Genomic DNA, 56,548 nt, shown 5'->3' on the forward strand with positions numbered 1-56,548 from the left:
AAGCCGTTCCAGGTCGATGAACTGCTGGCTCGGCTTCGTGCGCTGTCGCGACGGGCTGGTGCGCGGTCGAGCGAATCGAGCGTGCACTTCGGCGATGTTGTGGTCGATCTCGCGGCAAAGGCCGTCACCCGCGGCGGCTCGCGAGTGCACCTGACCCCGACCGAATGGCGCATGCTCGAACACCTCAGCCGCAACCCCGGCGCCCTGGTCACCCGACAGGATCTGCTGAAAGAGATCTGGGGCAGCGAGCAGGTGTCAGATTCGGGGTATTTGCGGCTCTACATGTCGCAGCTGCGCAAGAAGCTCGAGGCGCACCCTTCCGCGCCAGTGCATCTGCTCACCGAGTCGGGGATGGGCTACCGGTTGGTGGTGTGACTTGACGCAAGAACGGCGCCCTCTCCAGAAGTGGAGGGAGCGCCATTCTTGCGGTGCGAATCAGGCGAACAGGGCCGTGATCGCCGGCACGGTGAGCGCCGCGACGTAGTAACCCATGAACTGGACGCCGGTGTGCATCTGGAACAGCTTGTTCAGCAATCCACCGACCAGACCGATCGTCAACGCCACCAGCAATGCGATGATGCCGCCTTCATAAAGGCAGATCACGGCGATGAGGCCGGCGAAAGCCCAATGATCGCTTCATGCGAGACCTTCTGCATAATCCATGCTGCAGCGCGGTGCGCCTGAGTCATCGCGAACGGGTAGGTGATGATGACGGCGATCAGCACCGCCAGCAGACCGAACACGAGGAACTGCCATGGCTCAAGCAGATTGTGCAGGTTGTTCGTTTCGCCCGTCTCGGCGTTGATCGTGTACACCGGTGGTGCGTTGAACAGCGGGTTCGCGGGCCCTGCTGCCATTGGTGACAACGGAAGCCCAATCGCGATGAGGGGGATAAGGGTTTCCGCGATGTAGGTCGACTCGGTGGTGCCGTTCTTCACCGCCATCATCGTGGTCAGACGACGGTAGCCGTTCTTGATGCGGCCCGCGAAGAGCTCACCCATCAGCACGGTCATCGCCACCGGCGAGAAGACAAAGGTCGCGCTCGAGATCGCTGCCGCGCCGACCGTTCCGCTCAGCTGCCCACGATCGAGCACACGGAACGGGTTAGGCATGCGGCCCTTCCACGTACGCACGTCTGCGGCGAGCTCGAAGGTTCGCGGAGCATCTCGCTTCATCGTCACACGCCCAGCAGGGGTGGACGCGAGCACCAGGTCAGCGATGAGCGGACCGATTGCGATACCGAGGAAGAAGCTGATCGACAGCCCCTTGCCCAGCGCATCGACCGCAAAATTCTGCAGGCCGACCACAATCAGCACGAACGGGATCAACGCCAGAAGCGCACCCCAGCGGCCCTTCGAAAGCACAGCGATGAGGACGGCAGCTGCCAAGAACAACCACGGCGCGACCGCGCTGATCGCTCCGGAGAACGGCGTGAGGATCCAGGCAAAGAACACTGCCAGCGGAACAGCGATGACCGCGGCAATGACGCCGCCGGAGATCGCCTTGCGCAGCGCGATGTGCGGCACACCCAGTTCGCGCAGCATCTGCGCGTCACGCAGCAGCGGTGCAGCCATCGTGTCACCGGGGATGCCCAACAGCGTGGTGGGGATGGCGTGGGTAATGTGCTTTGCGGCAATCGCAGACATGAAGAACGCAAAGACACCGACCGGCGGAACGCCCAGCAAAATAACCAACAGTGTTAGCGGGGCGATTGTGGCCGTTTCATCGGTTCCGGAAACCAGGCCAATCAGCGCGAAAGCGATGGTGGCCAGCAACGACATGCCAATGGCCCAGAGGACGGGCTCGAGCAAAGATTCCATCACTCACCCTTCCCTTCGGCCGCGAGGCGCACATTCTTCTCGTGCTGTGCGCGCAGGTCGTCGTAGAGACCGAGTTCCTTCACCTCAGTGAGCGTTGCTGCGGGAAGCTCATCCGGGTCACCGAGGGGGCCCATTTCAGCCTCGATGGCATCCATCGCTTCGGCCCGAGAGCCGCTGTGCGCTTCGCCTACGAGCACGACCCGTTTGGGCTTGAAAATGCGCGCCGCGATGACTGCCGCGAATACGCAGGCGGCGAGTCCGGTGATGAGAGCATACGAATGTCCGAGGGCGTCGCCTTCGGTCAGGGTGCCGAAGCCCCAATCTGCGAGCAAGTACACGGGCACGGCGATACCGATGCCCAGGCCAATAGAGCCCATCAGGTGCCGGCCATCGACCGTGTCACCCCAGACCTCCATAAGTTGTGGTTGTGCCACGGGGTATTCCTCTCTAGCGGGTCAGCGACCTTGCGACTCGTGAAGTAGTGGGTTTTCCGAGTGCCTGGGAAAGCCAGGCACTCGTCTCGGTCAGGGCATCTGGGTCGATGCCTGTCTGGATGCCAAGACCTGTCAGCATCCAAACGAGATCGTCGGTGGCGAGATTCCCGGTTGCGGAGTTCGCGAACGGGCACCCGCCAACACCTGCGGCGGCGGCGTCGAAGATGCGCACGCCTTCTTCGAGGCCGGCGTATACGTTCGCGAGCGCCATCCCGTAGGTGTCATGCATGTGCAAAGCGAGGGAAGAGATCGGGATGCCGGCACCGACGAGCGCACGGAGGGTCTGCTTCACCTGCCCTGGGGTCGCGACACCGATCGTGTCGCCGAGCGAAAGGTCGGCGATTCCCCACGACCGCATCGCGGTGGCGAGGCGCACGACCTCAGCGGTGTCGACGTGCCCTTCCCACGGGTCACCGAAGACCATTGACAGGTACCCGCGCACGCGCACCCCATCGATTGCTGCACGCTCAACTACTGCCTCGACGATGGGTTCCATACGTTCCCTCGGCGCACCGAGATTCGCCTCGGAAAATGACTCTGTGACGCTGAGGAACACGGCAATATCTGTCGCGCCGGCAGCGAGCGCCAACTCGTATCCGCGCATATTCGGCACCAGTACGGGAGTGCGCGGCGAGAGATCTTTGACCCTCTGGAACACTTCTGCCGAATCTGCCATCTGCGGCACCCTGTCGGCGCGAACAAAACTGCCGACTTCGATCACCGGTGCGCCAGCGCGGGCGAGGCGTTCAATCAGCTCGACCTTGGTGTCGACGTTGAGTAGTGTCTTCTCCGCCTGCAGCCCGTCTCGCGGTGCAACCTCCCAGATTTCCACCTCATCTGGCAGTCCCTGCTGCGGCGAAATGGACGGCAGTCCGAGCTCTCGCGTGGTGGTCACTGGTTCGACCGCAGTTCGGCGAGCACGCTCTCGGCAACGTCAGCGCGCACAGCACGGCGTTCGACGATGGCTGCAGCAACGGCATCCACCTCGGCCCCCGTCGCCCCGGCTGCGACGGCGACGTTGCGCGCATGCAATCCCATGTGGCCGCGCTGGATTCCCTCTGCGGCAAGTGCGCGCACAGCAGCAACATTCTGCGCAAGGCCAACTGCCACGACGATCTCGGCCAGCTCGCGGGCCGTTGACACCTCAGTCATCGCGACGGCTGCACGTGCGGCCGGATGCGACTTGGTAGCGCCGCCAACGAGGCCAACTGCCATCGGCAGCTCCAAGGTCGCGACGAGGTTGCCTTCGGCGTCCTGCTCGAAACGAGACAGCGCACGGTACTGGCCGTCACGAGCGGCGTAAGAGTGCGCACCGGCCTCAACCGCGCGCGTGTCGTTACCGGTAGCGAGCACGACTGCAGAGATGCCGTTCATGATGCCCTTGTTGTGGGTCGCGGCGCGGTAAGGGTCGTCGTATGCGAGGTTCGCACCAGCAATCATGTTCGCGATGACTTCTGCGCCGCCGACTTCGTCGGGGTGGATAGTGAGCCGAGCACGAGTGACGCGCATGTCGGCAAGGTTGGTGAGGATGCGCAGCAGCGAACGACCCTGCGCGATCGCGGCGAGGCGCGGGGCGATCGCCTCAGCCATCGTGTTCACGGCGTTCGCCCCCATCGCGTCGCCGACATTGACGACGAGGTGCACCACGAGGTGCGTGTCGAGCACCCCCTGCACGATTCGCACGAGCAGGTCGCGTGCGCCGCCGCCGACCTCGACGAGCTTCGGATCCTGTGCGTCAGCGAGGGCCAGGATTTCATCCTTAGCCTCGAGAATGCGTGCGCGTGCACCGTTGATGTCGGTGACATCGAGCAACTGCACCTGTGCCTGCATGAGCGGCTCACTGGAGCGGGTGATAATGCCCCCAAAACGGCGAGACATGCGTGCAATGTTGGATGCCGCCGCGATTACCGACGGCTCCTCAGTGGCCATCGGCACCAGAACCTCGCGCCCGTTGACGATCACGTTGGTGGCGACGCCGACGGGGATGCCAATCTGGCCGATGACATTCTCGATCATGCGGTCGGCTTGTTCCGTGCTCAGCCCGTTACCTGCAAGCGACGCGAGATCGAGGTTGCCTCCGACTGCGTCCGTCACGGCCGCTCGACGATCGTCGACGCTGAGGTTGCGGAGTCCGCTGAGTCGAGAGGTGGTTGCCACGTTGCTGCCCTTCCGGATGACGCTTTCGTCACCAACCTAGACAGCCAATCAGTGATCGAAACCCATACAACAGATCCGTTTCAGATATATGCGAGTGGGTGATTATGTACTTTTCAATGCGGAACGAGCATTTTCTATGCGCAGCGCCAGTTCGAGCCGGAAGCGAGACTCTGGTCGATCGAGCTCTTCGCCGAGCAACACGTTCAGCCGCTGCATCCGCTGCTTCATGGTGTTCACGTGAATATGCAGCACGCGAGCGGTGGCGGTCAGCGACCAGCGTTCGTCAAAGAGCGCGCCCAGTGTCTGCAGCAGCTCAGATCCATGCGCACGGTCCCACTCCCTGACCGGTCCCAGCATGCTGTCGATGAAGGTGCCCAGGCGCACGCCATCACCATCAAACAACGCCGCATACGGAGCGAGGGTGATCGAGTCCATTGCCCCTTCAGCGATGCCGAGCCCGAGCGCCAGTTGGGCGCTCTGCCATATGGCAGGAGCCGCGGCAGCAGCGACATCGAGACCTTCACAAACGGAGGCAACGACGAGCGGACCTGCTGCACCAACCACCTGCTGGATGCGACCGGCCTCTGTGCGAGCACGGTCGTGGACACTGCCGGTGCTCCCCAACGATTCTGAAGAGGATGGCGCAAGTACAGTCACCCCGAACGCGCCGGCGCGGCAAGCCAGTCTGCCCGCCCACGCAAGCGCGATAGCACCCGCTGGCGCTCATCTGGAGCGCATGACACCGCGGCGACCGTCCATGGCGCAGCGATCAGATAGCCGCGTGCGGCCGCACGACGCACGCCGGCCATTCGCGTCGTCGCTCCTTGCAACAATTCAGCGGCGACCTCACCGCGCACTCGCTCTTCTGCGTCGGCGAGCGCATTGTGCCGCAGCATCACCAGTGCAGCGATGAGAGCGGAGCGCTCGACTGTACGGCGTTCTATTGGGGTAAGCGGGTGAGCGCCCCGAGAAACCAGCAGCGCGCCAGAACGCGCAGTCGTGGCGACAACCGGAGTCACAAGTTCGAAGGCACTGTCTGCAACCTCTACGCTTCGACCAGTAGCCGCGGCCGCGACCACCGCCTCGCGCAACTGACGGTCTAGCGCAACTTCAGCATCGCCGACCAGAGTCGAACCCTCATCATCGATGAAGACGACATCACGGCCAAGCGCCTCGGCTAGGGCACCAACGACGGCATCCGTGTCATGGCCGAAAACGACGAGTTTGATCAGCTCGCCGTGTAGCGAAGCTGCCCACTCTGCCTCCTGTTGCCGCGATGAGGCCTCCGCACTCGCATCGGTCGCATCCTTGAGCAGCTGCGCGAGATGCAATACGAGTGCCGCGTGACCCGCGAAGGCCGAAAGCAACGAGATCTCCTCGGGGCGAAAATCGTGCGGTTGTCGGCTCGCCGCGAAGAGGACGCCAAGCACCTGGCCCCCGACGACCAGCGGTGCTCCGAGTAGCGAACGCAGCTGTTCTTCGTGCACGATGGCGTCGATCGTCACGTCGTGCGGCACTGTAGTGAGCGACTCGTAATCCGCCACCCACTGCGGACGTTGTGTGCGCACCGCAAGGCTAGCGAGCCCCACGCCGGCGGGCACCACCATTCCGAAGAAGCGGGGAGAAACGGTGCCCGTCTGTGCCCGCACATGCAGCTCATCGTGATCAGAGTCGTACACCGAGAGGTAGGCGACATCGACTTCCATGAGCTCCCGTGCACGGTCAACGATGCGCTGCAGCATCAAGTCAGCATCCGGGATGGAAAGCAGGTCGCGCGTCGAAGACATCACCGCGCGCAACTCGGTGCTTCGCCGACGGAGCGAGTCAACCTTGCGTGCAAGATCGATGGCGGCCTCCGCCGCCTCGACGTCGTGAGCGAGCACTGAGCGGATGGCTCGTGGATCGGCTCCCGTCCCGTCTGCGATCGAACGAATGATCCGCGAGAGCTCAGTTGCCATGCCCCTATTGTCCCCGGGCATCCGGTGAATGCCCTACCGCTAAGCCCTCGACGGACGCGTTATCGCTGCCGCCGACGAATCAGGATGCCGCCGACCGCCGCACATGGCTACGCGCGTGCGCGACGGCGGCGTCGAGCTCATCGAAGAGATGGTTCTGATGCCGGAGCGATGACAGCACGCCCACGCGTGAAGCCAGAGCGAGATGCCGCGGCTGAATCCCCTTCACGAGCACGGTGATGCCGCGCCGCTCGAGGCTCGTGATGAGCTCGGTGATCACCTGCGCGCCGGTCGCATCGAGGATCTGCAGCTGAGACATCCGGATCACAACGACCTCGACGTCGCGCAGTTCGCTGATGCGTTCCAGCATCCGTTCGGCGACGCCGAAGAAGAGCGCACCCTCGAGACGGAACACGGCGATCCGCTCATCTCCCGGCTGCGCAGCGCCGGGCAATTCTTCACGGTGAACTCCGCTTGCGCGCGCCAGTTGACGGAGTGCGAAGAACGCGGCCACCGCGATGCCGATCAGCACGGCGTAGATCAAGTCGACGCTGACCGTGACGATCGCCGTGATGATGAAGACGGCGGCATCCGCTCTCGTCGACCCGACGACAGTGCGCACGGTGGCGATCGAAATCATGCGGAACGCGGTGACCATCAGCACGCCCGCAAGGGCTGCGAGCGGGATACGGGCGACGACGGATGCTCCGACAAGAACGATGGCGAGCAGCAGCAGCCCATGGACGATCGAGGCCAGGCGTGAGCGCGCCCCCGCGCGCACGTTCACGGCCGTGCGGGCGATCGCGCCGGTTGCGGGCATCCCGCCGAACAGTCCGGCCGCGATGGACGCGAGCCCTTGCCCGACGAGCTCGCGGTCAGCGTCGTACGCGCCGGTATCGGAGATCGAAGCCGCCACCCGAGCAGAAAGGAGCGACTCGATCGCCGCAAGGGCTGCCACCGCGACGGCGGGGCCAGCCAGCGCAAGGAGCGTCTCGACGTCGAGCATCGGAAGAGTGGGAACAGGCAGCCCGGTAGGAAGTTCGCCGATCGCTTCTACCGGCAGCGCGAATGCCCACGCGGCGATCGAAGCGATGAGGATCGCGACGAGCGAACCGGGAAAGCGCGGGTGGATGCGCGGCGAGAGGAGCATCACCGCCACGACGATCGCGACCAGCAACAGTGACCACGCGAGCGTCTGCCAGTCGATCGTGCGCAGCGTCTCGAGTGCCGCGACCATGGCGTTGGTGCTCTCGCCGCCCGCCGTACCCGTCGCCGTGGGCACCTGCTGCAGAAAGATGATCACCGCGATACCGAGGGTGAACCCCTCGATCACGGGCCAGGGAATGTATGCGATCGTGCGACCGAGGCGGAGGGCACCGGCCAGCAGCACGATCACGCCCGCGAGCAGGCACACCGCGGCGAGCGCCCCGGCTCCGTGCGACGCGATGATGGGGGCGAGTACGACCACCATCGCGCCGGTCGGACCCGATACCTGCACGTTGGATCCGCCGAATATCGCGGCGACGATGCCTGCGATGATCGCGGTGACAAGGCCGCTCTCGGCCCCAGCCCCCGAACTCACGCCGAATGCGAGTGCGAGCGGCAGAGCGACGATGCCCACGGTGATGCCGGCGAGCACATCACCGCGCCAGGTGCGGCGCACACCACGATAATCGTCTGCGCTGGGCAGCAATTGCCGCAGGGCAAGACCTGTCTGACGTGCGCGCGAGGATGCGCTCACGCCACGACATCCGGAATCCGCGGTAGGCCATCGCGTTCGACTAGCTGCTGCTGCGTGGTCTGCAGAATTTCACCGAGCAGCGCACGGGCGACACGAAGCAAGTCGGCGACCTGCGGGTACGCCAGTCGGTAGTACACCAGGCTGCCGCGCCGCTCAGAGAGCACAAGCCTGTTGCGTCTCAGCACGGCGAGATGCTGCGAGAGATGCGAGGCCTCAAGGTCGGTGACGGCGAGAATCTCTGAGACTGATGCCTCAGGCGCGGCCGACAGCACTTCGAGAATGCGGATGCGAAGGGGATGCGCGAGGCCCTTGAAGAGCCCGGCTTTCACTTCATACAGGGGGCGATTCGGATCGGTCAGCGCAGGTTCCATTGCTTCCCCCGTAGAGCATCATCTGATGGTGTGATAAATCCATCATATCATCGCTGTGCGTGCACCGGTTTGCGGCCTCGCGCTCAGCCGCGCATCAGAGACCGCCGTGCGGAAGGCCTACTACCCGCAGGCGTCAGCACGGCGAGGATGCGCACGAGTGTCGTGAGCCAGAGCAGCCCGAGACCGATCACAACCGCTTCCAGCACCGTGATGGCGAAGAGCCGAAAGCCGAAGGCCAGCACACACGCGACGACGAGCAGCAGCGCGATGCCGATCGTGGTGAGCAGAAGCGGACGCGGCGGCCCCGGAATCAACAGGGTGGTGATCACTCCGGCGGCGACGAACAGAATGAGTGTGCTGAAAGCTGCGATGTTGTGAAGCAGTGCGCTCCGCTCGAGCGGGAACAGCCCGATCGCGGCGAGTGCGACACCGGTCGCCGCCCACAAGACGACGACCCAGGCGATTCGACTGAGCGCGCTGTCACCTCGGATGCGGTGCAGGTCACGTCCGATATACGAGCCGACAGTGGCGGTGAGGATGCCGGCCACGAGCAGCGTGCCGTTGAATGCCCAGGCGCCGGCGCCGATGCCGAGCTGCGAGAAGTTCCGCTCCCACCACCGCGGGTCAGCGGCAGTGATCATGGCGAACAGAGTACCGATCACAAGGTAGCTGAACAGCAGCGCGGCAAGGTCTGCGGTGCGAAGGCCGATTCCGGCGGCGAAGGTCAGCCGACCGGCGAGCGCGCTGGCGACTCCGGCGAGAAGGCCGCCTCCGAGGGGAGAAAGCTGGAGCCCCTGCAGTCCGACGCCCAGTACTTCGCTGGCAAGCAGCACGCCGAGTGCGGTGACCCCGGCGAAGGCGATCGTCAGCGCGACGGCAGACAGTGCCGAGATGGTCGCCTGCCACCTGGGCATCGACGCGTTCTGACCTCGGCGGTGTAGGAAGGTGCTGACCACGAAGGACGCCGCGGCGATCACCCCTGCGACTGCTGCGACCGGCATCCCGACAGAGCCGTCTCCGGCGATCGGTCGCGGTTTCCCCACAGCGCCAGCATTCCGGCCCCGGCTCCCACCAAGAAGCAGACGACGGTCGCCCAGATCGCCCGGGTCTCCGCTCTCATCCGCTGTTCCTGGTTCATGTCCCCCATAGAACCACCTAGGACCGACCTAGCCGCGCATGGCGACGCCGCGGCGCCAGTACCCCATGAAGGCCACCTGGCCCCGGTCGATGCCGAGATCCTTCACCAGGTGTCGGCGCAGCGTCGTGACGACGCCGCTCTCTCCGGCGATCCAGAAGTACCGATCGGTCTCGGATGAGGAAGCGGCGACCTCTTCACCGGCTCCTGAGTAGAGCGGCGTTTCCCAGACCATCTCCTCGCCCTCGAGGTCGGTGATCTTGATCTCGCCGGTCGCGTCGCGGTCGCCGAGGTAGTCGAGCACCGTCGGGATCACGCGCAATCCGTGCGCGGCTTCGCCGCGCGGCAGCCAGTGCACCTCAACGCCTACGGGGGCGTCGATGGCAAGAATGTCTTCGGCGACCGGCACCTCGATGAAGGCGATGCCACGCAGGTCGCGCGGTGCGTCTTCGAGGATGCGGGCAATCGCCGGCGCAGCGGTCTCATCGCCGACGAGCATCACCGAAGTCGCTGCTCCCGGGGCATATTCGATGCCGCTGCGGTCTTCGCGTCCACGGCGAGGCCCGACGATGAGCAGTTCGTCACCCACCGCTGCTTTGCTGGCCCAGAGCGAGGCGGGGCCGGTGAGCCCTGGTGCGAGATGAAGAACGAAGTCGACGACGACCTCGGTGCCGGCATCCGTCACGCGCAGTTCGCGCACCGAGTAGGTGCGCATCGAACCGCGCTCGTCTTCGGGAACAGCGAGGTACGCGCCCCACCAGTCGTCCGTGTCGCGCGCGACCGGAGGCAGCACGCCGGACGCCGGGGGAAAGACGAGCTTGATTCGCGCGTCGTACATATCGCCCGGGGTACCAAAATCGTCGATCTCGGAGCCACCCAGGGTGATGCGCACAAAGTTCGGCGAGACCCGGTCAACGGCACGCACCTCGGCGCGGGCGAGAACGTACGGCGGGCGGGTGCGGGTGGTCTCAGCGGACATGATGCCTTCCGATCGGGGTGACCATCGGCTTACCGGAAACCGGGTCGGTGGTGATCTGATTCGCCATGCCGAAGACCTCTTCGACGAGCGTGTGGGTAAGAATCTCACTCGGTGCGCCCAGCGCGTGGACTCGTCCGTCCTTCATCGCGACGAGCTCGTCGGCGTAGCGGGCGGCGAGGTTCAGGTCGTGCAGCACCATCACGATCGTGGTGCCGCGCGAGACGCTCAGGTCAGTGAGCAGGTCGAGGACCTCAACCTGGTGAGCGACGTCGAGGAAGGTGGTCGGCTCGTCCAGCAGCAGAATGTCGGTCTCTTGCGCGAGCGACATCGCGATCCAGACGCGCTGTCGCTGCCCGCCAGAGAGCTCATCGACGCTGCGGTCGGCAAGGTCACTGATTCCGGTCGCCTCGAGCGCGTCAGCGACGACCTCGTAGTCGTGTGCGCTCCAGCGCGCGAGCACCTTCTGATGCGGATGCCGCCCCCGCCCGACCAGGTCGGCAACAGCAATCCCCTCCGGAGCGATCGGCGACTGCGGCAGCAGCCCGAGCACCCGCGCAACCTCTTTCGTCGGCCGCGAGTGCACGGACTTTCCATCGAGGACGACCTGCCCGGATGCGGGCGAAAGCAGCCGCGCGAGCGCTCGCAGCAACGTCGACTTGCCGCATCCGTTTCCACCGACGATCGCGGTGATCTTGCCCGGCGCGATCCTGAGGTCGAGCCCTTCGATGACGGTGCGATCGCCGTAGGCGAGGGTCACCCCCTCGGCCGACAGTGTGTGCGCCTCGGTCATAGTGACCCCCCAGAGCGGTTGGTGCGGATGAGTAGGTAGATCAGGTACGGCGCGCCGAGCACGCCGGTGATGACGCCGACCGGGTACCGGCCTTCGAACGCGAACTGTCCGATGAGGTCGCCGCCGAGCACGAGCACGGCGCCGACGAATGCCGATGGGAGCAGCAGGTTCGCCCCGGGTCCGGTGATGCGGGCGGCAATGGGGCCGGCCATGAACGCGACGAACGCGATCGGGCCGGTGGCAGCCGTGGCGAAAGCGAGCAGTGCCACGGCGCCGATGATAAAGCTCAGCCGCGTGACGCTCACCCGCACCCCGAGACCGGATGCCGAGTCATCCCCGAGCTGCAGCATCCCGAGCGCCTGTGCCTGAGCGAACAGGAATGGCAGAATCAGAATGCTGGCGATCGCGAGCGGCACGATGTCGTCCCACGATGCGTTGTTCAGGCTGCCGCTGATCCACCGCATGGCGGTCTGGATGTCCCACTGCGCAGCGCGCGAAAGCACGTATGAGACAACGCTCTGCAGCATCGCCGCGACCCCGATTCCGATGAGGATGAGTCGCGTGCCCGCGAAGCCGCCCTTGTTGGCAAGCAGGTAGATCGCGATCGCTGTGACCAGTGCACCGCCAAGAGCGAGCACTGAGACGAACGGACCGCTGACGCCCAGCACCACGATGCCGACGACGGCCGCGGCGCTCGCCCCCTCGCTGATGCCGATGATGTCAGGAGACGCGAGGGGATTGCGCAGCAAAGTCTGGAACGTGACGCCGGCGATACCGAACGCGAAGCCGGCGAGGAGTGCGAGCGCGGTGCGCGGCAAGCGCAGTTCGCCGACGGTGAAGGATGCCCCGGGCACAGTCTCACCAAGAATGACGCGGATGATTTCGCCAGGCGTATAGAACGTGTTGCCGACCATGAGCGCTACTGCGGCGAGCGCGAACAGCAGCACGCCCAGCACAATACTGGCAGCGGCATGGCGGCGATGGCGGGCGCGGCGGCCGGCGATGATCGCGGCGGCGGCCACTGTTGGGCCCTCCCGCTTCGACAAGCTCAGCGAGCGGAGGGCGCTCATAGTTCACGCACCTTCTGGCGGCGGACGATCCAGATGAAGAACGGAGCGCCGATGACAGCCGTGATGATGCCGACCTGAATCTCCTCCGAGGACGGTGCGATGACCCGACCGATGATGTCGCTCGCGAGCAGCAGTGCAGAACCAGCAAGAGCGGAGAACGGCAGTAGCCACCGATGGTCTGTGCCGACCAGCATCCGGCAGATATGGGGAATGACGAGGCCGACGAATCCGATCGGACCCGCGATCGCGGTCGCAGCTCCGGCGAGAACGACGGAGCCGGCCGCCGAAACGAGCCTGGTGCGAAACACCCGCTCCCCCAACCCTGCCGCGAGATCGTCACCGAGTGCGAGCGAGTTCATGCCGCGCGCGCAGGCGAAGCAGATGAGGCCGCCGAGGGCGAGCACGGGCGCGGTGATCGCGATGCGCGGCCACTCCGCGCCGCCGACTCCCCCGATCTGCCAGGACTGGAAAGTCTGCAGCAGGTCGACACGGGGCAGCAGGATGGCGCTGATGAGCGAGCCCAGCGCCGCGGCGGTTGCGGCTCCCGCGAGGGCGAGTTTGAGCGGAGTTGCACCACCGCGACCGAGCGAGCCGACCGTGTAAACGAACACCGCGGCGATCGCGGCGCCGACGATCGCGAGCAGCATGTAGCCGTAGGCGCTCGAGATTCCAAAGAAAGCGATGCCGAATACGACGGCGAGTGCGGCGCCGTTCGATACCCCGAGAATGCCCGGGTCGGCGATCGGATTGCGAGTGACAGCCTGCATCGTCGCACCAGATAGGGCGAGGGCTGCGCCCACGAGGATCGCGAGCACGGTGCGCGGCATCCGCTTGATGACGGCCGCCTGCGCGACGGTGTCGTCTTGTCCGCTGAGTGCGGCGACGATGTCGTCGAACGACACTGCGCGTGTGCCGAACGACACCGACAGGATGCTGAGCACGATGATGACCCCGACGCCGATGAGCAACCAGCCGACGCGCGCCGACACCGGACGCCGCAGAGGTGCGGTGCCCGGTGTCGGGGTCGTGGCGACTGAGGTCACTTGGCGAGCAGCGGTGCCTCGAGGATGGCGAAGTACTCGTCAATTCCCCACGGGATCGACAGGGGCGAAGGGTTGGCGGAGTTCGCCATCGGTGTGGCATCCGGAAGAATCGCGATTCGTCCGGCCGCAACCGCGGGGATCTTGCCGAGCAGCGGGTCAGCCTGGAGGGCAGCGATCATCGACTCGTCGCCGTAGGTGATGAAGACGTCCACGTCGTCGAATTTGTCGACCTCCTCGGCGCTGATCGTGAGGTAGAAGTCTGTGCTGTCGGCGTTGTCAACGAGGATCTGAGGCTCGGGAAGGCCGAGGCCCAGCAGGAATCCGGGGCGGGTGTCGGCGGGAGTGTAGAAGCCGACCTGACTGAAGTCGTTCGGGTCGAGGTAGGTGAACAGCAGCTTCGCGTCTTTGAGCGCCGGGTGCGCTTCGAGCGCAGCATCCGTCTCGGCATGCAGATCGTCGATGAGCGCAGCGCCCTCAGCGCCCAGACCGAGTGCTGTCGAGTTCATGGTGATCATGTCGTCGACAGACGTCGCCCACGCAATATCGGGGTACGCGACTACGGGTGCAATCTTGGAGAGGGTGTCGTAGTCCTCCTGCGTGATGCCGGAGTACGAAGCGAGAATCACGTCGGGGTTCGTATCGGCGACAGCTTCGAAGTCGATGCCGTCGGCCTCATCGAACAGCACCGGAACTTCGCCCGCGGCTTCGGCCTTCTTATCGCCCATCAGCGAGACGTCGACACCGAGGTCGGTGAGCTTGTCTTCGACCCACGGCAGCACGCCGTTGTCGTCGTCATCGCCCCAGGCAACCTTGCTCATGCCGACCGGCACGATGCCGAGCGCGAGCGGAACCTCGTGATTCGCCCATGCCACCGTGGCGACGCGCTCGGGCTTCTGGGTGATCGTGGTCTCGCCGTATACGTGCTTGATGGTCACGGGGAACGCGTCATCGGATGCCGGGTTCGAGCTCGCGGAGCTTGTGTCGCTGCTGGTCGCCGGGGAGGTGGAGCAGGCGGCGAGGCTGACGGCGAGAACGGCGGCAGCACCGAGGCCGAGGATGCGGGAGATGCGCACAGGCGTTTCCTTCAGTTCGGGGTGGGGTTTCGACGCAGCGATTCGATAGGGCGAAAAGGCGCCGGGCTTTGGTAAGCCTCGCCTAATCTACCAGAAGGTTAGGGTGCCCTCAGTTGACGCCTGCGGCTCGTAGCCTGACGTCCCGCTCGCGCGCCGGGAGATAGCGTGGGGCCATGCGAATGACAGCGGCGGTGCAGAGCACCAAGAGGACGCCACTGCTGCAAGTCGTGAAGTCCGCGGTGGCGACGATCGGCGCCTGGCTGATCTCGAGTTGGCTGATTCCGGGGCCGCTCCCCGTTTTCGCCGCCATCGCCGCGCTGCTGGTGGTGCTTCCGAGCGTGAACCAGTCGTTCACCAAAGCGGTGGAGCGCAGCGTCGGCGTCATCGTGGGAGTCTTGATCGCCACCGGGCTCGGGCTGCTGTTCGGGGAGCAGAGCTGGGTCGTGCTGCTCGCGATCGTCATCGCGATGCTCGTCGCCTGGGCGCTGCGCGCAACGCCCGGAATGGCCAACCAGGTGGCTATCTCAGCGATGCTCGTGCTGGCCCTGGGCTCATCGAGCCCCCAGTACTCGATCGATCGGATCGTCGAGACACTCATTGGCGTCGTGATAGGCATCGTCGTCAACGCACTTATCGTGCCGCCTATCCTCGCCGCTCCCGCCCGCCGCGACTTGGGACTGCTCGGCGCAGAACTCGCCGCGAGCCTCGACCGCCTGGCCGAAGCGCTTCTCACGCCGCAGAAGCCTGCGGACTTGCATGGGCTCATGCTCGAGGCGCGCCTCCTGCGTCCGATGCAGGTCGCGGCCGAAGCATCCATCAAGGCAGGTGAAGAGTCGCTGACCTTCAATCCGCGACGTGCGCAGCGGACTGACCTCACTGAGATGCGCGCGCTATTCACGACGCTCTCACCGATAGTGACGCAGGTGATCGGGATGACCCGCGCCTACTTCGACCACTATGACGACGCATTGCGGGACGAGCCCACCGTCCACGCGATCGCCGAGCAGCTGCACCGGGCCGGACACGATGTGCGTCTGGCCGTGCAGATCGCCGACGTGACGCCGGAACCGGATGCGCTGACCTCGGCGATTCCCGCGCTGACGACGCCGTTGGAGCTGCGGCCGCCGGCATCCGGCCACTGGGTTCTCATCGGCTCGCTGATGGAAGATCTGCGCCGCATCCGCGGGGAGCTCGTCGGCGACGACTGAGCCGGCCCAACGATGCGGGTACACCTGTCAGTTCATTTCACGGATGTCAGCCGAAACGGCCGATCTCAGCTGACATCTGTACTTTCAGCTGACATCTGTATCCCCGCGCGCCGGTCGTAGGCTGGCACCATGCGCGACACGATGACCGTCCCTGACGTCCTCACGGAGCTCGCCTCTCTCGAGGATCCGAAAAACGCGCGCCGCGAATGAGAAGCGCGGCGACGATCACGGCATCAACCTGTCGAAGATGCGCACACTCGCGAAGAAGATCAAGACGAACCATGCCTTGGCGAAAGAGCTGTGGTCGACGGGCGAGACCGCACCGCGCTTGCTCGCGCTACTGATCTGCACGCCTCGAGAGTTCTCCGCCGACGAGCTCGACGCGATGCTGCGCGAGACGCGGCCCCCGAAGGTCAACGACTGGTTCGTGAACTACGTCGCCAAGAAGTCGCCGCTTGCCGAGGAGGTGCGGGTGCGGTGGTTCGACGATGCCGATCCGACAGTCGCAGCGGGCGCATGGTCGCTGACCAGCGAGCGCGTGGCGAAGAAGCCCGAAGGACTTGATCTCGAGGATCTGCTCGACCGCATCGAACGCGAAATGAAGGATGCCCCGAAGCGGCCACAGTGGGCGATGAACGAGACGCTCGCGCAGATCGGCATCTACCATCCGCGCCTGCGCGCACGCGCTCTGGCGATCGGTGAACGACTGCAGGTGCTGGCCGACTATCCGACCGCGCCCGGCTGCACCTCTCCCTTCGCGCCGGTCTGGATCGGTGAGATCGTCAGGCGCCGCGAATCGACGCACTGACAATGCTCACCGACGACGCGAATCGCTCACACTCACTGCCGACCCCGGCCGCAGCGAGCGTATGCGCCTGCTGCTCGGCGTCATCGCCGCTGTGTGCGCGGTGCTCGGCATCTGGGCCTTGCTGTTTATCGCGATCGCCGCGTTCGGGGCTGCTGCCGTCGACGGAGCTGCGGTCAGTGGCACTACGGTTGGCGGCCTCATCTTCGGCCTCGTCTGCTGCGCCTTCTCCTGGTTTTGCCTTGTGGGTGTCCGCCGACTCCGCCAGACAGAGAAGCACGGGCTACTCCTGCAAGTGGAGAAGGATGCCGTGACCACAGCATCCGGCCCGATCCTCGCATCCGATCTGAAAAGCGCAGCAATACGTTGGCGCAGGTTTCCCCGCCGAACCAGGCATCCGATCACCGGCTCGATGGAACGCTGGACCGGATCCGGAACACATCGCACGATCGAATTCACCCGCAACGACGGCTCGACCGAGGACGTCTACATCAGCCTGTTCGCTACAGACGAGGAGTTCGACGTCGTCGTCGACCGACTGCTGGGAATGCTGACCGCACACGGCATTCCCGTTCAGCGGATGTCGTGAAAGCGCCAGCAGCTACTCGGCAATCTGGCTGGTCGGGATCGGGATGCCGGCGGCACGCGCTTCCTCGGCGTTCGCCGCGTAGCTACGCTGGAACCGTGAGCACGGACATCGCCGCCGAGCCCGGTCAGATCGCACCCATCGTCCTGTTTCCCGGAGACCCGCTACGCGCCAAGTGGATCGCCGAGAATTTCCTCGACGACGCATCCCTGTACTCGGAAACCCGCGGGATGCTGGGATTCACGGGCACCTGGGAAGGCCACCGCGTCTCTGTGCAGGGCTCTGGCATGGGACAGCCTTCGATGGCGATCTATGCCACCGAGCTGTTCACGCAATACGACGTGCAGACAATCGTGCGGGTCGGCTCGTGCGGTGCGTTGTCCGAGCGCCTCGCGGTGCGCGACATCATTATCGCGAACGGCGCCTGCACTGATTCTGGAATCAACCGAGTGCGCTTCCACGGACTCGACTACGCACCCGTTGCCGACTTCTCGCTGCTGCGCGCGGCGGTGGAAGCGAGCGAACAGATGCCTCTGGAATCAGCCGTGCACGTCGGGCTGCTGTTCTCGAGCGACCAGTTCTACAGCACTCGACCGGAGCTGACCGAGCCATTCGTGCAGCATGGTGCGCTCGCGGTCGAGATGGAGACCAGCGGTCTCTACACGCTCGCGGCCTTCCACGGTCGGCGCGCACTGAGCATCTGCACGGTGTCCGATCACATCGTCACCGGCAAGGAGACCACGGCGCAGGAACGCGAGCAGACCTTCGGCGACATGATCGAGATCGCGCTGCGCGCGGCCACCGCTTGACGTCCTGTGTTGCGAGCGCGGTGAGACTTCGAGGACGATGTAGTCATGGCCGATCCCCTTCCCCTGTGTCCCGAGTGCTCAAGCGAACACGCATACGAGATGGGCGCGCTTCTCGTCTGCCCGATGTGCGGGCACGAATGGTCTCCCGCGCCAGCCGATTCGCAGTCGTCGTCGACGGATGCCGATGAGGCTCGAGTCGTGAAGGATGCCGTCGGTAACATCCTCGCCGACGGCGACACCGTCGTCGTCACGACATCCATCAAGGTGAAGGGGTCGCATGGGATCAAGGCGGGAACCAAGGTGCGCGGCATCCGCCTCATCGATCCCGTTAACGGCCATGACATCGACTGCAAGGTCGACGGATTCGGCGCCATGCTCCTGAAGTCGAGCCTCGTCAAGAAGGTGTGAGCCTCCGTCTTTTCGTCGAGGCCGGGCCCAGGCGTCGGTAGGCTGAATCGGATATGACAGGAGCGGCGGCAACACCTTCAAGCGTGATCCGAACACCAGGGATCTTGGCGCTGATGGCGATGTCGGCGCTCGGCTTCGCCGGGTTCGGTGCGCTGGTCTCGACGGTGCCGCTATGGGCGGCGCGCGGCGGCGCGGACGAGATCGGCGGCGGGCTCGTGAACGCGGTGATGATGGCCGCGACCGTCGCTGTGCAGACGACCGTTCCCGCGGCATTGCGCCGCTTCGGTTGGACGCCGACCCTGTTGGCGGGCGTCGTGTTGCTAGGCGCCCCATCACTGATACTGATCACGACGGATGCGCTGCCGGCCATTCTCGCTCTATCCGCCGTGCGAGGTGCGGGCTTCGCCGTGATCACCGTGTGCGGATCGTCTGCGGTGGCGCGGCTGGTGGAACCGGCGCGCCGCGGGCGCGCCATCGGCCTCTACGGCCTCTCGCTCTCGGCACCTCAGATCGTGCTCGTGCCGACATCGGTGTGGATCGCCGATCACGTGGGTTTCTGGGTCGTCTTCGCTGTCGGGGCGGCCCCGTTGCTCGCCACCATCCCCGCGTTCCTGCTCGCTCGGCGCCTTGACCGCGCCGCACAGGCACCGACGGCCGTCTCGCCGACTTCCGAACACGCGCCCAGAGCAAGCGCACGCCTCTGGGTGGCTCTGATCGCCCCGAGCGTGGTGCTGCTCACGATCACAGCCCCCGGCGGGGCGCTGCTGACCTTCGCAGCGCAGTTTCCCGGAGTGGGTGGTTACGCCGTCGCCGGACTGTTCGCGCTCACCGCATGTGCGGCAGTCGCCCGCTGGCTCATCGGCGGATTGGCCGACCGATTCGGGCACCTGCCGTTTCAGCCGCCCTTGCTTCTCCTCGGTGCGGCGGGGCTCGCCCTGTGCGTGTGGGCGATGTACGGCGCTGGCGGGGCGGCATTGGTGAGTGGGATGGCCATCACGGGCATCGCCTACGGCAGCCTCCAGAACGTCACGTTGATCGAATCCTTCGCAGTGGCCGGACATCGTCACCGCGACACTGCTAGCGCCGTGTGGAACATCGGCTTCGACTGCGGCACCGGCATCGGCGCGTTGGTCGTCGGCTTCATCGCCGCCCAGTCGAGCTTCGGCGTCGCCCTGTCGACGACATCCGCGCTCTGCATCGTCGTCGCCGTCATCGTTCTGGTGCGTGTCATCGTTGCCCGGCGGCGCCGGGATCCCGAACAGCGGCGCGAATGAGGGATGATCGAAGGACCATGACTTCCTCCGCGCGCCTCGATCCGACATTCCTGCGCGACGATGCGGGAGTCGTCGACCCGGATGCCGTGTACCTGGCGTTCGTTGAATGGGCAGAGGCCACCGGCATCCAGCTCTATCCCGCGCAGGACGAGGCGGTCATCGAGATCGTTTCGGGGCAGAACCTGATCCTTTCTACTCCCACCGGAACCGGAAAGTCGCTCGTCGCCGTCGGTGCGCACTTTGCCGCTCTCGCCGAGGGGCGTCGCAGCTACTACACCGCTCCGATCAAGGCCTTGGTGAGTGAGAAGTTCTTCTCGCTCGTCGAGACCTTCGGCGCAGAGAACGTCGGGATGATCACGGGTGATTCCTCGGTCAACGCGGATGCTCCGATCATCTGCTGCACCGCGGAGATCCTCGCGAACCTCGCGCTGCGGCAGGGGCCGACGGCCGACGTCGGCCAGGTCGTGATGGATGAGTTCCACTTCTACGCCGACCCCGAGCGCGGGTGGGCATGGCAGGTGCACTGCTGACCCTTCCGCAGGCTCAGTTCATTCTGATGTCGGCGACGCTCGGCGATGTCACCACGCTGGCTTCGGACTTGAGCCGACGAACCCGCCGCGAGACCGCTGTCGTGACCGGCGTCGAGCGTCCGGTGCCGCTGCACTTCTTCTACGAGCTCACGCCAATACACGAGACGATCGATGACCTGCTCGGCACCGGACAGGCACCGGTCTACGTCGTGCATTTCTCGCAGGCCGCCGCAATGGAGCGTGCCCAGGCACTTTCGAGTGCGAAGGTCGCGACGCGCGAACAGCGGGATCAGATCGCTGAGCTGATCGGCGAGTTCCGTTTTACGACGGCTTTTGGCAAGACCCTCTCGAAGTTCTTGCGCGCCGGCATCGGCGTTCACCACGCCGGGATGCTGCCGAAATACCGACGGCTCGTGGAGCAACTCGCGCAGCGCGGGATGCTGCGTGTCATCTGCGGCACCGACACTCTCGGCGTCGGCATCAATGTGCCGATTCGCACGGTGCTGTTCACGGCGTTGACGAAGTTCGACGGTACCCGCATGCGCCAACTGAATGCACGCGAGTTCCACCAGATCGCCGGCCGCGCCGGACGCGCAGGTTTCGACACCGCCGGGACCGTCGTAGCGCAGGCGCCGGAGCACGAGACTGAAAACGCCGCAGCGATCAAGAAGGCTGGCGACGATCCGAAGAAGAAGCGCAAGCTGATCCGCAAAAAGGCGCCGGACGGATTCGTGTCGTGGGGAGAGCCCTCGTTCCGCAAGCTCATCGATGCGGATCCCGAGACGCTCACCTCGCACATGCAGATCACGAGCGCCATGATGCTCAACGTCATCGGCCGCGGCGGCGACGTGTTCGGCAATATGCGCGCATTGGTATACGAAAATCACGAGCCGCGCGAGCGGCAGCGGATGCTTGCACTCAGGGCGCTGGGAATCTATCGGACGCTGCTCGAATCGGGAGTGGTCGAGCAGACGCCGGGCGGAGAGATCCGTCTCACCGTCGACCTCCAACCGAATTTTGCGCTGAACCAGCCGCTTTCGCCGTTTGCGTTGGCGGCGTTCGAGCTGCTCGACCCGGATTCGGCAGGTTTTGCGCTCGATATGATCTCTATCGTCGAGTCGACGTTGGATGATCCACGCGCAATCCTCAGCCAGCAGGAATTCCTCGCCCGAGGCGAGGCTGTCGCCGAGATGAAGCGCGAGGGCATCGAGTACGACGAGCGGATGGAGCTGCTCGAGCAGATTACGTATCCGAAGCCGCTCGATGAGCTGTTGGGCGCCGCGTTCGAGACGTTCAGCGCCGCGCAACCGTGGATCCGCGATTTCGAACTGCATCCGAAAGCCGTCGTTCGCGACATGTATGAACGAGCCATGTCGTTCGGAGAATATGTCGCGTACTACAAGATCGCTCGGTCAGAGGGCGTGGTGCTGCGCTACTTGTCCGACGCCTATCGGGCGGCGTCGCAGACCATCCCCGAAGAGCTGAAGAACGAAGACCTGCGCGACCTCATCGAGTGGCTCGGCGAGCTGGTGCGCCAGGTCGACTCGTCGCTGCTGGACGAGTGGGAAGAGCTTCGCGCTGGCACTGACAACGGTGTACTCGATCTGCATCGACCGGAGGACGAACCCATCGTGCCTCCGGCGCCGAAGCGCTTGACGTCGAACGTGCGAGCTTTCCGCATCCTGGTGCGTAACGAACTGTTCCGTCGTGTTCAGCTCGCCGCCCGCGAGGATGTCGACGCCCTGGCCGCGCTTGATCCTGACTTCGGTGCCGACGCATGGGACGACGCTCTCGACAAATACTTCGCCGACCATGACGACATCCTCACCGGGCCCGAAGCGCGCAGTTCGAAGCTGCTGCTCCTCACCGAGGGCGCAGCGACGTGGACCGTCCACCAGATCCTCGATGATCCCGCCGGTGATCACGACTGGCGCATCTCAGCGACAATCGACCTCGCAGCATCCGACGAGGCGGGCGAAGCCGTGACTGTGGTGACTGGAGTGGCGCGGCTGTAGCCGAGGACTGTTGCTCCGGGAGGAGAACGCACGCATGGGCGGAGGAATCCTAGAGAATCCTCCGCCCATCACTGCGAAGTCCGCCCAACGGCGCGGGCCGAGCGATCGGGCAGCCCACGGCCGACAACCCTGCGCCCCGGAGGCCGGCCAACCAGCCTCAGCCCAAGAACCTTGCGAGCAATCCACCGGTATTCCGCTCCAGCAGCACAACCTGACCGTTGAGGATGCGTGGGCACGCACTCCCGGTGAGCGCTTCGATCCCGACGCGCAGCAGCGTGCCATGCGCGACCACAACGCTGTTCCCTTCCTGCTGCTCGATCTGTCCCAGCACGTGACGCGCTCGTTCAATCGTGTCAGCCAGTGGCTCGGCATCCGGGTAGTCGGCATCCGGCCAGCGCTCGCGCACTTCACCCACCGATATCCCCTCGGCGGCGCCGTAGTCGCGCTCCACCAGACGCTCATCGGTGATGATCTCGGCGTGTGCGAGCTTCTCGCCAATCACCGATGCGGTCTCGCTTGCGCGACTGAGCGGCGAGGTGATGATGCGGTCCCAGGCGGCACGCGCGAGCAGGTCAGCGGCAGCATGCGCCTCGATCCGACCGTGCTCATCCAGCGGAATGTCGGCACGCCCCTGCATGCGACGGGCGAGATTCCAAGCGGTACGGCCGTGGCGGACGAGAGCGACCGTCATGCTCGCGAGAATGACATCGTGCGAGTGGATGCCGCGGCATCCGCTGCCCCATCACGCACGGGCTCCCCCGGGGCTTCGTCCGAATACACCAGCGCCTCACCCACGACGATCCTCATCCGATCTCCCACCCGCGGGCGCGTGCCGTGCGTGCGTGCTCGCAACGGGACCCCGCCCCAATCGAGCATGAGGTCGCTTCCCTCCGGAGTGAACAACGATGACCGCACGGTCGCCTCGCCGTGGGAATCGGCGGTGACCGCAATAGCCGAGGGCAGCAGCGCGGCGTGTGCGCGACCGGATGCCGGCATGTCGGCGTCGCGTGAAATCCACAAGGGGTGATCGTCAGCGCGGAATCCACTTGAGTCGACCACGCCAGGAATGAGTGTGGCATCCGAGAGGAATCGGGCGACGAAACCGCTCGCGGGCCGCGTCACCAGATCATGCGGTGTGCCGACCTGGCGAATCCGGCCCTCATCGAGCACGACGACGCGGTCCGCGAGCCCAAGAGCCTCAGAGCGATCGTGGGTGACGTGCACCACGGTCAGACCGAGTTCGCGTGTCAGGGCGTGAAGCTCGAGCCGCAGATGGTCGCGGAGCGGCTCGTCCAGGGCAGACAGCGCCTCGTCAAGCAGCAGCACACGCGGGCGCGCAACCAGGGCACGGGCGAGGGCGACGCGCTGCCGCTGCCCACCCGAGAGGGTCGCAGGATCCCGACGCGCGTAACCTGCGAGCCCGACGAGTTCGAGCGTCGCCTCGACTCGGGCTGCACGCTCGGCCTTCGCGACCCCCGCGCGACGCAGCGGATACTCGACGTTGCGCCCGACGTTCCAGTGCGGCCAGACCGCGTGCTGCTGAAACACCATCCCCAACTCGCGCTGTTCAGGCGGCACAAAAGTCTTTCCTTCGGCGACGGTGCGGTCACCGATCGTCACGCGCGCTCTGAGGCGGCAGCGCACGCTCGCAGCGTCTGCACGTTCGCCCCGGAATAGCTCAGCGCCAGACACAGGTCGTCAGAGGTGAGCGAGTGCACTGCGAACTGCTGGGCCAGCGCATCGATGGGCGCCTCGACCGGACGCCCCAGGCCGCTGAGCCGCATCGCAAGGTCTTGCAGCGGCGGGCCGGAGAAGCCGTTGCCGACGAGGACCACTCGGCGCGCGCGCCGAAGGGCATCGACTGTCGCGTCAATGCGCTCCGGATCCACGCTTTCCTGTGCGAGGCGGAGCGCATCGACGGCGTCATCGAAGGTGCTCGCGCCTGCGGCATCCTTCTGGTCTCGAGGCGCCAGCGGCGCAGAGCGCGCGAGTTCAAGACGGAGATGCTGGAAGCCACGGAACCCGAGGCTCTGGCAGGCGCGGATCACCGTGGCCGTCGACGTGCCCGCCGCCGCGGCAAGCTCGGCGGCGGACCAGTCCACGACGTCGTCCGGGCGCTCCATGATGACCGCCGCGACACGGCCCTCGCTCGGTCCGAGAGAGGAGGCTGCCGCGCGCACTCGGGCGTGGACGCTGACATCGGGGCGAACGATGGTCATCGACGAGTCCTCACCTGAGCGCGGCGCGTCGCGTGCACGCCATCGGGGCATAGCGTACCGGGCCAAGTCGACCGCCCGGTTTGCCTAGTGAGGCAGCCTCAGGCGACCTTGGCCGCCCTGGTCGCAGCGAGCTCCTGCCCGTACGTGCGTGCCGACTTCTCGGCCTCCTCCTTCAACCCGCGCGCGGCATCCGTGAACGCATCCATCGCCGGGTTCACGCCGACGAGCGTGAACGGACGCTGCACGACGCGCAGGTCGAGGCCCCAGACATCTTCGAGCACGCGGCGCAGCCACGTGGTGGAGTGATCCCAGCCTTCCTTGGGCGTTCCAGGACCGTAGTTGCCGCCGAGCACGGTGACCAGGGTCGCGGGCTTGCCGTTCAGCGCGGTCCCCTGCGGGTCGATGCGCGACTCGGTGTACGCGAGATCAAACCAGGTCTTGAAGTGCTGCGAGACGCCGAAGTTGTATAGCGGCACGGCGAACAGCAGTGCGTCGGCGTTGATCAGCTCGTCGGCGAAGGTGCTCGCGAGCGCGCGCGCCTCAAGCTGCGCGGGGGTGCGCTGATCCTCGTCGACGAACTTCGAGGTGACAGCATCCGCCCATACCGTTGCAGGAACCGGATCGGCGGCGAGATCGCGTCGGGTCACGACCGAGTCGGGGTGGGATGCTGTCCACTCCGCCTCCACGAGATCGGCGAGCGAACGGCTGGCGGATGTTGCGGGGAGGATGCTGGCATCCAGGCGGAACAGGGACATGCTAGACCTTTCGTTTTCGAAGTCGCTATGTTTTTATTAGCGACTTGCGTTAACGTAGCACAGGTATGATGGGGTCATGGCGGATGCCGAAACGGAGCTCCATGTGTGTGACGCGGCGGTCACACTGGCCTTCAGCGTGCTCGGCAAGCGCTGGAACGGCATGATCGTCTCGACGCTCGGCGCGGGCTCTACAACCTTCGTCGCGCTGCGTCGCGCGGTCGTCGGTATCAGCGACACTGTGCTCTCCGATCGACTCGCTGAGCTTGCTCAGGCAGGTCTCGTCGTCCGCACCGTCGACGCCGGCCCCCCGGTCACGGTGTCATACGCTCTGACGGAAAGCGGCGAGGGGCTGCGGCCGATCCTCAGTCAGCTCGGCGAGTGGGCATCCGCGAACCTCGAGGGTCCTGCGCACTGAGCGTGCGGGTCCATCAATTTCTGCGGATGAAGTCAACTCTGGCGGCCAGAATTGACGGATCGGGCCGCCAGAGTTGCCCTCGGTCGCCAGACTTGCCGGCCGTACGCCCGCCTCACCAAGGGTTCGGCTTGTAGTCCTTCAGGAACACACCGTACTGGTCGACTCCGGTCTCACCCTGCACGATCGGGTCGTACACGCGCGCGGCGCCGTCGACCAGGTCGAGCGGAGCGTGGAAGCCCTCTTCGGCGAGGCGCACCTTCGTGTGGTGCGGGCGCTCATCGGTGATCCAACCGGTATCGACGGCGGTCATCAGGATGCCGTCGGTCTCGAGCATCTCGCCGGCACTGGTGCGTGTGAGCATGTTGAGCGCGGCCTTGGCCATGTTGGTGTGCGGATGCCCCGGACCCTTGTAGCGGCGCGAGAACTGCCCCTCCATCGCCGATACGTTCACGATGTACTTACGTCGCGCATCGGATGCTGCCATCGATGCCCGAAGGCGGCTGATGAGCAGGAACGGCGCGGTCGTGTTCGCGAGCTGGACTTCGAGCATTTCGAGCGGATCGACCTGCTCGATTGACTGCACCCAGCTGTTGACGTGGTTGATGTCTGGCACGAGCCCACCGGCGTCGATCGCGGTGCCGTCGGCGTGCTTCTCCAGTGACGACGACCCCGGCGCCATCGCGAGACGCGCGAGATCTTCGGCGGTGAGCGCCTGCCCGCCTTGCTCTGCGACGGTGCCGCCGAGGGCTGCGACAGAGAGCAACGGGTTCGAGGCGACGGATGCCGCGAGCGCCTGCGGGTGCGGATCAGCGGTGTGCCCGAAGGTCTCCATTTCGGGCAACGGCCCGTCCGGAAGCGGCTGCATCTCGGCATCCGCTAACAGCGAGTACGCACCCGGCGAGCGCCGAACGGTCTGGGCTGCGTTGTTGATGAGGATGTCGAGCGGGCCTTGCGCTGCGACCGAATCGGCGAGTGCGATCACCTGTGCCGGATCGCGCAGGTCGATGCCGACGACACGGAGGCGGTGGAGCCAGTCGGACGAATCTGGCAGCGACGAGAAGCGGCGAACGGCGTCGCGCGGGAAGCGCGTCGTGATCGTCGTGTGCGCGCCGTCACGGAGCAACCGCAGCGCGATGTGCATGCCGATCTTCGCGCGGCCGCCGGTGAGCAGCGCGCGCTTTCCGCTCAGGTCGGTGCGGGCGTTGCGCTTGCCGTGGCTGAAGCGCGCGCAGTCCGGGCACAGCTGGTGGTAAAACGCGTCGACGACCGTGTACGGCTGCTTGCAGATGTAGCAGTTGCGCGGTTTGAGCAGCTCGCCAGCGATCGGAGCATCCGTCGACGTCCTGAGGTCGGCGCCGCGAGTCTCGTCGTCAATGCGGTCGGGGGCGCCGGTGGCGGTGTTGGCGACCACGGCCTTATCGGCCTCGGCGATCGCGTCGCGGATCTCTTTGCGGCGCACGCGCTTGACGGCCTTGAACATCGCGGCAGTTGCACGCCGAACGGCGATGTAGTCGGGATGCTCTTCGCTGATCTGGTCCATCGAGGCAAGCACGCGCAGCGTGGTTTCCAGATCGTGCGGATCGAGGCCGTCGCCGAGGTCAGAGTCGTCGGCAGCAGGCACAGAGGTCATTGTGCTGATTTTACGCGAGCGACCTGGGTGTCGGGCCCGGGGCGTAGGGTCGCACCATGGACACCGCAATGCACGGCATCATTCCGGCGTATCTTCTCTCTCGTCTGGCCGAGTCTGGGCGCTTTCCGCATGCGGCGGATGCCGCGCGACAGACTCTGATCGCAGGCCGCCCGCCGTTTCGCGCCAGGATCAACCTGTCGATCGACGAGCATGGCGATCTCGTCGCCGAGTTGACGGATGCTCCGAACCGCACGATCAGCGATGCACAGAACACCGAGACGCTGCCCGGACTCATCGTGCGCGCTGAAGACGACGTAGCCGCCGCTGATTCTTCGGTGAATGAAGCTTTCGACGGTCTCGGTGCGACGTTCGAGCTGCTGCTCTCGGCGTTCGAGCGCAACTCTCTCGACGGCCTCGGCGCAGCGCTCGATGCCACCGTTCACTACGGCACCGACTACGACAACGCCTTCTGGGACGGCGAGCGCATGGTCTTCGGCGATGGCGATGGCGAGGTGTTCCGCGGCTTCACCGGCTCGCTCTCGGTCATCGGCCACGAACTCGCCCACGGCGTCATCCAGCACACTGCGAACCTTGAGTACCAGGGCAGCCCGGTGCACTCAACGAGTCGATCGCCGATGTGTTCGGTGCCCTCACTGAGCAGTACGCCGAAGGCCAAACCGCAGACAAGGCAAGCTGGCTGATCGGCGCAGGCATCTTCACCGAAGAGGTGCAGGGCACCGCACTGCGGTCGATGCTTAAGCCTGGCACCGCGTATGACGACGACGAGCTCGGTAAAGATCCGCAGCCGGGCCATATGCGCGACTTTGTGCAGACCACCGAAGACAACGGGGGCGTGCACATCAACTCCGGCATCCCCAACCGCGCGTTCGCGCTCGCGGCGACGACGCTCGGCGGCAAGGCCTGGGAGCGTGCGGGACTCACCTGGTACCGCGCTCTGACCGGCGAACTGTCTAGCGCCGCAACGTTCCGCGCGTTCGCCGATGCGACCGTCACCGCTGCCACGGCAATCGACGACGAGACCGCCGCGGCAGTGCGCAAAGCGTGGGTGAGCGTGGGAGTGTTTGACGATGAGCGACGCAGCCCAGCCGAGTGACGAAGCGAACGACGATGACCATCAGATCGTCATCGTCGTCATCCGCACAGGCGGCATCGCCGGACGCCGCCGACGCTGGCAGGTCGAACCACCGCGGGATGAAGCTCCGCACTGGGTCAAGCTGATCACACAGTGCCCGTGGGACGCCCCGGACGAACCTGCGCGTGGGGCCGACCGCTATGTCTGGAACATCCGCGCGCAGATGCCAGAGGATCGCCGCGAGCGCGACGTGCCAGACCGCGAACTGGCGGGCCCGTGGCGTGAGCTCGTCAACGCCGTCCGCGAGGCCGCTGCCTCAGGCTGAAATCCCAGCACTGAAACTGCGGCTACGCGAGGGGTGCTCAGCCCTACGGCTCCAACGTCACTCGCGTCCGCGGCAGAGCCTCCGGATGCTCCTTTTGCAGCCACGTCATGACCTCTTCACGCACCAGGCACCGCAGGTCCCACTGGTCATCGGAGTTCGCGGCCGAGATCTTGAATCGCAGGGTGACGTAGCCGCCCTCTGAACCCGTGACCAGGACGTTCGCGGAGCGGCGGTCCCAGGCATCCGAACCCTCGATGATCTCCATGAACTTCTCGCGCACAGCATCCACCGGCACGCGCCAGTCGAGGTCCATGAAGACGGTTCCGAGGATCTTGTCTGACTTTCTGGTCCAGCTCTCGATGGGCTTGGACGTGAAGTAAGTGCAGGGCAGGATGAGGCGGCGCTCGTCCCAGATGTAGACGACGACATAGGAGAGGTTGATCTCGCCGATACGTCCCCACTCGCCCTCGATGACGACGACGTCGCCCACGCGGATCGCGTCCGTGAACGCGATCTGCACACCGGCGACGAGGTTGCCGAGAGTCGACTGCGCGGCGAAACCGGCGATCACGCTCAGCACGCCGGCGGATGCCAGGATGCTGGTGCCCACGGCCCTCACCTCGGGGAACGTGAACAGCACGATGCCGATCGCAATGATTCCGACTAAAACGACCGCGAGGCGGTTGAGCACGGTGAGCTGCGTCTGTCGGCGACGGGCTTCGGGGCTCGTGGCATCCTTCTTGCTGTCGTAGTGCATGAGGCTGCCCATGCCGAACGAGATGAGAACAGCGAGTAGCCAGGCGCCGGCCAGGATGGTGGCGATCAGCAAGATGCGCTCCAGGACCGGCCACCAGTCCTCCGCTCTCGGCGCCGTCGATGCGCAGGCGATCCACGCGGCGACGACGAACACGACAACGACGCCTGGTGCGCGGATTTGACGCTCGAGTTCGATGATCCAGGGGGAACGTCCGCCGAGCCCCTTCGCAGCCAGGCGGACCGCGATCACGACCACGGCGGCGATCACCACCGCCACGACCACGGCAACGAGGCTGCCGAGCCATCTCTCTGCGAAGACGTCGAAATCAAAGAGTGCGAGAGAGCTCATCGCCCCAGCCTAAAGAAGACGGCTGGGCGCCGCGCAACCCCTTGTGTGCAACGGCGCTCGAGGGCACGCTGGAATCCAACAAAGGGAATCGCACTCGGCGAAGGAGCTGTTATGACACAGAAGATCGTTCCCAACCTCTGGTTCAACCATGACGCAGACGATGCCGCGGCTTTCTACGCCGAAGTCTTCCCTGGGGCCACCGCGACTATCGGCGCGAAGTACCCCGACGACCTCGACAACTGGCAGGCCCCGTTCGCCGGGAAGACACTCACCATCGACCTCGTCATCGAGGGGTACCGACTGTTGCTGATCAACGCGGGCGACGAGTTCCGGCCGAACTCGTCGATCTCGTTCATGCTGAATTTCGACCCATTGCTCTTCGATGGCGCCGAGAATGCTCGCGCACGGCTGGATGCGGCGTGGGACAAGCTGGCCGAAGGCGGTCGCGTGCTGATGCCGCTCGAAACCTATCCGTTCAGCCCCCACTACGGCTGGGTGGAAGACCGCTACGGTGTCAGCTGGCAGCTGCTGCTCACGAACCCCGAGGGCGAGCCGCGTCCGTTTCTCATTCCGCAGCTGATGTTCTCCGGTCCGGTGCAGAACAAGGCGAAAGAGGCCGCGGAGTTCTACTCGTCGCTCTTCCCGGACGCCGGTGTCGGCTTCATCGCGCCCTATACCGAGCAGACCGGCCCCGCGGATACCGGCAGCGTGATGTTCGGCGAGTTCCGGCTGGCGGGGCAATGGTTCGCGATGATGGATTCCGCGGTGGAGCAGGATTTCACCTTCACCCCCGGCGTCTCGCTCGAGGTGAGCTGCGCCGACCAGGAGGAGATCGACCGGTACTGGGAAGCATTGAGTATGGTGCCCGAGGCGGAGCAGTGCGGCTGGCTCGCGGACAAGTACGGCGTGAGCTGGCAGATCATTCCCGCGAATATGGGCGAGCTCATGGCGCGACCAGACGCCTTCGCGCACATGTCGGAGATGAAGAAACTCGTCATCGCGGACTTTTGAGCGCAGACTGTTCTCATGGGTTTGTTTCAACAGCGTCCAGATGAAGAGCAGCAGGATTGGACGGGCCTGCCGTCCGAACCACTCGAAGCCGACACCGCCGATACCCTCGGCGCTGGCCCTGCCATCGACCCCCTGTCGATCGGACTCGGGGCGTCGGTCAGCTCGATCGCCTTCCCCGTCACTCTGCCGGCACCGGATGCCGAGAGCATCGAGACCGGCGAGCCGGACGGCGACGAATAGTTACACGTTCCGTCGCACCTGAGCCGCGGACGGACGGGCCTGCGCTGGCCGTTACGGTTGAAGGATGACGATCACCGCCGCCGCAGACGGCTCCGCCCTGGGCAACCCCGGCCCTAACGGCTGGGCCTGGTACATCGACGACGCGAACTGGGGTGCTGGCGGGTCACCGCACGGCACCAATAATCAGGGCGAGTTGCAGGCGGTGCTCGAGCTGTTGCGCGCGACGGCAGGCACTGATGAGTCACTGCTGATCATGTGTGACAGCAAGTACGTCATCGACTCGATCACCAAATGGATGCCGGGATGGAAGCGCCGCGGATGGCGCAAAGCCGACGGCGCCCCGGTGCTCAACCGCGAACTCATGGAGTCCCTCGACGAAGCAATGCGCGGGCGCGATGTGAAGTTCGAGTGGGTCAAAGGCCACGCGGGCCACGACCTGAACGAGGCAGCAGATGAGCGGGCGAACTCGGCTGCGAAGGCGTACCAGCAGAAGGTGGAGCCGCAGCGCGGGCCCGGGTTCACGCTGGGCGGTTCAAGTGCTGATCGTCCGGCCACTGCCCGCCCGGCTACTGAGCCTGCCTCCACCACGCCCCCCGCGCAGCTGTGGGCCGAAGCATCCGATCTGCTCGACAGCCTGAACGAGGCTTCGGAGACCACATCCATCGAACTGCGCATCGCGCTCTCGCCCACCGAGCACTCCCGTCTGCGCGACCGTGCCGACGCTCAAGGCATCTCGCTGGAAGACGCGCTCCGCCGCCTGATCTAACCCCCACCCCTCGTTCGGCGGGAAGTGACAGCTACCCCAGCGAAGCGGTCAACCACGCCACAACGACGTCGCCGATCATTGAGCGCAGGTGATCGCGGCGCTCTTCAGCCAGCAGGTCCATGTCGAACAGGTACCCGAAGGTGTGCTGGTTCGCGACCTGGAAGAAGCAGTACGAGCTGATCACCAGGTGCACGTCGAGGGCGTCAACGTCTGAACGCACCGTGCCATCGGCGCGACCGCGCTCGAGCGCGGTCTCCAGCACGTCAACGGCCGGCTGGTTCAACGTACGCAGGCCCTCGAGACGTTTGATGAACTCGCCGTGGTGGATGTTCTCGATCGAGACGAGGCGGATGAACGCGCTGTGGTTCAGGTGATGGTCATAGGTGAGCTCGGCGATCTGGCGGAGCGCTTCCACCGGCGGCAGATCGCCGGCCTGGATCGACTGCTCCGTCTCGCGGATGCCACGGTAGGCGTTCTCCAGAACGGCGAGGTAGAGCTGCTCCTTGCCGCCGAAGTAGTAGTAGATCATCCGCTTCGTCGTCTGAGTGCGCTCGGCGATCTCGTCGACGCGCGTTCCGGCGTAGCCCGACTCGGCGAAGGCCTCGGTGGCGACTTCGAGCAGCTCGGCGCGCGTGCGTTCGGCGTCGCGCTTTCGCACGACCGGTTCGGTCACGCTGTTCGGCATCGTCTCTCGTTTCCTTCGGCATCGCGGATGAAGCGCTGTGCACACATCATGTCGTACCCGTCAGCACCCGTTGCGGATTCACCACCATCAGCTGGCGCAGAGTGGGCTCATCGACCCCGGCCGCGCGCTCGGCCCGGACACTGCGCAGGGTCTCCTGGATCTCGTCGGAGCTGTCGCCCCGTACAGCTTCTTGCCACGGTTTACGAGGTCGTTAAGCCCCATGTTGGCCTCCCTCCATAGGCGTCTGGCCACGCAAGCGACTCCACCATCTTCGAACGGTGGAGCGGATGCGGCGGGGCTGCGCCGCCGCGCGGGAAGTGCAGCACCTGTGCCCCCTCAAAACGTGGCGACCGGGCTCGCTGGGGAGCCGACTCCGCCCGTGACGCGGAGTCCTGCGCACGAGATGTGGAAGTCCGCCCGCTCTTGCGATGCCGAGACGGCCGCGAGTTCCTCGAGTACGAACATCTCGCCCAGCGGCATCCCCATGTCGCGTACCAGCACGCAATGCAGCGGCATCGCCGCTCCCGACTCCGACGGGGCGACTTCGACGCCCCAGTTGTCCGACGCGACGAAGGCGACATCTCGCTCGTGCAACCATCGTGCGGTCGACAGATCGAGCCCCGGCTCGGTCGCGAAGTATGCCTCGGCATCACCGCCGAGCAGCACCTGCATCCAACCTGTACGCACCACAACGATGTCACCGGGTGCCACGCGTACGCCGGCGCGCGCTTCCGCCGCCGAAAGGTCCTCTGCAGACACCGGCTCGACGGAATCCAGTCGATCCCGCCCGGTCAGGGCCGGGATGTCGAGCAACACCGCGCGACCAGTGATGCGCCCGACATAGTTCTCCATCCCGAGGCGCGAAGCGCCGGCGGATGTCACCGCCGACACCGACGACACCCCGTTGTACAGCAACCCGTCGTACGAGACATGCGCGAGCGCGTCCAGCTGCGTCGCACCCTGCAGGTGTAAAAACATCGCGTCATCGAAAAAGTGAAACCCGCCCTCCTCGACCGGCGCATCCGGGAGCCGCGTCATCATGTGCACGGGGTTGCCGCGGCGGCTTCCGACGGGTTGGGGGCCGTGCTCGTCGAGGGGCAGCGAGAGCTCGAGCACCTGTCCCGAACGGATGCTGCGCGCGCCCGCGAGCACCCGATCCGAGGTCAGAAGGTTCAGTGTGCCGAGCTGATCGTCGCTGCCCCAGCGTCCCCAGTTCGACAGTTCTCGCCCGAGAGTGCGGTGGTTCAGCATCACGGACACCGGATCAGGACCCCGACTGCCGCGCCCGCCGGCGCGTGTTGACCGAGTCGAGCAGCACCGCGAGGAAGATCAGCGCGCCCTGCACGAACTGCACCCAGAACGACGAGACGTTCAGCAGGGTGAGCCCGTTATTGATGACGCCGATCAGCAGCACACCGACGAATGTGCCGACCATGCTTCCCTTGCCGCCGAACAGGCTCGTGCCGCCGATGACGACGGCCGCGATGACCTGCAGCTCGGTGCCGGTAGCGGCGTTCGGGGTTGCCGAGTCGAGCCGTCCGAGCAGGATCAGCGCGGCGATACCCGCCGCGACACCGGCGATCACATAGGCCGAGAACACCACGCCGCGTACGTTGATGCCCGCGAGCCTTGCCGCCTCGGCGTTGCCGCCGACGGCATAGATGCGATGGCCGAACGTGGTGCGCGAGAGCACGAAGTGCGCGATCACGAACAACACGACGGTCACGAGCGCCGACGTCTTCACGTCGAAGATCGCGGATGCCCCGAGCCAGTTAAGGGACTCGGGGAGACTGTAAACCGACTGTCCTTGGCTGATCTGTAGCGTGAGCCCGCGCGCCATACCCAACGTAGCGAGCGTCACGATGAAGGGGGCCAGGCGCAGCCAAGAGACCGCTATTCCGTTGAACGCGCCGACGACGGCCGCCACTACGATGACGGTCGCGATACCGAAGAACCCGTTGCCTGTGCTCTGCGCGACGATCGCGCCGATCATGCCTGACAGCGCAATGTTGGAGCCGACTGACAGGTCGATTCCGCTCGTGATGATGACGAACGTCGCACCGATCGCAGCGATACCGACCACCGCGCTCTGCGTCACGATGTTCGTCAGGTTGCTGGCGGTCAGGAACGCGGGGGTCATCACCGACAGCGCGACCGACACGATGATCAGGGCCGCGATGATCGGCAGGAGGTTGCTGTTAAGCGCCTTGTGCAAAGTGTCGTTCCAACGGCTTTGGGGAGCGGCGGCCACAGAGGAGGTAGTCATGAGGTGAACGTTCCGTTCGTTGCGTTACCACCGGCGGAGAGGTGGAGAATTTGTTCTCTTTCAAATTGGTCGCGCGTGATTTCTGCGACCACACTGCCGCTGACGAGCACGTAGACGCGGTCGGCGACCGCGAGTACCTCGTCTGTGTCGCTCGAGCAGACCAACACGGCGGTGCCGCGTTCGGCGAGATCGAAGATGCGGTCGTAGATGCCGGCCTTTGCGCCGACGTCTACGCCGCGGGTCGGATCGTCGAAGAGGGCGACCCTGGGCTCGCGCTCCGACAGGCGGGCGACCACGATCTTCTGCTGGTTGCCGCCGGAGAGATCACCGACCGCTTGGCTCGGCGAATACATCCGCACCTGGTACCGCTGGGCGACGTCGCGCGCCTTGCGGGCGAGTGCACGGAAGTTCAGGAGCCCCCAACGCGAGACACCGTGGTAGTCGCCGTAGACGAGGTTCGACTCGATGCTGCCGTCGAGCACGAGACCGTCACGCTTGCGGTCTTCGGGCGCATACATGATGCCAGCCTGCAGCGCCTTGCCCAGGGACCCGGTGGGCACGGCCTTGTCGTCGACCGAGACAGATCCCGACGAGACGCTGTGCGCACCGGCAATCGCGCGCAATAACTCGGTGCGGCCGGCGCCGGCGAGCCCCACCAAGCCCACAACCTCGCCCGCGCGTGCCGTGACCGAGTTGCCCTTCGAACCGGCGGCAGTCAGGTTTTCGACCCGCAGCACGGTCTTGCCGAGGCGGCGGTCGCGGTACGGGTAGGCCTGCTCCAGATCTTTCGCGAGCATCGCCCGCACGAGCGACTTCTCGTCGAAGTCGGATGTGGGGCCCTCCGCCACCTTGTGCCCGTCGCGCAGCACGACCAGCCGGTCGGAGATGCGGAACAGCTCGTCGAGGTGGTGCGTAACGTACAGGATGGCGATGCCCTGTGCGCGCAGATCAGTCACCACATGCAGAAGTGTCTCGACGTCTGCCTCAGGCAGCGACGATGTGGGCTCGTCAAGGATGAGCACCCGGGCGTTCCGGATAAGGCAACGTGCAATCTCGGCGAGCTGGCGCTGGGCCATGGTGAGTTCGCGGATAGCTGTACCGAGATCGATCTGGCCGAGCCCCACGCGCTCAAGTCCCGCGCGGGCGCGACGGCGGTTCTCGGCCTGGCGCTTCACGCCACCACGGGCAGTGAGGTTGCCCAGCAGCACGTTCTCAAGCAGCGACATGTCGGGGATGTCGGTGAGCTCCTGGTAGATCACGCTGACGCCAGCGTCGATCACAGCCTTCGCTGAGCGCGGGAGCGGCCTGCCATCGATAGTGATCTCGCCTGCAGTGGGCTCGATCGCGCCGGCCAGCGTGCGGATGAGCGTGGACTTGCCCGCGCCGTTTTCGCCAACGAGGCCGGTGATCGTGCCGCCCTCGAAGGCGAACCCCACGCCGTTCAGCACCGTGTTGGTGCCGAACGTCTTGGAGACGCCCTCGAGAGAAAGGCGAACAGTGTCAGTCGACTTCATCCGCCCAGACTCCGTATTCCTTGACCTCGTCGGAATCGATGTTAGCGGGGGTGATGATCTGGCCGGGCCACTCGACGAAGCCGGTGATCTTCTCGCCCTTCTCGATGTCGGCGATATTCTTCATGACGAGCTTGGCGAGTTCGATCGGGTTCGATGCCACGGTCATGTCCTGACGGTTCGCACGAATGTCGGCGATCGCCGGGGCGGGCGCATCGTTACCGGTGACGAAGATGTGGTCGGGGTCGCCGACCGGCTTGAACAGTCCCGCTGCCTCGATCGCTTTAGTGCTGCCCTGTGCTTCGCTGTCGTTTGCGTTCATCACCGCGTCGATGTCGGGATGTGCCTGCAGGATGGTCGACATCTGCTGGAACGTCTTGTCGGTATCGAATCCGCCGTCGGCGCGGGTGACAACCTTGATGCCCGGGTACTGACTGATGATGTTGTCGAAGCCTTCGGTGCGGTCGGAGCCCGCGGCGCTGCCGGCGATGCCCTGCATTTCGACGACCTCGCCCTCGGGCTCACCGTATTTCTCAGTGAGGAAGTCTACGATGCCCTGCGCGCTCTGCTCGCCGATCGTGACGTGGTCCATCGCCACGGTGAAAGTCACGGCATCCGAGTCGATCGTGTCGGAGATGCCGACCACGGTGACGCCCGCTTCGGCAGCCGCCTCGACGGCGGGCACGATGGCCGACGCGTCGGCGGGGCTGACCACGATATAGTCGGCACCCTGGCTCACAAGGTTTTGGATGTCGCTGGTCTGGGTGTTGTTGTCGCCGTTGGAGTTGGTCTGCAGCAGGCGGAAGCCGTACTCGTCGGCCCCCTCTTCGAGGCCCCGGATGAGACCGGCGAAGTAGGGGTTGGTCAGCGTGTAGCCGGAGTAGCCGACGACGATCTCGTCGTCGGCTACTCCGGCGCTGCCACCCTGCTCGGCGGACGCGCAGCCCGTGGCGGTGATGGCGAGGGCGGCGGTGATGGCGAGGACGACCGCGACGCGATGACGTGTGGATGTGATTCGAGGATTCATCGTTGAGTCCCTTTCTAGGGATGCGCTGTTTTTCGGGTGGTGTGCCCCGGGTGGGGCATTGCGGGTTATATCGTGCTTCGGTTACGAGGTTGTGGAGGTGCCGGCCTGGTCGCCGACGATGGAGAGGAAGTGCCGCCGCATCCGGGATCCGTCGGGTTCGTGGCCCGTAATGATCCGGATGCTGTCGATTGCCTGCCCGACGGCCATGACCCCGCCGTCGAGCACGCGGTGTCCACGGGCGCGGGCCTTCTGCACGAGCTGGGTCGCGAGCGGAAGGTAGACGACTTCGGCCACCCACGCTTCAGGGTTCAGACGGTCGAGTTCAAAGGGGAGTCCCGGATTGTGCAGCATACCCGTCGGGGTCGCGTGCACGATGCCGTCGGTGCTCATCAAGGCCAGCGGCAGGTCGTCGAGGGGGATGCTGGTGAGGATCGCCTGGGGAAAGATCTCCCGCATCCGCTCCACGAGCTTGTCTGCGGATGCAGGGAACAGGTCGGCGACCGCGAGTTCTGCCACACCCGACTTCAATAGGGCAAAGCAAGTCGCCGCGCCGGCGCCGCCGGCGCCGATCTGCAGGACGCGCTCGCCGTCGACCGAGGCGAGGCCCTCGCCGATCGCATAGCGGAAACCGGTCCAGTCGGTGTTGTGACCGATCGCGCGGCCGTCGCGGTACAGCACGAGGTTGACCGCGCCGAGCTCGGCGGCATCCTCGGTCAGCTCGTCGAGGTGCGCGATGATGCGTTGCTTGAACGGGTGAGTGACATTCATTGCGTCGAAGCCGGCGGCGGCAATTTCGTCGAGGATCTGTGGCAAGTCGTCGATGCCTTGACCGGTGACGGCAATGTCGAGCACACGGTACTCGTAGTCGAGGCCGAGGTGCGCTGCCTCTTGGCGGTGCATAGGAGGAGTGAGCGAGGTGGTGATCCCCTCACCGACTAGGCCTACGAGAGTCATGCGCAAGCCCCTTCACGGGAGTACTGAGCCGTGTTCGTTCCACGCAGTATCGGCGGCTGGGGCATGTCTTCCTTGACTTTCGGCTTTCAAGCTTGTTCGTGCATTAGGTGGGTGGCGCGCATCGCGTGTTACCCGGATTCGGGTGTCGATGACGAATGTACCGGTTAGTACATTGATCCCGCAATCCCTCTGGGAAATTAATGTACAAACTGGTACGTTCACTCCCATGCGCACGTCAATAGCGACCGTATGTCTGTCCGGCGGACTCGTCGAGAAGCTCCACGCCTGCGCGGCGGCGGGCTTCGATGGAGTAGAGATCATGGATGCTGATCTCATCGCCGCCACCGAATCTCCCGAAGAGATCCGCGCGCTCTGTGCCCGGCTCGGACTGCGGATCGAGATGTTCCAGCCGTTCCGTGATGTCGAGGGCACGGCCGACGACGTCTTCGCCGATACGCTGCGGCGGGCCGAGGCGAAGTTCGAGATCATGAACCGGCTCGGCACCGATCTGATGTTGGTGTGCAGCAATGTCGGCACAGCGACGATTGATGACGACGAGATTGTTGCACGGCAGCTCGGTGAGCTGGCAGACCGGGCAGCGGTGCACGGCATCCGCCTCGCATATGAGGCGCTGGCCTGGGGAAAGTACGTCGATGACTACCGGCGTACTTGGGAGATCGTGAAGCGTGCCGACCGGGCGAATCTCGGGGTATGTCTGGACAGTTTCCACATCCTGTCGCTCGCTCACGACTCGGCCGGTATCGAGGACATTGACGCATCGAAGATTTTCTTTCTGCAACTGGCGGATGCCCCTGCGCTCGACATGGACGTGCTGTCGTGGAGTCGACACCACCGCCTCTTCCCCGGCGAGGGCAACTTCGATCTGGTGAAGTTCATGACCCACGTGGTGCGTGCCGGGTATGCGGGGCCGTGGTCGCTGGAAGTATTCAACGACACGTATCGGCAGACGGACACGGTGCGCACTGCTGCGCACGCGCATCGGTCGCTGGTGTGGCTGGCCGATCGCACGGCCGCCGCAAACGGGTGGGATGACGGTCGTCTGGGTGAGCCGCAGCGCGCGACGGGCCTGGACTTTGTGGAAATTGCGGGATCGGATCTCGCCGAGGTCGACGAGCTCCTCGCGCAGCTGGGATTCGCGTTCGAGGGGCGGCACCGTTCGAAGCCGGTGCGGTTGTGGAGCGCCGGCTCTGCGCGCATCATTCTCAACGAGCAGGTACGGCATGATGAGCCGCTGCTGTCAGGAATCGGGCTGCTGGTGGCGGATGCCGAGGCCGCTGTAGATCGCGCTGTGGCACTGGGGTCGACGACCGTATTCCGTCGAACGTATGAAGGCGAGCAAGACCTCCGTGGCGTGGCTGCGCCCGATGGTACGCAGATGTTTTGGAGCTCGCATCCGGCGGGATCATCGTGGCTGCAGGAGTTTGAAGGCGGTACCGGAGCGTCGACGGTTTGGGCGGCGAGGTTGACCACATCAATTTGGCATATGCCTGGCAGGACTTCGATGAGGCGGTGCTGTTCATGTCGAGCGCACTGTCGCTGGAGTCGGAGCCGCCGGCAGATGTTCCTGGGCCGCAAGGGCTGATTCGCAGTCAGGTGATGCGCACGCCGGATGGCATCGTTCGGGTGCCGATCAACCTTGCCCCACCGACCGCTGCCCCGCCGGCGCGGCACATCGCGGTGCGAACGGATGATGTGTTCGCCGTCGCGCGGCGGGCGAAGGAGCGTGGCATCGATCACCTACGGATCCCCGCCAACTACTACGACGACCTGTCGGCCCGGTTCGGCCTTGCGGAGGAACTGCTCTCGTCGCTGCGCGAGCTCGATCTGCTGTACGACCGGGATGCTGAGGGAGAGTTCATCCATTTCTACACGCGCACGATCGGTGACGTCTTTTTCGAGGTGGTCGAACGACGCGGTGGGTACGACGGGTATGGCGGAGCGAACGCACCGATCCGACTTGCCGCGCAGCGGGCGATGGGGCACTGACTCTCAGCCGAACACATGGCCCGCGCGTGCGCACGCGCGTAAGGTCATGCCATGGCTTCTCCCGCACGCACCACCGCTCGCGTCCTGCTCGGCTCGTTCCTCGTGTTCGCCGGGATCTCGCATCTCACTTTCGGCCGCCGCGAGTTCCAGGCGCAGGTTCCGGACTTCGTGCCGCTCGAGCCCGACACCACGGTCGTAGCATCCGGCGCGGTCGAGGTCAGCCTCGGAGCTGCGCTCCTGTTCGCGCGTCGCCGACGCGGTCTGGTCGGAGTCGTCGCGGCACTGTTCTTCATCGCCGTGCTTCCCGGCAACGTGTCACAGTGGACGCATCACCGTGACGGCTTCGGACTCGACACCGAGATCAAGCGCTTTGTTCGCTTGTTCTTCCAGCCGGTGCTCGTCTGGCTGGCGTGGTGGTCGACCAGGGGGTCGAAGTCGTCGGTGGAGCGTTCATAACTCCTCAAATCTGCAGCAGAACGCCCCGAATCCACTGGATCCGGGGCCGTTCTGGCAACTCTTGAGGAGTTATGAGCAGCTCGAGGGGCTGAGCACCTCGCGCTCCAACCGCGCGAACGACTCCTCCATGCCGTCGGCCATGCCGGTGGCGAGAATCATGTCGCGGGTCTCCTTGTCGGGATACTCGATGAGTACCGTGACGAGAGTGGCGCCGTCTTCCTCGTAAAGGTTGAGGTCGTTGAGCGTCTGGGGGCCTTTGGTACCCTGCATCCGCTCGGTGGTGACGGCGCGACGTGGCGCGTCGACGAGCAGCACTTCGCCCTCGAATCCGAAGGGCTCGCCCTCTGTGTCTCCGACCGGTGCCCAGGAGTTGCGGTAGGTGTCACCCGGCTTGGTACCGACGACCGACTCTGTCATCTCCCAGCCGTCGGGTCCGAGCATCCACTTCTTTACGAGCTCGGCGTCGTGGTGGGCGCGCCAGACGAGCTCGCGTGGACCGTTCACCAGCCGGGTAATGCGCACGTGGGTGTCGTCGAGCAGTTCGACGCGGGTGCCCTTGCCCTGCGCGTAGTCGCGGAGGTCTTGCAGCACGGCATCGAGCTGACTCATCGCCATCTTTGTGCCCTCGATCGCGCCCATGGCGACGACCTGCTCGAGCGCTTCGGCCGAGCTGAAGTAGCTGGTGTTGACCATGCGCGTGCCGTCGCCGGATGCTTCGAACACGAACGCCATTCGCATCGCGGGGAAGCCCTCCAGCGGCTGGCCCGAGTCATCGACGAACGAGTCAAGCACCTCAAACCGGTGCGGCGCATCGATCGCGAGGAACTCCCAGGAGCCGGATGATCTCTCTCCCTGGGGGCTGGTCATGTGATAGATCGCTCGTCCGCCGACGGTGTGGTCCCAGTCGGTGAAAGTGGCTGGCCAACCTGGAGGTCCCCAAAACCGTTCGAGCTGGCGCGGATCACTGTATGCCCTCCACACTCGCTCAAGCGGCGCGGCGAGCTCGGCGATGACGGTCATGGTGAGGTTCTCGGCATCCGTTGCGACATCGATGACAGGCATTTCACTCTCCTAGTGGTTGTGATGCGTGGTGTTGTGGTGCTGGCGGCTCGGCCAACAGGTCGTCGAGGCGAGAGATGCGTGCCCGCCAGAGGTCTTCGTAGCGAGCCAGCAAAGCCCGGGCGCGTGCGATCATCTCGGGATTCGCGCGGACGAGCCGCTCGCGTCCCTCGGCGCGTTTGATGATGAGGCCGGCGGACTCAAGGACGGCGACGTGCTTCTGCACGGCAGCGAACGACATGTCGTAGTCGCCCGCGAGGGCCGACACCGACTGCTCTTCGTTGATCGTGCGCCGCAAAATATCGCGTCGGGTCGCCGTCGCCAGTGCATGGAACACACGGTCGATCTCCGCTTCGCTCACTTCAGATTGTGCAACCATTTGGTTGTACGTTATGCCGCGACGGATGCCGTGTCAAGGGTTTTCCGATTTCTCTTGTCGCCGCGGAAGTGCCGCGAATGTCTTCGGCGGGGGAATCGGCGATGAGCTTCCGGAGCGGGCCGCGCTTGGGTCTCGTGCCCGCAAGATGATCGATGAGGGTCTGGTGAATCTCGTGACCGGGTTCCGCGTCGCGGAGTTCCGCCAGGATGGTGATTCGCTGACAATCGTTGCTGAGAATGGGCGTGAGGTCGACCGGGTCGCTCACGTGTTTGCGCTCACCGGATTCCGCCCAGACACAGAAATGCTGCGGGAGCTGCGCACCGATCTCGACCCTGCTTTTGACGCTGTCGCGGGGATCGCTGCCGAGATCGACCCGAACATCCACTCCTGCGGATCCGTCTCGGCAACGGGAGCCAGGGAACTCGCCCAGCCCGAACATGGCTTCTTCATCGTCGGCGTGAAGTCGTACGGCCGCGCGCCGACATTCCTCGCGCTGACGGGCTTCGAGCAGGTGCGCAGCGTCGTCGCGCACCTCGCTGGCGACCACGAGGCCGCTGCACGCAATGATCTCGTTCTTCCCGACACGGGAGTGTGTGGCGGATCGGGGGACTTCGACGACAACGCCGGGAGCTGCTGCGCCGCACCGGCCGCGCTCCAGATCGGCGCGCGCCCCGTCGCCGTCGGCTGACGGGCAGGTGAATTCTCTCCAGGACGTTTGCACTCAGTATCGATGGATGTCAATATAGACACATGTCGATTCAAGAAGTTGAGCTGGTCATCATCGGTTCAGGCCCCGCCGGGTACACCGCTGCGGTCTACGCCGCACGCGCCGGGCTTACCCCCGTTGTCCTCGCCGGTTCCGTCACCGCGGGTGGTGCGTTGATGACGACTACCGAGGTGGAGAACTTCCCCGGCTTCGTCGATGGCGTGCAAGGTCCGGAGCTGATGGAGTCGATGCGCGCCCAGGCCGAACGCTTCGGCGCCCGCATCCAGCTCGACGACGCCGTCCGCGTCGACCTCGACGGCCCGATCAAGGTCGTCGAGACCGGAGCAGGTGAGACATTTCACACGCGTGCGGTCATCCTCACCATGGGTTCCGCCTACCGCAAGCTCGGCATCGTCGATGAAGAGCGCCTCACCGGGCACGGCGTGTCATGGTGTGCGACGTGCGACGGGTTCTTCTTCCGTGAGCAGGAGATCGTCGTCGTCGGCACCGGATGCGCGGCCGCGCAGGACGCTCAGCACTACCTGTCTGCTCTCGACGAAAACGCCACCATCGAGCTCGAGGAAGTGTTCGCATGAGCGCCGTAACCGCTCCCGCACAGGCCCCGACGTCGCGCCGCCTGTCCACTCTGGACCGCTGGCTGCCGCTGTGGATCGGGTTTGCCATGGTCGCCGGCATCCTGCTCGGCCGATTCATCCCCGGCGTCTCCCCGCTGCTCGCAAGCCTCGAGGTCGGCGGAATCTCCGTTCCGATCGCGCTCGGGCTGCTTGTGATGATGTACCCCGTGTTGGCGAAGGTCCGCTACGACAAGGTCGCTGCCGTCACCGGCGATAAGAAGCTGCTCATCTCCTCGCTGGTGCTGAACTGGCTGGCGGGCCCCGCGCTCATGTTCGCGCTCGCGTGGATGTTCCTCCCAGACCTTCCCGAGTACCGCACAGGGCTCATCATCGTCGGCCTCGCCCGCTGCATCGCGATGGTCGTCATCTGGAACGACCTCGCCTGCGGCGACAGGGAAGCCGCCGCCGTTCTCGTCGCGATCAACTCCGTCTTTCAAGTCGTTGCCTTCTCACTGCTCGGCTGGTTCTACCTCACCGTCCTGCCCGGCTGGCTCGGGCTCGACACACAGGGGCTGGACTTCTCCGTCGGAGCGATCGCCCTGAATGTGCTGATCTTCCTCGGCATCCCGCTGCTCGCCGGATTCGCATCCCGCTTCATTGGCGAACGGCACAAGGGACGTGACTGGTACGAGGAAAAGTTCCTGCCGAAGCTCGGCCCGTGGGCGCTGTACGGATTGCTGTTCACGATCGTGCTGCTGTTCGCTCTGCAGGGTGAGCAGGTGACATCACGTCCGCTCGACGTCGCCAGGATCGCACTGCCGCTGCTGGCGTACTTCGCGGTGATGTGGTTCGTCGGACTCTTCGCCGGCAAGGCACTCGGCCTCGGTTACGCTCGCTCGTCGACGCTGGCCTTCACGGCTGCTGGCAACAACTTCGAGCTGGCGATCGCGGTTGCGATCGGCACGTTCGGGGCTGCCTCCGGGCAAGCGCTCGCAGGCGTCGTCGGACCCCTCATCGAGGTCCCCGTTCTCGTCGGGCTCGTCTACGTCTCGCTCTGGGCAGCCCGCAAATGGTTCCACACCGACCCGTATACAGGCGAAAGGTTGTCATCATGAACGTCACACTGACCGCTGACGAGACCTGCAGTCCCGTCAGCACGCATGCAATCGGACAGGATGCCGCGACATCGGTGGCATCCACGCTGAAGGCACTGTCGGACCCGTTGCGGCTGAGAATGCTCTCTGCCATCGCCTCCGACCCTCGTGGAGAATCCTGCGTCTGTGATCTCGCCGAGCTGGCAGACGTGTCGCAGCCAACGGTCTCGCATCACCTGAAGGTCCTCAGGGATGTCGATGTGCTGACGTCTGAGCGCCGCGGCACGTGGGTCTGGTACAAGATCAACCCGAACCGTCGCCGCGCCGTGACGACACTGTTGGATTCCTTCGCACCCGCCACCGTCGCAGCGCCCTGGGCGGAGGACGCAGCAGATGACGCGCGTCGGCCAGACTTCGACGCGCGCGTCACGCATCTCGCCGACGAGCTGGCGGCGCAGATTCCAGAACTCGACTCAGCTATGGTCCTCACCATCGTTCGAGAGTCATACACCGCTCTCGCTCGCACTGCCCGTGTGACGTCGGCACTGATTCCGCTCACTGAGCGGTTCGCCCGGCAGCGCCTGAGCGATCTCACCCGCGACCGCGACACCGCCGTACCGCAGGTCTTGTTCGTCTGCGTCGCCAATGCCGGCCGCTCCCAGCTCGCTGCTGCGCTCGTCAACCAGATCGCCGACGCAAGGTCATCGCCCGCTCCGCAGGATCGAGCCCCGCCGATGTCATCCACCCGCACGTGCGATCTCTACTTGCCGAGATCGAAGGTGACGGTGCCGCTGAGCGGTTCCCGAAGCCCCTCACCGACGACGCCGTCCGCGCCGCGGACATCGTCATCACCATGGGATGCGGCGATGTCTGCCCGATCATCCCCGGCATCCGCTATGACGACTGGGCGGTCGGCGACCCGGCCCTCGCGTCCCGCGAAGGCGTCGAAGCCATCCGCGATGACATCGCCACCCGTGTCCGCACCCTCGTCGACGACCTTCTCAACTGACCACCCTTCTCGAACTGGAGAAACCATGACTGACACAAACACCAAGCCATCCGTCCTCTTCGTCTGCGTCCACAACGCTGGACGCTCGCAGATGGCCGCCGGCTTCCTCCGCGACATCGCGGGCGACCGCATCGAGGTTCGTTCCGCTGGTTCCATGCCCGCCGACCAGATCAACCCCATCGCGGTGGAGGCGATGTCAGAACTCGGTATCGACATCACCAACGAACAGCCCAAGATCCTGACCACCGAAGCCGTCCAGGCGTCCGACGTCGTCATCACGATGGGGTGCGGGGATGCATGCCCGTTCTTTCCCGGAAAGCGCTACGAGGACTGGAAGCTCGACGACCCGGCCGGTCAGGGAATCGACTCCGTCCGCCCGATCCGCGACGACATTCGCGCACGGATCAAGCAGCTGGTGAGTGAACTCGTCTAGCAACCTACTCCGGCACGGACCGCACCACGCGCGCAGGCGAGCCGACAACAATCGCCCCGGCTGGGACGCTTTCGTGACGACGGATGCTGCGTCCACGACAGCATCGATCCTGGAAGCGGCATCCGGAGTTGATGAAGATTCTTTTGCCGAGCGTGATGTTCTTGCCGAAGTCGGCTGTGAAGGGCGGGAAGACGGTGACGGTCTCGTCGACGGGTTTGCCGATCAGCTCTGACAGGAGCTCACGCACACGGGCGGGCTCGTGATAGCCGCCGTTGAGTTCGCCGGTGATGCGCATGGATTCCTGGCTGGCGAGGTGCATGACCTCGTGCAGGGGCGAGTCGCCGGTGATGGTGCGACCAGCGTTCATGGCAGCGCAGGTCAGCGCGGGTCGCGGCGCCCGAAGACTCCCGCGAACACGGCGTGCGCGAGCGGGATCACGGAGACGGCGAGGAGCACTATTCCGAGTACCGCGTTCGGCACCAGCAGGAGGGAGCCGCCGACGACCAGCCCCGCGAACAGCACCGCCGAGACGACACGCAGGCCGATCCGTTCTAACCGCGCGAGGCGACGCTCGAGGCGCGAGGTGTCAAACGACAGCGTGCCCTGTTCGGCCTCGCTGATCACGGCGTCGAGCCGGCCGGGGAGACGTGCGACGATGCCAGCGGATGCCAACGCCTGCTGCGCGAACGCTTTCACTGTGTTGCCAGTTTCGTCACGCAACAGCTGCGCGGCGTAGGGCTCGACAGCATCCCAGACGTTGAACTTCTCGTTGAGTCCGCTGCACATGCCAGACGTCAGCGAGACCGCGCGGAAGAGCAGCAACATCCCTTCCGGAAGCTGGAACGGCAGCGAGCGGATGGTGTCGCCGAACTCGCGGGCGAAGTCGCGGAACTCGCGGGGGTCGACAGTGCTCAGCTCGGCGAAGCCCATTCCGCCGAAGCGGGCGAACAGCGCGGTGATGGCGCGTTCGAACTCACGGGTGTCGCCGGATGGCAGCAGCACGCCGACTTCTTGCGCAGCTTCGACGAGCTTCTTCCCATCGCGGCCGGCGACGGCGATCACGAGCGCCCGTAAGCCGCTGCGGAGGTTGACGGGGACCTCGCCCATCATCCCGAAGTCGATGAATGTCAGCCGCCAGCCGCTCGCTGAGCCTGGCGAAGCGCCGCCGGCAGCTGCGCCATCCGACACCGGCGTGACGAAGATGTTGCCGGGGTGCGGGTCAGCGTGGAAAAAGCTGTGCGTGAAGACCTGCTCGAACATGACCTCGGCGAAGGTGCTGGCGACTTCGGCGGGGTCGATTCCGGCAGCGCGCAGAGCGTCGGTGTCGTTGATCTTGATCGCGGTGACGTCCGACAATGTGAGCACCCGCCGGGTCGTGCGTTCCCAGGCGACGATGGGGGCAGCGACCCTGACATCATCGTCGAAGTTCTCGGCGAACCGTTCGGCGTTCGCGGCCTCGTGCAGGTAGTCGATCTCCTCGAGGCTGGTGTGCGCGAATTCTTCGACGAGCGCGGGGGCGTCGACGCGGTCCGAGACGATGCGGATACGGCGAAGCCACCCGCCTACTTTGCGAAGCGCGGCGAGGTCGACGGCGATGATGTCGTCGATGCCGGGCCGCTGCACTTTGACGACGACATCCGTGAAGCCGGTGTCGGCCGCGTCTTGTTCGGAGAGTCGCGCGCGGTGCGCTTGCCCGAGGGATGCCGCAGCCAGCGGCACGTCGTCGAACCACGCGTATGCGCGCTCGAGTGGCACACCGAGTTCGGCCTCTGCTTGCCTCTTGATGTCGGCGAACGGGACCGCGGGAACTTCGTCCTGCAGCCCCGCGAGCTCGGCGGTGATTTCGGGCGGGAGTACGTCCATCCGCGAGGAGAGGAACTGACCCACTTTGATCATGAGCCCGCCGAGGTCGACGGCGAGCGCGTGGAAACGCTGCGCGAGCCGTCGCATCCGGTTTTCGCGGGTGCGCTCGCTGACGCCTGCGAGGCCGATGCGCGGCAGGAGCAGTTCGAACCACCAGAGCTGTACGAGCTGCAGTGATGCGAAGCGCAGGATGCGTCGGTAGCGGGCGCGGTGAGGCTGCGCTTGTTGCGGCAGGGGATGTTGCGGCAGGGGATGTTGCGCGTCAGCCATCATGCCCCTCTACTGATCAGTCTTGGGCGAGGATCGCGTACAGCTTACGGCGGGCGTCGTCGAGGACGTCGACAGCTTTCTCCAACTGTTCGGAGTTTCCGGTGCGGGCCAGCTGGGCCGCCGCTCCGGCGAGGTCGACTCCGGCCTTGGCAAGGGCGCCGTGCTGGCCGTGTTCCCGGGTGCCAGTGGTGGTTTTCCAGGGTGCGGGTGCGTCGGCTTCGTCGGCAGCCGCGCGACCTGCTTCAGTGAGCGAGTAGGTCTTGCGGCCATTCTGCTCTTCGGCCGAGACGAGGCCTTCGTCGGCGAGGAGCTGAAGGGTCGGGTATACGGAGCCTGCGCTCGGCTTCCATGAGCCGTTGCTGCGCTCTTCGATCTCGCGGATGATCTGGTAGCCGTGCATCGGCTCTTCGGCGAGCAGGCTGAGGACGGCCGCGCGCACGTCGCCGCGGGCCATACGAGTCGAGCCGCCTGGACGCTGTTCGAAGGTCTTTCGGAGTTGATCCATGGCATCGAAGAGAGCGGATGCTGGACCACCTGCACCGCCAAAGGGCGAGCCTGAGCCGAATCCGCCGGTGGGGAATGAACCGTTCATGATGGCCTCCTAAAATTGAGCGATAGTCAACGATATATCGTTAATTGTCGTTAGGGAAGAGTTTCTTGCGGTCATTTCACGCCGCGTTCACGCCGCGATGTCGAACCGCGCCCGACCTCCGAGCCGCGGCCTGCGAGTCGGATCGACATAGGGCGGCGGGATGAACCACACTCGGGCAGCTGTGCCCGTGCCATCGATCCGTATCTCCCACCCGTTGTCATGGATGCGATGGTGACACGTCTCACAAAGGAGCACTCCGTTCGAGAGATCGGTGCTGCCGTGATGTCGTTGCCACCAGCGAATGTGATGCGCCCTCGTCATTTCTGGCGGAAGCGCACACATCGCACACCCACCGTCCCGCTCGCCCAGGGCGAGGCGTTGCGCTCGAGTGAACAGCCTCTTCTCGCGTCCCCAATCGAGAATCTCGCTTTCCCCGTTGAAAACGCAGGGAATCACTCCGCCGTTGGCAGCCATCCGGCGAGCAGCACCGGCGCTGACTGGCTGGTCAACCCCGTCGACTGCCGCTGAGCCGGTGCCCGCCTGCAGATCGTCCAGGTTCATGCGGATAATCACGGTCGCTCCGGCAACGGGAAGCCCCTTTTCGGAGCAACCGAGCACGTGAGCGCAGAACAGACTGAGCGCGTCGGCCTGGAGCATCGCCACACTGCGGCGGTCAGCATCCGGCGCGTCGGGATCGACAGCATTCTTCCGCGCCGCGAACGCGGCGGTGACATACCCGCGCATGGCAGTGACGAACGGAGCGGCTGACTCCGCGTCAAACTTTCCATTGAAATGCACCATGCCATCGCGCTCGAAAATCGTCAGTGATCGCTTGGATCGGTGCTCGTCCTCCCGCGGCTCGACGCCGTCTGGATCGAGCCACGCCTCAGCGCGCACGATGAGCTTTCGCAGGTCGTCGAGCGAGAGCCCGGCGGCCGATCCGGTGAGTACACACTCACCCTCGGCGATCAGCTCTGCTCCGGCGGCGATACGACACCGATCAAGCAGAGCGATGATCATCGCGGCGGCCTGAGCGCTGAGCGCGCCTGAGGCGAGAGCTTCGCGGATGATCGGGTACTTCGCCGGCAACGGATTACCCAGCAGGTCACTGCGTGGAGCGGTGGCTTCCCCCACCTTGATCAAACGCGTCGCGTCGCCGGTCGATACTCCGGTAGCTGCGGCGATGAGCTTTGCAGGAGTACGAAACCCCTGCTGCTTCGCGAGACTGTCTGGTCCGAGTTCGCGACGAGATTCACTCGAGATACCAGCCGCCACATCGACGTGCACGGCATCGAGTCGACGTTGCAGCACACCGATCGTGTCTTCGATCTGAATGAGCTTCTCTCTCGAAAGAGTATTCGAACTTTCGGCATCGGCCCACACCTCATCCAGGCGGGATACCGCCTGGATAAGTGGGGTCAACTTCGACATAACTCCAGCGTACCCCATAAAGTGAGATTTGTCGAAGTTTTGTTCGAAAGATTTTAGAATTGCACGCGGTGCGAGGAAGACGCGACAGATGCTGATCACGATCAGGCGTAAGTAAGCCCCGCACACGCACACGCACACGCACACGCACCCAAGCTGGCGCCCACTCAGCGGATCGCCATGCGGAGCGGCAACGGGGAACTGCTCACAGCAGCGCGGCACGAGCGACCGCCCGCATGGCTGGCGAGATCACGCCGAACCGGTCTGGTTCCGACAGCGCAGCGAGCCTGTCGATGGTCTGCCTAACCTGCACCGGCATCCCGGTTTCGGCATTCGACGCCGAACGATCGAACGGACTCGTGTACAGGCCATACTCGTCGTAGCCATCTGGTGAACATCGATACTCTTCGGTCGCCGCCCTGCCGAGGTCGACCAGCGCCGGAAGCTCGGCGAAGGTCTCAGCGGACCCATCAGCGATCGCGAGGAGCGCAAGTGTCTGATCGCATGAATCGGCGTCGAAAGACCACCCGCCATAGCGATTGCCGCGTTCGGTGACCGCCCGGGCGAGTTCGCACAACGTCTTCGAGCCGGGTTCAACAAGCGAACGTCCGCGCTTCGTCACCAGGATGCGGCCTTTCAGCCGTCGGATCAGCTTCGACTGACGCGCTAGCGACAGCAGCGCCTCGCCTGGCGCGCTGACGCTATCCGCGCCCCCCGCCGCCGCGCCCGTCGCGCCCGCCGACGCCCAGCCAAGTGCGCGCACGATCGCCGCAACGTCTCGGTCGGCGAGCCATCCGGTCTCGGAATCCTGGACCAGACCAGCAGCACCGACGCACTCGAACAATGCGGTGAGCGACGCCAGCGCTGACTCGACCGTACTCCACTCAAGTGGTCGTTCCTCAAGGATTCCCGTGTCGTCGAGGTGTACAAGAAGCGCGAGTCGGCGGGTCGGGGCCAACGATCGGAGCAGGGAGTCGAGTCGAGAAGACGATCGGATGCCGTGGCCACCAGCGAGTCCAGAATCGTCGAAGCGCGGGACGACGACTCCGAACCGCTGTGCGAGTTCGTTGTTGATGTGGTGGACGCGAAACGGGGGTGCGTCGCTCTGCCATCGTCCGATGACCGGTGCGGGCGCATCCGGCTCGGCATCGACAACCGCAACGCACGGATCACCGACCGCGGGCGTGCCTGCGCCCATGACAAATACGTCGATCTCGTGCGGTATCTCCGGGAGCCGCATCGTCTGACGTTCGACGCGCCAGTGTGGCGGAGAAAGCTCAAGCCGCCCATCAAAGTCACTGTGAATGTCATCGCGAGGTGTACCGAGGCTCAACAGATAGGCCTCGACGAGCCAATCGGCGGATGCTCCGGAGGGCAGCTCGATGGAGCGATCAAACTCTGAGTGCCCGGCGACAGAGAGCCGAACATGAATGGAGGGCGTGACGCGGAGGCGTGAGAGAAGGTTCATGCCGTTCACGCTAAGAATCGCGCCCGACACTCAAGCCTCTATATCCAGGAACGGTGGATAACTCATCGAAGGTGGTGGGTGGGGAGCATGAATCGGCTCGTGCTGCTTCCTGAACTACCGGGACTCAGCCTAGGCAATGTCCGACGCTCCCCATACTCTGATCTCGTCTCACCGATGAGGCGTCTCGATACCGAGATGAACAACATACGAAACCGGAGTGAAAAATATGAACGAGACGACTCTCACGCTTGTGGGCAACTTGACCGCCGACCCTGAGCTGCGCCAGACGCAATCGGGTGTTGCGGTCGCGAGCTTCACCGTCGCGAGCACGCCACGCAACTTCGATCGCGCGGCAAACGAGTGGAAGGACGGCGAGGCACTCTTCCTACGCTGCTCTGCCTGGCGCGACCTCGCCACGAACATCACGGCGTCGCTCACGAAGGGCAGTCGCGTGATCGTCACCGGGCGTTTGCAGCAGCGCAGCTACCAAGATCGTGAAGGCAACAGTCGCGTCAGCATGGAGCTGCAGGTCGACGAGGTCGGCCCGTCGTTGCGCTACGCGACCGCACAGGTCGTGCGCGGGGATCGGTCAGGTGGCGCCTCGTTCGGCGGTGATCAGCGATCGGATGCTGGTGCGCCACGTCCGCCCGTCGCGACCGGCGAGCCGCAACAGGCCTCAGATGCAGAGTGGGCAACGACCGACGCCACGCCGTTCTGATGCGTGCCGCAGCCGCGCTGAAGCTGAGCAGCGCGCCTCGTCACCGGCAGTTCCCGCGGCATCGGTCGCGCGATCGCGCAGACCTTGGCCCGCCGCGGCGATCGGGTCGCGGTGCACTACGCCAGCGATCGGGCAGCGGCGGAGCAGACGCTCGCGTCGCTCGACGGTACGGGGCACGCGATCATCGGCGGCGACATCGGTTCACCCGCAGGCGCCCAGCAGGTCGTCGATGATGCGGTCGCCGCGCTCGGGTCGCTCGACATCCTGGTGAACAACGCCGCCGCCGCACCGAACGCCAGCAACGCGCACCGGCCGGACTCGACGACGTTCGAGCAGTGGCAACAGGCCTGGCTCCCGATGGTGCAGGTCAACCTGCTGGGGGCCGCGAACGTGATGCTGTTGTTCGCCCAGCACCTGATCGCGCGCGGATCCGGCGGCACGATCGTCAACATCGGCTCGCGTGGCGCCTTCCGCGGCGAGCCCGATCACCCGGCCTACGCAGCGACGAAAGCCGGCCTGCAGGCGCTCGGGCAGTCGATGGCGCTCGCTTTGGCCCCGCACGACATCGCGGTGGCCTCGGTCGCGCCCGGCATGATCGCGACCGAGCGTCAGGCCGAGAAGCTCTCCGGCGCATCGGGTGACCGCATCAAGGAACAGAGTCCCTTCGGCCGGGTGGGAACGCCAGACGAGGTCGCGGAAGCCGTCGCCTATCTCACGTCCGGTTCGGCGAAGTGGGCGTCGGGCGCGATCCTCGACTTGAACGGGGCGTCATACTTTCGATGAGCGACTCCGAAGCACGGAGGAACTCCTCGACCTCAGCTGCGGTCGGAGCGGTCGTCGGCCCACGACGGGTGACTTTGATCGCGGCCGCGGCGTTGGCGTGCCGGCAGGCATCCGCCCACGTCGAACCACCGGCGATGCCAGCCAGCAGCGCGCCGGTGTGGGTGTCACCGGCGCCGTTCGTGTCGACGGGGGTCTGCGGAAAGCCCGGCACGTAAGTCGCCTCGCCGTGCGCATGCACCGCACATCCTTCCGCCCCGTCGCGCACGATGGTGACCGCCCCGGCGCGCATCAGCGGAGCAAGCGCGCGGGCTTGGGCCACGATCTCGCGTTCGGATGCTTCGGGCGAAACACCGAGCGCAGCCAGCAGGTCGGTCGCCTCCTCGGCGTTGCTGGTCCACACGTCGGTGCGGGCGAGCATCGTCCCACGCACCTCGGCGGGAAGCGCAGCGAAAGCCGCCCCTGGGTCAAGGATGACGACCGCAGCCTCGGGGAGGGATGCCATCCACTCCAGCAACGGGTCGCGGGTCTGTGCGACGGCGAGCGAGTATCCGGTGACGCAGACGAGGTCGTCGGGCTGCACGTCGGCGCTCGCGAGCGAGTCGACTGTGATCTCGCGCTCGGCGCCCAGCGTCGTGACGAACGTGCGCTCCGCGGTGGGTTCGACCAGCACGACACACACGCCGGTGTCTTGCGTGGTCACTGGAGGGGCGGATGCTGCGATGCCATCAGCATCCAGTGCTTCACGGATCAGATCCCCGTACGGACCGGTCCCGATCGCTCCGGCATGCAGGCACTGCGCACCCAGGCGGGCCGCCGCGAGCAGCACTGTGACGGAGCCACCGGCGTACTCCGCGACGGAGTCGGCCATCAGGTTCTGTCCGCGCACGGGAAGGTCTTTCACCTCGATGACCAAGTCGACCAGAGCTTGCCCGGTGTGGATCACTCGCGGCGGGTGCGCATCCCGCGCGAGTCGGTCATCGGTCTCGGCACGGCTGCGCATGCGGACAGCCTATCGATCGGATGCCGGGGTGCGATCCCGCTGCCCCGCCAGCACCCCGGCGAACGCAATCGCCACGACCCCAGCCACCGGCACCACGATCAGTCCCGCCCGCAGCCCCGCATTGTCGGCGATGAATCCGACAAACGGCGGGGATAGCAAGAACCCGAGCCGCAGCAACCACGACACGATCGTGAGTCCCGCGCCGTGTCGCAGTCCGGGCAGAGCATCCGCCGCCTGCATGGCAGCAGGGATGAGGGTCGCAGAACCGAACCCTGCCAGCGCAAAGCCCAGAATCGTGATCGGCACGGTCGGGAAGGCCAACGCCAACCCCATGCCGACGGCGATGATGAGTCCGCCGGCACGTGCAACGTTGCGCTGCCCGAAGACGTCAACCATCCGGTCGCCGATGATTCGGCCGATGAACTGTGCGCCGACGAGGGCGATGTATCCGGTGGCGGCGATGACTATCGGAGCATCGAGCGAGTCTGAGAGGTAGAGCGTCGCCCATGACATTCCGGCATCCTCAACGACAGCGCCTGCGATCGAGATCAACACGAGAGCGACGATGACGAACACGGTCTTCGCGCCGATGCGAACCAGCGCCCCGCTGATCTCCGCACCTCCGGCGACTGCCTCTTCTTCTGTGACCTCATCGCGGCCCGGCAGGCATAGTCGCAGGGCGATGAGCGAGACGACGCAGAAGATCACAGCGGAGATGATCAGGTGGATGCCGATGGGCAGACCCGTCGCGATCGCGACGGCCGCCATCGATCCGCCGAGGACCGCACCGATCGACCAGGTCGCGTGGAAGGAGTTGATGATCGAGCGACCGTAGCCGCGCTGCACCCGTAGACCGTGGGCGTTCTGCGCGACGTCGGTGATGGCATCCGCCGCTCCCCCGACCAGCAATCCGAGCGCGAACAGCAGCACGTGCGGCGAGAGCCCCGCGGCGAGAATGCCGAGGCTGGTGAGGATGGTTCCGGCGACGGCGACCTTCGCTGAGCCGAATCGGCGGATGAACATCGCCGCCGCAAGACCCGCGATGATCGCACCAGCAGGGAAGGCCGCGATCGCGAGGCCGTAGGCGCGGCATCCAGACCGAGGGATGCTTTGATCTCGGGGTAGCGCGGCAGGATGTTGGCGAACAGCGCGCCGTTCGTCAGGAACAGCAGCGCGACGCGACGCGGGCTCGGCGCAGGGCCGGGTCGAGGGTGGGGGAACCAGACACGTGTACGACCGTATCGGTGTCAGCGTCCCCCGGCGTTCACCCCGCTCACACCGAGCGGCGCCGAGCGGTGCACCGTGATCGGGTCGAACACTTCCCCCACCGCGTAATAGCCGCCGAACAGCTGGGCGCCCGCAGGAGTCAGCGTCACCTGCTCGAACACGATGTCACCTCCGTCTTCGCGCGGGGCGCTGAGCGCGAAAGCATCCACAGCCTGCCCACCGGGCGAGGTCGCGAGCAGCCAGGAGCCAGCTGCCGAGCGGTATGCGCGCAGCGATTCCAGTGACGTGATCGGCATTCCGTAGTGGGCGAACAGCGACACCGATCCGGTCGTCGCGTACTCGGCGGCAGCGGATGCCGCAGAGACCAGAGGGAAACGGAACTGCCCGTTCTGCGACGTCACGCCATCGACGCGCACAGCACCACCCGGCGATGACGTGACGTACAGAAGAAGGCTGAGCTTGATGCTCCACTCGAGGTACATGACTACTTCTCAGGCATCGAGCACGAGCCGCGGGCAGTTGCCCATGGCACGCGACACGCAGATCATCATGGATTCGCCGCGCTGCTGCTCCTTCGGAGTGAGGATCGAGTCGCGGTGGTCGGCCTCACCGCTGAGGATCGGGGTCTCGCACGTGCCGCAGGTGCCCTCCCGGCACGATGACATCGTGGTGAGACCGGCCTTCTCGGCAGCATCCAGAATCGATACCCCCACCGGAACGGTCACAACCCGACCCGACGTCGCGAACTCGACCTCGAACTCGGTGTCGGGGCTGGTGTGCTCGATCTTCTTGGGCGCGAAGCGCTCGGTGTGCAGGGTGTCCTCCGGCCAGTACGCGAGGGCCCCATCGAGCGCCTTGAGCAGCGGCTCGGGTCCGCACGCGTAGACCAGAGTGTCGGCAGCGACCTCGGCGAAGATCCCCGCCAGATCGAGGTGCCCGAACTCATCCTGCGGAACCAGGTGCGCCCGGTCGCCGTACGATTCGAGCTCGTCGACGAAGGCCATCGACCTGCGCGAGCGGCCGCCGTAGTGCAGCTCCCACTCGGCGCCAGCGGCCTCTGCCGCCGCGATCATCGGCAGCATGGGTGTGATGCCGATGCCGCCGGCGACGAACACGTAGCGCTGCGAGGGCAGGAAGTGGAAGTTGTTGCGCGGCCATCCGACCCGGATGCTGTCGCCCGCAGCCAGCGCATCGTGCACAGCGAGCGATCCTCCGC

57 protein-coding genes and 5 pseudogenes (2 of these 62 only partly in view) are annotated in these 56,548 nt (G+C 65.3%); 24 read left to right on the forward strand and 38 right to left on the reverse strand.

From position 1 onward, the window contains the following. Positions 1-375: the 3' portion of a response regulator gene (locus tag DC31_RS15340; RefSeq protein WP_036281670.1), read on the forward strand. 297 nt of this gene lie to the left of the window's left edge; the window shows 375 of its 672 coding nt (coding positions 298-672); its start codon lies beyond the left edge, outside the window; its stop codon occupies positions 373-375. A gap of 60 nt (positions 376-435) precedes the next feature. On the opposite strand, the gene DC31_RS18820 is transcribed toward DC31_RS15340, so the two are convergent. From DC31_RS18820 to DC31_RS15405, 15 genes are all read right to left on the reverse strand, one after another. Continuing rightward, on the reverse strand, positions 436-603 hold the full coding sequence (locus DC31_RS18820; RefSeq protein ID WP_200872949.1) for a hypothetical protein: 168 nt from the start codon (positions 601-603) through the stop codon (positions 436-438). Further along, the gene (locus DC31_RS15345) at positions 600-1,820 is read right to left on the reverse strand and encodes a tripartite tricarboxylate transporter permease (RefSeq protein WP_200872950.1); all 1,221 of its coding nucleotides are present in this window, start codon (positions 1,818-1,820) and stop codon (positions 600-602) included. Before DC31_RS15345 ends, DC31_RS18820 begins: the two co-directional genes overlap by 4 nt. Next, entirely contained in the window at positions 1,820-2,254 is a 435-nt protein-coding gene (locus DC31_RS15350) for a hypothetical protein (RefSeq protein ID WP_200872951.1), read from the reverse strand. The genes DC31_RS15345 and DC31_RS15350 overlap by 1 nt, the downstream gene beginning before the upstream one ends. Positions 2,255-2,267: 13 nt before the next feature. Further along, the gene (locus DC31_RS15355; protein WP_036281672.1) at positions 2,268-3,209 is read right to left on the reverse strand and encodes a hydroxymethylglutaryl-CoA lyase; all 942 of its coding nucleotides are present in this window, start codon (positions 3,207-3,209) and stop codon (positions 2,268-2,270) included. Further along, positions 3,206-4,471 carry a hydroxymethylglutaryl-CoA reductase, degradative gene (locus DC31_RS15360; RefSeq protein WP_036281674.1) on the reverse strand — a complete coding sequence of 422 codons (1,266 nt, stop codon included), beginning with the start codon at positions 4,469-4,471 and terminating at the stop codon, positions 3,206-3,208. The genes DC31_RS15355 and DC31_RS15360 overlap by 4 nt, the downstream gene beginning before the upstream one ends. A 102-nt stretch (positions 4,472-4,573) precedes the next feature. Further along, positions 4,574-5,035, reverse strand: a complete 462-nt coding sequence (locus DC31_RS17245) for a PucR family transcriptional regulator (RefSeq protein ID WP_152545456.1) — start codon at positions 5,033-5,035, stop codon at positions 4,574-4,576. 89 nt (positions 5,036-5,124) lie between these two features. Beyond that, complete coding sequence (locus DC31_RS15365) at positions 5,125-6,429, reverse strand: GAF domain-containing protein (protein ID WP_051607114.1); 1,305 nt, start codon at positions 6,427-6,429, stop codon at positions 5,125-5,127. Positions 6,430-6,508: 79 nt separating this feature from the next. After that, positions 6,509-8,167, reverse strand: a complete 1,659-nt coding sequence (locus tag DC31_RS15370; protein ID WP_051607116.1) for a SulP family inorganic anion transporter — start codon at positions 8,165-8,167, stop codon at positions 6,509-6,511. Then, a complete protein-coding gene (locus tag DC31_RS15375; RefSeq protein WP_036281676.1) occupies positions 8,164-8,538 on the reverse strand; it encodes an ArsR/SmtB family transcription factor in 375 nt (124 codons plus the stop codon). Before DC31_RS15375 ends, DC31_RS15370 begins: the two co-directional genes overlap by 4 nt. Positions 8,539-8,621: 83 nt before the next feature. Then, positions 8,622-9,581, reverse strand: coding sequence for a DUF998 domain-containing protein (locus tag DC31_RS15380; RefSeq protein ID WP_051607118.1), 960 nt, complete (start codon positions 9,579-9,581; stop codon positions 8,622-8,624). A gap of 123 nt (positions 9,582-9,704) precedes the next feature. Next, a complete protein-coding gene (locus DC31_RS15385; RefSeq protein WP_036281679.1) occupies positions 9,705-10,652 on the reverse strand; it encodes a siderophore-interacting protein in 948 nt (315 codons plus the stop codon). Beyond that, positions 10,642-11,442 (reverse strand): ABC transporter ATP-binding protein, encoded by an 801-nt coding sequence (locus tag DC31_RS15390; RefSeq protein ID WP_036281681.1) that lies wholly within the window; start codon positions 11,440-11,442, stop codon positions 10,642-10,644. Before DC31_RS15390 ends, DC31_RS15385 begins: the two co-directional genes overlap by 11 nt. Continuing rightward, positions 11,439-12,512: a FecCD family ABC transporter permease gene (locus DC31_RS15395; RefSeq protein ID WP_051607120.1), complete on the reverse strand. Its 1,074-nt coding sequence runs from the start codon at positions 12,510-12,512 to the stop codon at positions 11,439-11,441. The genes DC31_RS15390 and DC31_RS15395 overlap by 4 nt, the downstream gene beginning before the upstream one ends. Beyond that, positions 12,509-13,555, reverse strand: a complete 1,047-nt coding sequence (locus tag DC31_RS15400; protein WP_036281683.1) for a FecCD family ABC transporter permease — start codon at positions 13,553-13,555, stop codon at positions 12,509-12,511. The genes DC31_RS15395 and DC31_RS15400 overlap by 4 nt, the downstream gene beginning before the upstream one ends. After that, on the reverse strand, positions 13,552-14,628 hold the full coding sequence (locus tag DC31_RS15405; protein ID WP_036281685.1) for an iron-siderophore ABC transporter substrate-binding protein: 1,077 nt from the start codon (positions 14,626-14,628) through the stop codon (positions 13,552-13,554). Before DC31_RS15405 ends, DC31_RS15400 begins: the two co-directional genes overlap by 4 nt. A 173-nt stretch (positions 14,629-14,801) precedes the next feature. Here DC31_RS15405 and DC31_RS15410 point away from each other — a divergent pair, with 173 nt between their 5' ends. The 7 genes and pseudogenes from DC31_RS15410 to DC31_RS15440 all read left to right on the forward strand — a co-directional run bounded on the left by DC31_RS15410 (position 14,802) and on the right by DC31_RS15440 (position 22,263). Further along, positions 14,802-15,836 (forward strand): FUSC family protein, encoded by a 1,035-nt coding sequence (locus DC31_RS15410; protein WP_036281687.1) that lies wholly within the window; start codon positions 14,802-14,804, stop codon positions 15,834-15,836. 129 nt (positions 15,837-15,965) lie between these two features. Further along, positions 15,966-16,644 (forward strand): annotated as a pseudogene (locus tag DC31_RS15415) (DNA alkylation repair protein). Then, on the forward strand, positions 16,610-17,230 hold the full coding sequence (locus tag DC31_RS15420) for a hypothetical protein (protein WP_036281690.1): 621 nt from the start codon (positions 16,610-16,612) through the stop codon (positions 17,228-17,230). Before DC31_RS15415 ends, DC31_RS15420 begins: the two are co-directional and overlap by 35 nt. A gap of 95 nt (positions 17,231-17,325) precedes the next feature. Next, the gene (gene deoD, locus DC31_RS15425; protein WP_036281692.1) at positions 17,326-18,036 is read left to right on the forward strand and encodes a purine-nucleoside phosphorylase; all 711 of its coding nucleotides are present in this window, start codon (positions 17,326-17,328) and stop codon (positions 18,034-18,036) included. 45 nt (positions 18,037-18,081) lie between these two features. After that, the gene (locus tag DC31_RS15430) at positions 18,082-18,444 is read left to right on the forward strand and encodes a zinc ribbon domain-containing protein YjdM (RefSeq protein WP_036281694.1); all 363 of its coding nucleotides are present in this window, start codon (positions 18,082-18,084) and stop codon (positions 18,442-18,444) included. Positions 18,445-18,527: 83 nt separating this feature from the next. Then, positions 18,528-19,718: an MFS transporter gene (locus DC31_RS15435; RefSeq protein ID WP_160173256.1), complete on the forward strand. Its 1,191-nt coding sequence runs from the start codon at positions 18,528-18,530 to the stop codon at positions 19,716-19,718. A 17-nt stretch (positions 19,719-19,735) separates the two neighbouring features. Continuing rightward, positions 19,736-22,263, forward strand: a pseudogene (locus tag DC31_RS15440) (DEAD/DEAH box helicase). Positions 22,264-22,420: 157 nt separating this feature from the next. On the opposite strand, the gene DC31_RS15445 reads toward DC31_RS15440, so the two are convergent. From DC31_RS15445 to DC31_RS15460, 4 genes are all read right to left on the reverse strand, one after another. Further along, the gene (locus DC31_RS15445) at positions 22,421-22,954 is read right to left on the reverse strand and encodes a histidine phosphatase family protein (RefSeq protein ID WP_036281697.1); all 534 of its coding nucleotides are present in this window, start codon (positions 22,952-22,954) and stop codon (positions 22,421-22,423) included. Further along, complete coding sequence (locus DC31_RS15450; protein WP_051607124.1) at positions 22,951-23,883, reverse strand: ABC transporter ATP-binding protein; 933 nt, start codon at positions 23,881-23,883, stop codon at positions 22,951-22,953. Before DC31_RS15450 ends, DC31_RS15445 begins: the two co-directional genes overlap by 4 nt. Beyond that, positions 23,880-24,482, reverse strand: coding sequence for a MurR/RpiR family transcriptional regulator (locus tag DC31_RS15455; protein WP_081813909.1), 603 nt, complete (start codon positions 24,480-24,482; stop codon positions 23,880-23,882). Before DC31_RS15455 ends, DC31_RS15450 begins: the two co-directional genes overlap by 4 nt. A 98-nt stretch (positions 24,483-24,580) precedes the next feature. Then, positions 24,581-25,237, reverse strand: a complete 657-nt coding sequence (locus DC31_RS15460; RefSeq protein WP_036281703.1) for an FMN-dependent NADH-azoreductase — start codon at positions 25,235-25,237, stop codon at positions 24,581-24,583. Between the two features lie 76 nt (positions 25,238-25,313). Between DC31_RS15460 and DC31_RS15465 the strand changes: the two genes are divergently transcribed. Beyond that, complete coding sequence (locus DC31_RS15465) at positions 25,314-25,652, forward strand: winged helix-turn-helix transcriptional regulator (RefSeq protein WP_036281705.1); 339 nt, start codon at positions 25,314-25,316, stop codon at positions 25,650-25,652. 112 nt (positions 25,653-25,764) lie between these two features. On the opposite strand, the gene DC31_RS15470 is transcribed toward DC31_RS15465, so the two are convergent. After that, complete coding sequence (locus DC31_RS15470; RefSeq protein ID WP_036281708.1) at positions 25,765-27,282, reverse strand: SDR family NAD(P)-dependent oxidoreductase; 1,518 nt, start codon at positions 27,280-27,282, stop codon at positions 25,765-25,767. A gap of 68 nt (positions 27,283-27,350) precedes the next feature. Between DC31_RS15470 and DC31_RS15475 the strand changes: the two are divergent. Together DC31_RS15475 and DC31_RS15480 are read left to right on the forward strand one after the other, a co-directional pair. Then, positions 27,351-28,396: pseudogene (locus tag DC31_RS15475) on the forward strand (M4 family metallopeptidase). Next, a complete protein-coding gene (locus DC31_RS15480) occupies positions 28,371-28,700 on the forward strand; it encodes a protealysin inhibitor emfourin (protein ID WP_051607126.1) in 330 nt (109 codons plus the stop codon). The pseudogene DC31_RS15475 and the gene DC31_RS15480 overlap by 26 nt, the downstream one beginning before the upstream one ends. Positions 28,701-28,743: 43 nt before the next feature. On the opposite strand, the gene DC31_RS15485 is transcribed toward DC31_RS15480, so the two are convergent. After that, complete coding sequence (locus DC31_RS15485; RefSeq protein ID WP_051607128.1) at positions 28,744-29,805, reverse strand: mechanosensitive ion channel family protein; 1,062 nt, start codon at positions 29,803-29,805, stop codon at positions 28,744-28,746. A gap of 111 nt (positions 29,806-29,916) precedes the next feature. Between DC31_RS15485 and DC31_RS15490 the strand changes: the two genes are divergently transcribed. From DC31_RS15490 to DC31_RS15500, 3 genes are all read left to right on the forward strand, one after another. Beyond that, the gene (locus DC31_RS15490; RefSeq protein WP_036281710.1) at positions 29,917-30,816 is read left to right on the forward strand and encodes a VOC family protein; all 900 of its coding nucleotides are present in this window, start codon (positions 29,917-29,919) and stop codon (positions 30,814-30,816) included. 15 nt (positions 30,817-30,831) lie between these two features. Next, a complete protein-coding gene (locus DC31_RS15495) occupies positions 30,832-31,056 on the forward strand; it encodes a hypothetical protein (RefSeq protein ID WP_036281712.1) in 225 nt (74 codons plus the stop codon). A 64-nt stretch (positions 31,057-31,120) separates the two neighbouring features. Then, positions 31,121-31,822, forward strand: coding sequence for a ribonuclease H family protein (locus tag DC31_RS15500; RefSeq protein ID WP_036281715.1), 702 nt, complete (start codon positions 31,121-31,123; stop codon positions 31,820-31,822). A 31-nt stretch (positions 31,823-31,853) separates the two neighbouring features. On the opposite strand, the gene DC31_RS15505 is transcribed toward DC31_RS15500, so the two are convergent. The 6 genes from DC31_RS15505 to DC31_RS15530 form a co-directional block, all read right to left on the reverse strand. After that, positions 31,854-32,507, reverse strand: a complete 654-nt coding sequence (locus tag DC31_RS15505; protein ID WP_036281717.1) for a TetR/AcrR family transcriptional regulator — start codon at positions 32,505-32,507, stop codon at positions 31,854-31,856. Positions 32,508-32,843: 336 nt separating this feature from the next. Beyond that, the gene (locus DC31_RS15510; RefSeq protein ID WP_036281841.1) at positions 32,844-33,758 is read right to left on the reverse strand and encodes a cyclase family protein; all 915 of its coding nucleotides are present in this window, start codon (positions 33,756-33,758) and stop codon (positions 32,844-32,846) included. Between the two features lie 13 nt (positions 33,759-33,771). After that, complete coding sequence (locus tag DC31_RS15515) at positions 33,772-34,773, reverse strand: ABC transporter permease (RefSeq protein ID WP_051607130.1); 1,002 nt, start codon at positions 34,771-34,773, stop codon at positions 33,772-33,774. After that, a complete protein-coding gene (locus DC31_RS15520) occupies positions 34,770-36,287 on the reverse strand; it encodes a sugar ABC transporter ATP-binding protein (RefSeq protein ID WP_051607132.1) in 1,518 nt (505 codons plus the stop codon). Before DC31_RS15520 ends, DC31_RS15515 begins: the two co-directional genes overlap by 4 nt. After that, the gene (locus DC31_RS15525; protein WP_051607134.1) at positions 36,274-37,311 is read right to left on the reverse strand and encodes a sugar ABC transporter substrate-binding protein; all 1,038 of its coding nucleotides are present in this window, start codon (positions 37,309-37,311) and stop codon (positions 36,274-36,276) included. The genes DC31_RS15520 and DC31_RS15525 overlap by 14 nt, the downstream gene beginning before the upstream one ends. Before the next feature lie 81 nt (positions 37,312-37,392). Continuing rightward, complete coding sequence (locus DC31_RS15530; RefSeq protein ID WP_036281718.1) at positions 37,393-38,265, reverse strand: shikimate dehydrogenase; 873 nt, start codon at positions 38,263-38,265, stop codon at positions 37,393-37,395. A gap of 226 nt (positions 38,266-38,491) precedes the next feature. Here DC31_RS15530 and DC31_RS15535 point away from each other — a divergent pair, with 226 nt between their 5' ends. From DC31_RS15535 to DC31_RS15540, 3 genes are read left to right on the forward strand one after another with little or no spacing between them, the layout of a single operon-like run. Further along, positions 38,492-39,868: a sugar phosphate isomerase/epimerase and 4-hydroxyphenylpyruvate domain-containing protein gene (locus DC31_RS15535; RefSeq protein ID WP_327036884.1), complete on the forward strand. Its 1,377-nt coding sequence runs from the start codon at positions 38,492-38,494 to the stop codon at positions 39,866-39,868. Beyond that, positions 39,805-40,272 carry a hypothetical protein gene (locus DC31_RS20370; protein ID WP_327036885.1) on the forward strand — a complete coding sequence of 156 codons (468 nt, stop codon included), beginning with the start codon at positions 39,805-39,807 and terminating at the stop codon, positions 40,270-40,272. The genes DC31_RS15535 and DC31_RS20370 overlap by 64 nt, the downstream gene beginning before the upstream one ends. 51 nt (positions 40,273-40,323) lie before the next feature. Next, entirely contained in the window at positions 40,324-40,728 is a 405-nt protein-coding gene (locus DC31_RS15540; RefSeq protein ID WP_036281721.1) for a DoxX family protein, read from the forward strand. A 69-nt stretch (positions 40,729-40,797) separates the two neighbouring features. Here DC31_RS15540 and DC31_RS15545 read toward each other — a convergent pair whose 3' ends face one another. Together DC31_RS15545 and DC31_RS15550 are read right to left on the reverse strand one after the other, a co-directional pair. Next, entirely contained in the window at positions 40,798-41,790 is a 993-nt protein-coding gene (locus tag DC31_RS15545) for an SRPBCC family protein (protein ID WP_036281723.1), read from the reverse strand. 1 nt (position 41,791) lies between these two features. After that, a complete protein-coding gene (locus tag DC31_RS15550) occupies positions 41,792-42,166 on the reverse strand; it encodes an ArsR/SmtB family transcription factor (RefSeq protein WP_036281725.1) in 375 nt (124 codons plus the stop codon). Positions 42,167-42,329: 163 nt separating this feature from the next. Between DC31_RS15550 and DC31_RS15555 the strand changes: the two genes are divergently transcribed. The 5 genes and pseudogenes from DC31_RS15555 (at position 42,330) to DC31_RS15575 (ending at position 45,983) form a co-directional block, all read left to right on the forward strand. Continuing rightward, positions 42,330-42,854 carry a hypothetical protein gene (locus tag DC31_RS15555; RefSeq protein WP_327036886.1) on the forward strand — a complete coding sequence of 175 codons (525 nt, stop codon included), beginning with the start codon at positions 42,330-42,332 and terminating at the stop codon, positions 42,852-42,854. A gap of 62 nt (positions 42,855-42,916) precedes the next feature. Further along, on the forward strand, positions 42,917-43,468 hold the full coding sequence (locus tag DC31_RS15560; RefSeq protein WP_268748252.1) for an NAD(P)/FAD-dependent oxidoreductase: 552 nt from the start codon (positions 42,917-42,919) through the stop codon (positions 43,466-43,468). Further along, complete coding sequence (gene arsB, locus DC31_RS15565) at positions 43,465-44,562, forward strand: ACR3 family arsenite efflux transporter (protein ID WP_036281728.1); 1,098 nt, start codon at positions 43,465-43,467, stop codon at positions 44,560-44,562. Before DC31_RS15560 ends, arsB begins: the two co-directional genes overlap by 4 nt. After that, a pseudogene (locus tag DC31_RS15570) lies at positions 44,559-45,550 on the forward strand (metalloregulator ArsR/SmtB family transcription factor). The gene arsB and the pseudogene DC31_RS15570 overlap by 4 nt, the downstream one beginning before the upstream one ends. A 25-nt stretch (positions 45,551-45,575) precedes the next feature. Further along, positions 45,576-45,983 (forward strand): arsenate reductase ArsC, encoded by a 408-nt coding sequence (locus DC31_RS15575; protein ID WP_051607136.1) that lies wholly within the window; start codon positions 45,576-45,578, stop codon positions 45,981-45,983. Between the two features lie 4 nt (positions 45,984-45,987). On the opposite strand, the gene DC31_RS15580 is transcribed toward DC31_RS15575, so the two are convergent. The 5 genes from DC31_RS15580 to DC31_RS15600 form a co-directional block, all read right to left on the reverse strand. Continuing rightward, the gene (locus DC31_RS15580; protein ID WP_036281730.1) at positions 45,988-46,350 is read right to left on the reverse strand and encodes a hypothetical protein; all 363 of its coding nucleotides are present in this window, start codon (positions 46,348-46,350) and stop codon (positions 45,988-45,990) included. 11 nt (positions 46,351-46,361) lie between these two features. Next, entirely contained in the window at positions 46,362-48,116 is a 1,755-nt protein-coding gene (locus tag DC31_RS15585) for an ABC1 kinase family protein (protein ID WP_051607161.1), read from the reverse strand. A 16-nt stretch (positions 48,117-48,132) separates the two neighbouring features. Beyond that, on the reverse strand, positions 48,133-48,708 hold the full coding sequence (locus tag DC31_RS15590; RefSeq protein ID WP_036281733.1) for a PadR family transcriptional regulator: 576 nt from the start codon (positions 48,706-48,708) through the stop codon (positions 48,133-48,135). A gap of 87 nt (positions 48,709-48,795) precedes the next feature. Further along, positions 48,796-50,139, reverse strand: a complete 1,344-nt coding sequence (locus DC31_RS15595; protein ID WP_036281735.1) for an HNH endonuclease signature motif containing protein — start codon at positions 50,137-50,139, stop codon at positions 48,796-48,798. A 202-nt stretch (positions 50,140-50,341) separates the two neighbouring features. Next, entirely contained in the window at positions 50,342-51,604 is a 1,263-nt protein-coding gene (locus DC31_RS15600; protein ID WP_152545457.1) for a hypothetical protein, read from the reverse strand. A 226-nt stretch (positions 51,605-51,830) separates the two neighbouring features. On the opposite strand from DC31_RS15600, the gene DC31_RS15605 reads away from it, so the two are divergent. Next, positions 51,831-52,322, forward strand: a complete 492-nt coding sequence (locus tag DC31_RS15605) for a single-stranded DNA-binding protein (RefSeq protein ID WP_036281737.1) — start codon at positions 51,831-51,833, stop codon at positions 52,320-52,322. A 42-nt stretch (positions 52,323-52,364) separates the two neighbouring features. Then, positions 52,365-53,105, forward strand: a pseudogene (locus DC31_RS15610) (SDR family NAD(P)-dependent oxidoreductase); the annotation flags it as partial. Here DC31_RS15610 and DC31_RS15615 read toward each other — a convergent pair. The 4 genes in view from DC31_RS15615 to DC31_RS15630 are tightly spaced (at most 9 nt apart) and all read right to left on the reverse strand, a layout consistent with a single transcriptional unit that may run on beyond the window. Beyond that, the gene (locus DC31_RS15615; RefSeq protein ID WP_081813910.1) at positions 53,035-54,105 is read right to left on the reverse strand and encodes a PfkB family carbohydrate kinase; all 1,071 of its coding nucleotides are present in this window, start codon (positions 54,103-54,105) and stop codon (positions 53,035-53,037) included. The pseudogene DC31_RS15610 and the gene DC31_RS15615 sit on opposite strands and share 71 nt — an antisense overlap. Positions 54,106-54,114: 9 nt before the next feature. After that, positions 54,115-55,356 carry an MFS transporter gene (locus DC31_RS15620; RefSeq protein WP_327036889.1) on the reverse strand — a complete coding sequence of 414 codons (1,242 nt, stop codon included), beginning with the start codon at positions 55,354-55,356 and terminating at the stop codon, positions 54,115-54,117. Further along, positions 55,353-55,814: an HtaA domain-containing protein gene (locus tag DC31_RS15625; RefSeq protein ID WP_036281742.1), complete on the reverse strand. Its 462-nt coding sequence runs from the start codon at positions 55,812-55,814 to the stop codon at positions 55,353-55,355. The genes DC31_RS15620 and DC31_RS15625 overlap by 4 nt, the downstream gene beginning before the upstream one ends. A 9-nt stretch (positions 55,815-55,823) precedes the next feature. Further along, on the reverse strand, positions 55,824-56,548 hold the final stretch of the coding sequence (locus DC31_RS15630) for a cytochrome P450 (protein WP_036281745.1). 1,528 nt of this gene lie beyond the right edge of the window; the window shows 725 of its 2,253 coding nt (coding positions 1,529-2,253); its start codon lies off the right edge, out of view — the gene reads right to left on this strand; it ends in the stop codon at positions 55,824-55,826.

The organism is Microbacterium sp. CH12i (assembly GCF_000685355.1).
Classification (GTDB): Bacteria; Actinomycetota; Actinomycetes; order Actinomycetales; family Microbacteriaceae; genus Microbacterium.

Coding starts and splice junctions, on each gene's coding strand:
- DC31_RS15345 (WP_200872950.1), bottom strand. CDS start 1,820: ATGGAATCTTTGCTCGAGCCCGTCCTCTGGGCCATTGGCATGTCGTTG.
- DC31_RS15365 (WP_051607114.1), bottom strand. CDS start 6,429: ATGGCAACTGAGCTCTCGCGGATCATTCGTTCGATCGCAGACGGGACG.
- DC31_RS15375 (WP_036281676.1), bottom strand. CDS start 8,538: ATGGAACCTGCGCTGACCGATCCGAATCGCCCCCTGTATGAAGTGAAA.
- DC31_RS15385 (WP_036281679.1), bottom strand. CDS start 10,652: ATGTCCGCTGAGACCACCCGCACCCGCCCGCCGTACGTTCTCGCCCGC.
- DC31_RS15390 (WP_036281681.1), bottom strand. CDS start 11,442: ATGACCGAGGCGCACACACTGTCGGCCGAGGGGGTGACCCTCGCCTAC.
- DC31_RS15395 (WP_051607120.1), bottom strand. CDS start 12,512: ATGAGCGCCCTCCGCTCGCTGAGCTTGTCGAAGCGGGAGGGCCCAACA.
- DC31_RS15410 (WP_036281687.1), top strand. CDS start 14,802: ATGCGAATGACAGCGGCGGTGCAGAGCACCAAGAGGACGCCACTGCTG.
- DC31_RS15430 (WP_036281694.1), top strand. CDS start 18,082: ATGGCCGATCCCCTTCCCCTGTGTCCCGAGTGCTCAAGCGAACACGCA.
- DC31_RS15445 (WP_036281697.1), bottom strand. CDS start 22,954: ATGACGGTCGCTCTCGTCCGCCACGGCCGTACCGCTTGGAATCTCGCC.
- DC31_RS15455 (WP_081813909.1), bottom strand. CDS start 24,482: ATGACCATCGTTCGCCCCGATGTCAGCGTCCACGCCCGAGTGCGCGCG.
- DC31_RS15460 (WP_036281703.1), bottom strand. CDS start 25,237: ATGTCCCTGTTCCGCCTGGATGCCAGCATCCTCCCCGCAACATCCGCC.
- DC31_RS15465 (WP_036281705.1), top strand. CDS start 25,314: ATGGCGGATGCCGAAACGGAGCTCCATGTGTGTGACGCGGCGGTCACA.
- DC31_RS15470 (WP_036281708.1), bottom strand. CDS start 27,282: ATGACCTCTGTGCCTGCTGCCGACGACTCTGACCTCGGCGACGGCCTC.
- DC31_RS15480 (WP_051607126.1), top strand. CDS start 28,371: ATGAGCGACGCAGCCCAGCCGAGTGACGAAGCGAACGACGATGACCAT.
- DC31_RS15485 (WP_051607128.1), bottom strand. CDS start 29,805: ATGAGCTCTCTCGCACTCTTTGATTTCGACGTCTTCGCAGAGAGATGG.
- DC31_RS15490 (WP_036281710.1), top strand. CDS start 29,917: ATGACACAGAAGATCGTTCCCAACCTCTGGTTCAACCATGACGCAGAC.
- DC31_RS15495 (WP_036281712.1), top strand. CDS start 30,832: ATGGGTTTGTTTCAACAGCGTCCAGATGAAGAGCAGCAGGATTGGACG.
- DC31_RS15500 (WP_036281715.1), top strand. CDS start 31,121: ATGACGATCACCGCCGCCGCAGACGGCTCCGCCCTGGGCAACCCCGGC.
- DC31_RS15505 (WP_036281717.1), bottom strand. CDS start 32,507: ATGCCGAACAGCGTGACCGAACCGGTCGTGCGAAAGCGCGACGCCGAA.
- DC31_RS15510 (WP_036281841.1), bottom strand. CDS start 33,758: ATGCTGAACCACCGCACTCTCGGGCGAGAACTGTCGAACTGGGGACGC.
- DC31_RS15515 (WP_051607130.1), bottom strand. CDS start 34,773: ATGACTACCTCCTCTGTGGCCGCCGCTCCCCAAAGCCGTTGGAACGAC.
- DC31_RS15520 (WP_051607132.1), bottom strand. CDS start 36,287: ATGAAGTCGACTGACACTGTTCGCCTTTCTCTCGAGGGCGTCTCCAAG.
- DC31_RS15525 (WP_051607134.1), bottom strand. CDS start 37,311: ATGAATCCTCGAATCACATCCACACGTCATCGCGTCGCGGTCGTCCTC.
- DC31_RS15530 (WP_036281718.1), bottom strand. CDS start 38,265: ATGACTCTCGTAGGCCTAGTCGGTGAGGGGATCACCACCTCGCTCACT.
- DC31_RS15535 (WP_327036884.1), top strand. CDS start 38,492: ATGCGCACGTCAATAGCGACCGTATGTCTGTCCGGCGGACTCGTCGAG.
- DC31_RS20370 (WP_327036885.1), top strand. CDS start 39,805: ATGTCGAGCGCACTGTCGCTGGAGTCGGAGCCGCCGGCAGATGTTCCT.
- DC31_RS15540 (WP_036281721.1), top strand. CDS start 40,324: ATGGCTTCTCCCGCACGCACCACCGCTCGCGTCCTGCTCGGCTCGTTC.
- DC31_RS15545 (WP_036281723.1), bottom strand. CDS start 41,790: ATGCCTGTCATCGATGTCGCAACGGATGCCGAGAACCTCACCATGACC.
- DC31_RS15550 (WP_036281725.1), bottom strand. CDS start 42,166: ATGGTTGCACAATCTGAAGTGAGCGAAGCGGAGATCGACCGTGTGTTC.
- DC31_RS15560 (WP_268748252.1), top strand. CDS start 42,917: ATGTCGATTCAAGAAGTTGAGCTGGTCATCATCGGTTCAGGCCCCGCC.
- arsB (WP_036281728.1), top strand. CDS start 43,465: ATGAGCGCCGTAACCGCTCCCGCACAGGCCCCGACGTCGCGCCGCCTG.
- DC31_RS15575 (WP_051607136.1), top strand. CDS start 45,576: ATGACTGACACAAACACCAAGCCATCCGTCCTCTTCGTCTGCGTCCAC.
- DC31_RS15580 (WP_036281730.1), bottom strand. CDS start 46,350: ATGAACGCTGGTCGCACCATCACCGGCGACTCGCCCCTGCACGAGGTC.
- DC31_RS15585 (WP_051607161.1), bottom strand. CDS start 48,116: ATGGCTGACGCGCAACATCCCCTGCCGCAACATCCCCTGCCGCAACAA.
- DC31_RS15590 (WP_036281733.1), bottom strand. CDS start 48,708: ATGAACGGTTCATTCCCCACCGGCGGATTCGGCTCAGGCTCGCCCTTT.
- DC31_RS15595 (WP_036281735.1), bottom strand. CDS start 50,139: ATGTCGAAGTTGACCCCACTTATCCAGGCGGTATCCCGCCTGGATGAG.
- DC31_RS15600 (WP_152545457.1), bottom strand. CDS start 51,604: ATGAACCTTCTCTCACGCCTCCGCGTCACGCCCTCCATTCATGTTCGG.
- DC31_RS15605 (WP_036281737.1), top strand. CDS start 51,831: ATGAACGAGACGACTCTCACGCTTGTGGGCAACTTGACCGCCGACCCT.
- DC31_RS15615 (WP_081813910.1), bottom strand. CDS start 54,105: ATGCGCAGCCGTGCCGAGACCGATGACCGACTCGCGCGGGATGCGCAC.
- DC31_RS15625 (WP_036281742.1), bottom strand. CDS start 55,814: ATGTACCTCGAGTGGAGCATCAAGCTCAGCCTTCTTCTGTACGTCACG.